The sequence below is a fragment of the Zobellia galactanivorans genome, from assembly GCF_000973105.1.
Lineage (GTDB): Bacteria > Bacteroidota > Bacteroidia > Flavobacteriales > Flavobacteriaceae > Zobellia > Zobellia galactanivorans.
The window spans coordinates 2,841,908-2,899,578 of sequence record NC_015844.1 but is presented as its reverse complement, the minus strand read 5'-3'; the positions used below and the strand labels follow the sequence as shown (position 1 = coordinate 2,899,578).

The window sequence follows — 57,671 nt, the reverse complement described above, 5'->3', positions numbered from 1 at the left end:
GTCGGTGCTTACACTAGGATTATCATAATTACCTCCAATACTGGCTACAACGGGAATCGTCAAATCTTTTAAGTCGTCCTCGCCTATTTGTGAAATCAGTTTGTTCACGTCACTACCGAGGTATTTCGCCGGCACTTCCATAGTCGCCTTATAATCCATCTTCTTGTCAAAGGTATGGCTACCTCCAACGTTGATGGCAATATCCTTATACTTTACGGTAAAAGGCTTCACGCTTACAAGTCCGTTTTCGAAGCTAAGCTTGGTTTTTAAATCATCGAGGTTCAATTGTTTAAGGTCGATAAAGCTCAACTTACTATCTAATGCGGTAAGCAAGGGAGCGCTTTCCGAATCGATTTCCTTGGTCATTATATCGGCAAAAATATCACCGCTCAAGGTCAATAAATCAGGCACTAGGTCATCGGTAAGGTTACCTGAAAGTTTTATATCGGAATCAAGTGTACCTTTTAGAATCTGGGCAATCGGTGCAACCGCCTTAAAGAGCTCCAAAGACTTGAATGTTTCGCTGATTCCCAGTTGTTTCATGTCGAGATTCATGGCAAAGGTGGGAGTTTCCTCCTTGGTCGAAACCTCACCATTAAAGGCCATAGTACCATTAAAAATAGAAGAGGTCATATTGGTCAACGTGGCCTTTTCATCTTTTATACGCAGATTTCCCTTTACATCCTTTAAAGTAAGGTTGTCATAAAGCACAGTATTGGCCGATGCATTGATGTTGGCATCCAAGAATGACGGAATCTTAATTTTTTCTTCCGTAGCACCTCCCGTTTCAGTGCCTCCCGTTTCAGCCCCTTCCGTTTTGTCCTCTTGGGTTTGCCCCTCATTTTCTTCGACCATAAAATCACTCAAGGCAAAGGTATTGGATGAAAGGTCAAAGTCTCCCTCTACCTTCTCATCGTTGAACATAAAGCCCAACAGGTTTTTGATGGTTCCTTTCGCGTTAAAATCGGTCTTACCCGTAGTACCGCTCAACTCATTCAAGGTCACCGTAGTCGGGTTGAAGGTCAAACTTGTCGTTTTTAGTTTTACAGGATTGGGTATCTCAGCAGACTTATATTCAAAATCACTGATACTAAGCTTACCATTGGTCGTTGTTTTCTCATACTGCTCCTTTTCTATGGAAGCCATATCAAAAGACGTACTGACATCGGCGACCAACAACCCCTTTAAATCAAGGTCGGCAGGCACGGGATACGCTTGTTCAAGGTTGGCCAAATTCATATTGCCATCGATATGGGCCTTTACCTTTGTGTTCCCCATAAGCTCCTTGATATTGGCCGTCATATTAAACTTGTCCTCGTCGATCATAAAGGACAGTTTTTCAATGTCAACATAGGTATCTTCCACAATACCCGTATTGTTGTTTATTTCGGTATCGATAAAAACGTTACGAACCGATTTCGGCAAATCAGGATATTTGAAGGATGCGTTTTCAGAATTGATCTTTATATTGAATTTAGGGATGTGCTCTTCATCGACAATACCTTTAAATTGACCTTCCAAGATAAAATTTCCGGTAGTCTTTACACTTTCTATGTTCTTTGAATACTCTGCAGGAATGACCGCCAAAAAGTTTTTAAAGTCCGAAGACGGGGTTTTAAAGCTGATATCGACCTCTTGGTTGTTTTCGTTCAGTTTAATAAATCCGTCAAAGACCAAGGCCAATTGGTTGATCAGCGCCTCATTTTCAAGGAAGCTATATTTATTTTCATTCAAGTCCACTCCGATAAGGGCGTCGAGTTGAATTTTGTTTTTGTTCAGGTAATTGGTGCTATCCATTTCAAAAGACACCAAAGCTTCGGTAAAGGTATCGAGTTCCGATTTTTCCAAAGAAAGATCTCCTTTACCGTTGTGCTGCATTTCGGAAATTTCCAAACGCATACCGGTAGAGCGGTCATCATAAACAATTTTGGTATTGGTAATGGCATACGACTGCAGGTCTAGGACAAAGCCCTCACCGGAAGTCTCGGCAGGCGCACTTGGCTCGTCGGAAGGTAGGGAGATATCAAAACTCGCATTCTCTTCCTTATCTATAGTAACGTTCACCACGGCCCCATCAAGCGTTAGGCTTTTAATACCTATAGCCTCACCTTGCCCCTTGAACAATTCACCTATACCCATTTTAAGCGCTACGCTCTTGGCGGCAAAAAGGGTATCGCCCTCAAAGGGGGCCTTATTCAAAAGAACCACATCTTCCAAGCCCACTTCGGCATTGGGAAAATTACTAATAAGGCTCAAATCGGCCTTTGAAAAATCGAGAGTTGCGTTCACATTATTGTTCACGTTATTCTTTATGATCTCACCGATTTTAGATTCAAGGAAAAAGGGTGCGGCCACCAGTATGGCCACAATAAGCAATACAAGCACTCCTACGATCCTAACTATTTTCTTTTTCATAATTCTATTTCAAATACTGATTTATAAAATGCAATGGAATACAAAACACATAGGCCAAGAACAAGCTTGAAACCAAGCTTAACCTAACGAAAGAAGAGCGGTTTTTTGAGCTCTCATATCAAGATTCTTAACCCTATCGATACAACTCAAAAAAGCTATGAATATTATACCTCTAGCGCTATTTCTTCCCCAACGGCCAATTTGAACCGTTTTCGCATGATATATACGAAGAAATACAGAAAAGGAGTGTCGAGAAACGCTATTAAAACCTTAAAAATAAAACCGCTTACCACCAGACCAAAAAAGAGGTCCCATGGCAAAACGCCAAAAACACAGAGCAGCCCCACTACGGTAAAGGTATCAACGAACTGGGAAAGAAAAGTGGAAAAGTTGTTCCGGACCCAAAGGTACTTGCCCTTGGTAATCCTTTTCCAAAAATGATAGATGGCAATATCGATATACTGCGCAAAGAGATAAGCGATCATCGAAGCCAAGACGGCTATGGGGGAAAGGGCGAACACCTTGGTAAATGTCGAATCGCCTACAGGGGAAGAAGTTATGGCCGGGGCCATTTCGGCCACCAAGATGATGGCCATTGAGAACAGGCTAGCAAAAATACCTGCAGTAACAATCTGATTGGCCTTTTTCCGTCCGTAGATTTCCGAAATCAGATCCGTAATCAAAAAAGTTATCGGATAAGGCAAGACACCCACCGATATCTCGAACAACGAGACCCCAAAAACAGTAAAATCACCAAAGGGATTCCAATAAAAAAACTTCTGAAAAATAAGATTAGAGACTACCAAAGAAGTTATAAAAAGCGCTCCTAGGTAAAGATATATCTGATACGCCAAACGGCTATCTTTTAGATTCATAAGCTTTTTCATGTTAAAATCATCGATGAACCATACAATTTCGTCGATGATTGCCCGTTATTGCAAGACTCTCTAAAAACCAAAAATAGCTTAAAAAAACCCAAGCATGAAAAAAACGATACTTACATCATTACTCGTTCTAGGCGGACTAAGTGCCAAAGCCCAGTCGTACGTCGGTTATCTGACGGACAACTACAGCGGTGTCAACGGCCTTATCGCCAACCCTGCCAATATTACGGATTCAAGGTTCAAAACGGACATTAATATTGCAGGTGCCAGTACATTCTTTAGTAATGATTACTACGGATTAAAGTTGGGCGACGTGGTCACCTCTGATTTCGACTTTGATACCGATGGCAAAAAATACCCCAAAGACAGTAACAACTTTTTTGGAAATGCCGATGTTTTAGGGCCATCGTTTATGTTCAACCTCACCCCTACCAGTTCCTTGGCCATTTTTACAAGGGGAAGGGTCGGCTACAACGTAAATAAGATCAACGGAAACACCTTTGAAAGCATCTCCAACGATTTTGACGAAAACGAAGACCTATTGATCGACGAGGACGATGTCTACCTTACGGCGAATGCTTGGGCCGAAGTTGGCGTCACCTATGCCCGAGTGTTAATGAACAAAGACCAGCACTTTTTAAAGGGAGGTATCTCTTTAAAATACCTGCAAGGTTTGGGCAACGCTTATGCCAGCGGAAAAAACGTCACTATAGATTATGATGCCGACGGCACTCCCCTTCCAGGAGGGCAGACCACCGGAAGCATTGAATCGACCGGTGAGGTAAATTACGGGCACAGCGATAATATTGACGATAATTTCGAAGATTTTGAAGTTGAAATCGTAGATGGGGCAACCGGCTTCGGCGCCGATCTAGGTGTCGTTTATGAGTGGCGCCCAGATTACGCCTCCTATGCCTCCAACGACGGTTCGAATACTTTCAAACATCTAAACAAATACAAATTAAAGTTCGCGCTTTCCATCAGCGACATTGGGTCCATCAACTATAAGAACGGTACCCAAAACACCTATGACATTACAGGAACGGTAAATGAGGACGATTTTGAGAACGAAGACAACCTCGAAGACCTTCTAAACAATCTCTATACCCAGACCGGCACCAGTAGTTCAGAAAAATTCGCTTTACCGACGGCCTTGCATTTTAATGTAGACTATAGCCTGAACAAGAGTTTTTACCTGAACCTGAACACCGATTTCTCTTTACGATCTAGCACTAAGGTAAATACCAATAGAATACCTACCATGGTATCATTTACCCCTCGCTATGAAAGCAAATGGTTCAGTTTTTACATGCCCGTTAGCCTTATACAAGGTTCAGGTGCACAATGGGGCGCAGGTTTTAGGGCCGGACCTCTATACATCGGTTCCGGATCGGTTATGAGCTTATTGTTAAGCGACAATTCTAAAGCTGCAGACGTTTATGCCGGATTAAAAATACCCGTTTACCAAGGAAAACCGAAAGACAGGGATGGCGATGGCATCGTCAACCGAAAAGACGACTGTCCCGATGAGTTCGGCCCAGCCGAAAACAATGGTTGCCCATGGCCTGACACCGATGGTGACGAGGTAGTTGACAAAGATGACAAGTGCCCAGAGGAAGCTGGTGAAGTCATGAACGATGGCTGTCCGCTTGTTGATTCCGATGGTGATGATGTACTTGACGAAGACGACAAATGCCCGAACGAACCCGGAGCTGCCGAAAACGAAGGGTGCCCATGGCCCGACACTGACAACGACGGAGTTTTGGATAAAGACGACGAATGCCCTAACGAGATGGGAACCGTGGCCAACAAAGGCTGTCCTGAAGCTCCCGAAGTTACCGAGGAAGTACAGAAGCAGTTGAACGATTACGCCAAGACCATTCTTTTCAATTCAGGAAAAGCAAGTATAAAGTCGGAATCTACCGCCGTTTTAGTAGACATCATAAGCATCTTAAAAGAATATCCGGATGCGAAGTTCAGTGTGGAAGGCCATACCGATAGCATAGGAAGCAAAGCCACCAACCAAAAACTATCTGAATCTAGGGCCATGTCGGTCAGGGATTTCTTGATCAAAAACGGAATCGACGCCTCGCGTTTGACCGCCGTTGGTTTCGGGGAAGATAAGCCCATTGCCTCCAACATGTACAAAGATGGTCGCGCCCAAAACAGAAGGGTTGAAATCAACCTTGTAAAATAGCATACCAAGACCACCTATTATATACCAAAAGAGCCAGCATATTGCTGGCTCTTTTATTTTATTCAATAACAAAACTATTTGATATCAAGTACAAATGGCATGCGTGCCTGAACCCCTTCCCTTTCCATAACGGACTTCACTTGTTTCAATATAGAATAGGCTTCCGTTCCTATTTCCTCTTCAATAATCCCTTGTTTCACTTTAGCACTGGCTCCACCTAAATCTTCCATAAACCTTTCGAATCCCGATTTATATTTAGGGTATTTTTTGAGTCCGTAATTCTCTAACTCGGCCATATTTGCGGCTTCCGCTATGGCATCCTCCAAATTACCCAGTTCATCTACGAGTCCCATCCGTTTGGCATCTACACCGCTCCAGACCCGGCCTTGCGCCAAACTATCCGCCTGGGCCATACTAATGTTACGCCCTTGGGCTACCCGTTGTAAAAAAGTATTATAGGTACTCTCAATACCTTCTTGAACATAGTTCCTGAAATTATCGGTCATCGGTTCAAAAAGGGAGTATTCAACCGAGTTTTTGTTGGTTCCTACCTGCTCGGCGTTGATACCGATATTCCCGGCCAGTTCACTCATATTGGGTATGGTTCCAAAAACACCTATGGAACCCGTAATGGTTGTGGGTTCCGCGAAAATTTTATCCGCACCCACGGCGATATAGTACCCTCCCGAAGCGGCCACATTCCCCATGGACACCACCACAGGTTTTTTCTCTCGGGCCAATTCGATTTCCCGCCAAATTATATCGGAGGTCAAAGCACTGCCCCCCGGGGAATTTACCCTGAGTACAATGGCCTTTACCTTATCATCTTCCTTGGCTTCTATGATCGCCTCATTGATGATGCCCTGACCTATAATATCAGGACCTCCTTCACCATACAATATTTCACCTTGTGCAAAAATAACGGCGATTTTATCGGCTCCTTTTTTAACGATTTTCTTGTTCGAACGAATGACATAGTCGTCTAGTGAAACCACGTTCATATCGTCATCTTCACCAAGGTTCAACGCATTCCTGAGTTTCTGCTGGTATTGATCAAAGAAAATTACTCCGTCCAACAGTCCTGTTTCCTTGGCATATTCAGGGGTTCTTCCCCCCAAGGTATCGGCAATGACGTTCAGGTCGGCAGAAGGTATATTCCTTCCTTTAGAAATATCTTCCAGCATTGAATTCCACAGCGAACCTATCAACTCTTTAATTTGGGTACGGTTGGCCTCGCTCATTTCATTTGATATAAAAGGCTCAACGGCGCTCTTATACTTTCCATGGCGTATGACTTCCATTTTCACCCCTGTCTTTTCCTGTAAATCTTTAAAGAACAACACTTCCGAAGACAAGCCCCTAAAATCTAAGGCCCCGACCGGGTTCATAAAGATAGAATCGGCCACACTTGCCAGGTAGTAATCTTTCTGCATGTAAAAATCACCATAGGTATAAACGAATTTACCACTGGCCTTGAATGCCTCAAGTGCTTTGCGGATGGCCTGCGTTTGGGCAAGTCCCGCCATCATAAAATTATTGTTGATACTAATGCCCTTGATATCGTCATCGTCCTTTGCCACAGAAATGGCATGTAAGATTTCATCAAGTCCTTGTGACTGCTCATACAATGCCCCGGCAAAAGGATCCATTGCATTATCTCCCACATAATCGCTGATCGGACGTTTTAACTGCAGCTCTAAAACCGAATTTTTCTTTATGGTCACCGTGTCTTCAGAACTGCCCACGATACCAATAAAGATAATGAACATAACAAACACAACACCAAAAGCAATAAGGCAGCCTATGATGGCCGCCAAGAGATTTCTTAAAAATTTCATGAAAATTAGGTTAGTATTTTTATCCAAAGATAATGAACTCACCTCTACTTTTTGTTACTTTGCCTTATATTATGAATGACCCCAAAACAGTATACCTCTCACTAGGAAGCAATCTTGGTGACACTTTGAACAACCTGCAGGATGCAGTGTTCGCTATACACAATACCGCCGGAGAAGTGCAGAAGATATCGCATGTATATCAAACAAGCTCTTGGGGTTTTGAGTCTAGCGACTTTATGAACATTTGTATATCGATCAAAACGGTCATGGCCCCACAGGAGCTTTTGCGCACCCTTTTGAACATTGAGACCAAACTCGGACGAGTGCGGTCTTCGGAAGACGGCTACCATCCGAGGTCTATCGACATCGATATTCTATATTACGAAAGGGAAACCTTTATTTCAGAAAACTTGGTGATACCACACCCCGAACTCACCTACCGTAAGTTCGTATTAAAACCCTTGGCGGATATCGCTCCCCAGTTCTATCACCCGGTACTGAACAAAGACACCCGCAACCTCATTCAAGAATGCCGTGACAAGGGCAAACTTGAACGCACGACCTACCGATTGCACAAGAACAGGGCCGACCTTTTTGCCCATTTGAACTTTATAGCCATCGAAGGGAACATCGGGGCCGGTAAAACCACCTTGGCCAACAAAATCGCCGAAGATTTCAGTGGCAAATTGGTCTTGGAACGCTTTGCCGACAACGCCTTTCTGCCAAAATTTTACGAAGACCAAAGTCGGTATGCCTTTCCTTTGGAAATGTCTTTCTTGGCCGACAGGTACCAGCAGTTTACCGACGACACCTCTCAGTACGACCTGTTCAAAAAATTCATGGTAAGCGATTACGACATATACAAGTCCCTTATATTTGCCCGTATCACGCTACAGCAAGAAGAATTTGAACTGTACCGAAAACTCTTCCACCTCATGTACAAAGAGGTAAAGAAGCCCCGTTTATACGTTTACCTGTATCAAACGACGGAGCGTTTGCTCGATAACATCAAACAAAGAGGCCGGGATTACGAACAAAAAATTGCCCCCGATTATCTCCAAAAGATCAATAAAGGGTATTTTGAATTCATCAAGGGCTATCCTGAGCAGAACAACCTGATCATTGAATTGGGCGACCTTGATTTTGTGGAACGCAAAGAAGATTACGACACCATTATTGACAAGATCTCCAAGTTTGCCGTTCACTTGCCGAATTAGGCCTTTAAGGCATTTAGTTTAGACCACAGGTCCCATACCACCACGCCCACACTCACCGAAATATTCAAGGAGTGCTTGGTTCCGTATTGGGGAATCTCCACCACATTGTGACTGGCGCTCACCACCTCTTGCGACACCCCTTTAACTTCGTTCCCGAATACTAGGGCGTACTTTTTATCCGCATCTATTTCAAGTGCGTTCAACATTACGGCATTTTCGGCCTGTTCAATAGCCAAGACGGTATACCCATCGGCCTTCAACGCTTCTACAAGCTCCACTGTATTTTCCTCATAGGCCCAATCTACACTTTCGGTAGCCCCAAGGGCCGTTTTTCTAATGTCTTTATGGGGCGGCTGTGCGGTAATACCGCAGAGGTATATCTTTTCGATCAAAAAGGCATCGGAAGTTCTAAAGACCGAACCGATGTTGTTCAAACTCCTGATGTTGTCCAACACAATAACAATAGGGGTTTTATCGGCCTGTTTAAAGGCTTCGACATCTAATCGGTTCAATTCTTCGTTCTTGAGTTTTCGCATACTGTACCTCCGTTAAGGGAGTGTTTTAAAGGTTACCGATCCGGTAAAACGCCGAAGATAAACTTATCCTCAAATATCAACAATGGTTTATCTTCCCTTGAAAAAATAGTACTTTCGTTTTACGGACTTTCGCTGTAAAATTAAACTATTCAGATCGCTTTGGGAAAATCGCAAAAAACAAAAAAGGTTACACCTTTGATGAAACAGTACAACGCCATCAAGACGAAGTATCCTGATGCCCTACTATTGTTTCGCGTAGGGGATTTCTATGAGACTTTTGGGGAAGATGCCGTAAGGGCCTCTAAAATTCTGGGCATTATACTCACCCATAGAAACAATGGTGGCGACCGTACCGAACTGGCAGGTTTTCCTCATCATTCGCTAAACACCTATTTGCCCAAATTGGTAAAGGCCGGTGAGCGCGTGGCCATCTGTGATCAGCTAGAGGATCCCAAAATGACCAAAACGATCGTGAAGCGCGGTGTTACGGAGCTCGTTACACCCGGGGTAGCCATGAACGACGATATACTAAGCGCCAAGTCCAACAACTTCCTTTGTGCCGTTCATTTTGGAAGAAAGCTCTTAGGGGTTTCCTTCGTCGATATTTCCACAGGGGAATTCCTCACTTCCGAAGGAACCGAAGAACAGATCGACAAACTCTTGCAGAACTTTGCCCCGAACGAGGTGTTGGTTCCCAAAAAATACAAAAAGGAATTTCTTGAGGTTTTCGGAAATCAGTTCCACACCTTCTATATGGAAGATTGGGTCTTTCAGAACGACTATGCCCAAGAGACCCTTACCAACCATTTCAACACCAGCACCCTAAAGGGCTTCGGTGTTGACCATTTAGGACACGGTATCATTGCTTCGGGCGTAGTCTTGCACTACCTTTCGGAAACGCAGCACCGGCAGTTGCAACACATCAACAGCCTAAAGCGCATTGCCGAAGAAGAGCACATTTGGATGGACCGTTTTACCATCAAAAACCTAGAGCTTTACCATTCTACCAACCAAAATGCGGTAACCCTTTTAAGCATCATAGACAAGACCTTGTCACCCATGGGCGGACGTATGCTCAAACGATGGCTGGCACTTCCCTTAAAGAATACCGAAAAGATAAACCGTAGGCACCAGGTAGTTTCTTATTTACACGACCATGACGACACCTTGCTGAAAATACAGCAACGGATCAAACAGATGGGCGACCTTGAACGCCTCATATCAAAGGTGGCGACCGGAAAAGTGAACCCAAAAGAGATTGTACAGCTCAAAAATTCGCTCGAGGCCATCATCCCTATCAAACAACTAACGGCCCAAAGTAATGACGAGGCCCTCCAGCTTATTTCCGACCAATTGCACGCGTGCGATATGCTCCGCAACAAGATCAAGGAAATGATCAACGAAGAGGCTCCCGTACACATCCCTAAGGGCAAGACCATCGCCGATGGTTATTCCGATGAACTTGACGAACTTAGGGGCCTCGCCTTTTCAGGAAAGGACTATTTAGATAAAATGCTCGCCCGCGAAAGCGAACGCACGGGCATTACCTCATTAAAAATTGCCTCGAACAACGTTTTCGGCTACTACATCGAAGTACGGAACACACATAAAGACAAGGTGCCCGAGGAGTGGATCCGCAAACAGACCTTGGTCAATGCCGAGCGCTATATCACCGAAGAACTAAAAGAGTACGAATCAAAGATCCTTGGGGCCGAGGAGCGCATTCTTAGCCTCGAACAACAACTGTTCTCACAATTGGTGGTCTGGGCCCAAGAGTATATTGCCCCCGTACAGAACAACGCACAGCAGATAGCCCAACTCGATTGTCTTTGCGGCTTTGCCCAGCTTGCCAAAGAGAACAATTATGCCAAGCCTGTCATTAACGATACAACCGAAATCAACATCAAGAACGGTAGGCATCCGGTCATAGAAAAACAATTGCCCTTGGGAGAGGCCTACATTGCGAACGATGTGACCCTCAACCGAGACGAGCAACAGATCATAATGATCACCGGACCCAATATGAGCGGTAAATCGGCCATCCTTAGACAAACGGCCTTGATCGTACTCTTGGCCCAAATGGGCTCTTTTGTGCCGGCAGAGGCTGCCGAAATCGGCTATGTGGATAAAATTTTCACCCGTGTCGGGGCGAGCGACAACATTTCTATGGGCGAATCTACCTTTATGGTAGAAATGAACGAGACCGCCTCTATCTTGAACAACCTATCGGAGCGCAGTTTGGTCTTGCTCGACGAAATCGGAAGGGGTACAAGCACCTACGACGGTATTTCCATTGCCTGGGCCATTAGTGAATACCTACATGAGCATCCGGCACGGGCCAAGACGCTTTTTGCCACACACTATCACGAACTCAACGAAATGGCGACCACCTTTGAGCGCATCAAAAACTACAACGTTTCGGTAAAGGAATTAAAAGACAATGTACTTTTTCTTCGAAAATTGACCGAAGGCGGAAGCGAGCATAGTTTCGGCATTCACGTAGCAAAAATGGCCGGAATGCCGTCCCAAGTAATCCGAAAGGCAAACAAAATTTTAAAAAAACTTGAAAAATCGCACTCAAGCGAAGAGCTCACCGATAAATTACAAAGTGCCCAAGACGAGATGCAATTGAGCTTCTTTAATCTAGACGACCCCTTGCTCGAACAGATAAAGGAAGAAATAACCCACCTCGATATCAATACCTTAACACCGGTTGAAGCCCTTATGAAACTAAACGAGATCAAACGATTATTGACCAAAAACAAGCAGGTTAGTTCGTAAATTTCCTACAGCAAAACCGTCTGTTTTTTTATTTTTCAGATTTCATAAAAAATTTCTTTGCATTTTAGAGAATTGTATTAAATTTGCATCCGCATCTGTGAAAGATGTCACGTTCTTTACCTTTAATAACTATGCGAAAATAGCTCAGCTGGTAGAGCGCCACCTTGCCAAGGTGGAGGTCGCGGGTTCGAATCCCGTTTTTCGCTCAAAGAGCACAGATTTCATCTGTCTTTTGCTCGACATTATAAACGCTGCTTGTCGGCGTTTTTTTGTTAAAGACTTTACCAATAGCGGCTCGAGTGGTGGAATTGGTAGACACGTTGGACTTAAAATCCAATGGACATTAGTCCGTACGGGTTCAAGTCCCGTCTCGAGTACAGATGAGAAGCCAAGATTAATCGTCTTGGCTTTTTCTTTTTCCGCTTGTTTCAGTTCGAATCGAAAAGCTTTCCTACATACAGTCTAAAATGCATAAATTGCACCTGACAAGAACATCCCATATTTCGCCCTATCGATCTCAAAATCATAAAAGAAAGGTTGTTAAGGTTTCTGTCCAAAAAAATAATCGCCATAACTAAGATTATTATTTTAAATTATCCCTTTCGTAGGTTCTAATTATATTCCATTGATTTGAAGTACTATATTCTTTACTTGATCAGTTTTACATACCTAAGCGTATGCGCACAGGAATTACCCCCTATTAAAAATTATACGCCCCAAGAATATAACGGCGAATACCAGAATTGGGGTATTTCACAATCTTCATCAAAGACTATTTTTATAGCCAATCACATGAACCTTCTCGAATTCGACGGTTCTACATGGCACCGCTATAAACTACCAAACGCTTCGGTCATAAGGTCGGTCAAAGCGGTTGACGATAGAATATACACCGGATCTTACAAAGAATTCGGTTATTGGAAAAAAGACGATAACGGCGAGTTACAATATACCTCCCTATCCGATAGGTTAAGCATTACCATGGCCGAAGATGAAGAGTTTTGGAAGATTCTACCCATAGACAGTTCCATTCTTTTTCAATCTTTAGACCGTATATACATTTACGACCCCACAGAAAATACTTTTAAGTTTATAGAGGCCGAGTCACAAAAGGCCAGGCTGAACCTTGTCGACAATAAGGTCTACTTTCAAATAGCAAAAAAAGGATTATTTACCATCGATGGCGGAAAACCTCTTTTGGTAAGCAACCATCCTGTTTTTACCACACATACGATTATCGGGGTGTACAAACACCTAAACAACCTCATGGTCATAACCGACAATGGACAGTTTTACCAATACGACTTTTCAAAACTACACCCTTGGCCAACCGACATGACCCATTTAAATGTGAAGTTGTACGAAAGCCTTCAATTGAACGATGGCAGTTTTGTGTTGGGCAGTATTGCAAACGGCTTCTATCACCTATCATCGAGCGGCAAACTCATTCAAAACATCACCCAGGCCAAAGGCCTGAACAACAATACGGTACTTTCTATATTTGAAGACAGCGACAATAACCTTTGGCTAGGCCTTGACAACGGGGTAAGTGTGATCAACATTTACTCTCCCATTAACGAATATGCAGATCATTTGGGCAATTTAGGACTGGTATACGCCGCCTTGTCACACAAGGGCTATCTCTACCTAGGAACCAACCAAGGCTTATTTGCAAAGCGAACGGACGGCAGCGATAATTTCGAACTGATAAAAGGTACCGAAGGACAAGTATGGAGCCTTCAACTGGTTCGTTCGACCATATTCTGTGGCCATAACAACGGGACTTTTGAAATTCATGAAGATTCCGCAAAACTCATCTCCGATTTTCCCGGAACATGGGCCGTAAAAACCATTGCTTTCAACAACGAGCTTTTGCTACAAGGCAATTACAACGGATTAAGCGTTCTGGAAAGAAAAAACGGCAATTGGAAATTGCGCAATATAATTGAAGGGTTCAACACTTCGAGCCGTTTTTTTGAAATCGATTCCCTTCAGGTAATCGTCGATCACGAACAAAAAGGCCTATATAAACTTGAGCTCGACCAAAATTTAAAACAAGTAGTACAAATGCAACAGATCCCCAGAAAGGGGCATAGCTCCAACATTTTCAAGTTCAAAGACCGGTTGTACTACAAGACCAATGATGCGATTTATACCGTAGGACACTCTTTAGACGACATTGCACTGGACAGTACCTTTACAAAATTGATTTTTTATAAGGATGAAGCACCAACCAGTATTATTATTCCAGACACCTTAAACGAAAAGCTATGGTATTTTACCCATAACGGAATAAAGTATATTGCCCCTAATACCCTGACCGGAAAACTGGGCCAGAAGAACATCCCTATGCCCAAAGCCATAAGAAGCAACTTTGGTGTATCGGGTTTTGAAAATATCTCACACATTTCAAACAATGAATACCTCATAGGAAGCTCTAATGGATACCTTACCCTCGACCTAAACAAAATTTCGACCTCCAAGCACAACGTACAGATCAATGCCATCAATTATGGAAACTATCGCGATATTTCAAATAAGGCCAATTTAACCCAAGAAGGTGAATTTGACTATATACATAACAATCTACGATTTGAATTCAGCGTCCCTGAATTCAACAAATATATCGACGTTCAGTACCAGCATAAACTAAAGGGCCAATACAATGAATGGAGCGAATGGTCGGAAACCCCTGAAGTCGTCTATACCAATTTACCTTTTGGCGACTATGAATTCATCGTAAAGGCCAAAATCGGCAACAGCCTAAGCAAAAACATCGCATCATACACATTTACCATACATAGACCGTGGTACGCCTCAAACAGTGCACTCTTATTGTATCTATTGGCATTAGTTCTGTTATTCTTTACAATACACAGATTCTACAAACGGTATTACCGAAAAAAACAAGACTCGATAATTAAACGAAATAAGAAGGAACTCGAACTTCAAAAGCTAGAAGAGAAGGATAAAATTGCCCAAATTGTCAATGAAAAACTTCAAAGCGAAATAGAGAACAAAAATAGGGAGCTTGCCATTTTGACCATGAGCTTCCTAAAGAAAAACAAGTTTCTCTATGCCCTCAAGGAAGATTTGATCAACATTTCAGAGCAAAAAAAAGCTATCAACCCTGTCATTAAGAAAATTGACCAAAACATTAGCAGCGAAGACGACTGGAAGTTTTTTGAAGACGCCTTCAACAATGCGGACAAAGACTTTTTAAAACGCATCAAGAGCAAACACAAAAATCTTACGAATCACGATTTACGGTTATGCGCCTATTTGAGACTCAATTTATCCTCCAAAGAAATAGCACCATTACTCAACATATCTGTAAAAAGTGTTGAAATGAAGCGATACAGGCTCCGTAAAAAGTTTGATCTACCACATCAAGACAACCTCATTGACTATATTTTGAACTTCTAATATCACCCGATAAAAAAATCCGCCCCTACACATCATACGATTACCTCTACATTGCCTCTACAATCCCTCTAACAACCAATTAACCAGTAAAGTAAAAAGCGGTTTACAGCGGACCCTTAATATTCTTCAATCATCATATTTAACGGGGTAATTTTAATAAAATCATAATTTTTATATGCAAATTATGTCAATGTAGGTTTTTTATAGAGGCATCTTCTTTGTTAAGGATACGTTAACCCATCTATTTTTGAGTGTAAACTAAACCGCTCGAAAATGAGATATGTTCTATTAAAATTCATTGTACTCATATGTACTACTGTTTGTTATTCACAAACTAAATCGATAAGTGGCACCGTATCGGATGCCATGGGGCCGTTACCCGGGGTCAACATTGTCGTCAAAGGTACTTCCAACGGGGTTGTAACCGACTTTGACGGAGCATATGTTATCCAAAATATCACAGATAAAGATGTCTTGTCATTTAGTTATATTGGTTTTCTTACGAAAGAAATCACCGTTGGCGATGCTACTACCTTAAACGTAACCTTAGAAGAGGATGCCCAAACCTTAGATGAAGTTATTGTAGTAGGTTACGGTACACAGAAGAAAAGCAATGTAGTCGGTTCCGTTACCAGTGTCGAGGTCAACGAGGCTACCTCGGTACCAACCACAAACGTTTCCGAAATGCTAAGGGGCCGAGCCGCAGGGGTTCAGGTAAATTTATCGGATGCCCGACCTGGGGGCGGATCGGAAATCGTTATCCGTGGAAATGTTTCCGTAGCACCTAACGGCAATTCCCCCTTGGTCATAGTCGACGGCCTGCCCTTTGACAGTTTGAACGATGTATCACCCGATGATATCGCCAATATAGAAATTCTAAAAGATGCCTCGGCAACTGCCATATATGGTTCGCGAGCCTCCAATGGGGTCATCCTGGTAACTACAAAAACCGGGAAATCGGGGAAATCGACGATAGACTACCATGGGTATACCACCATTCAGACCCTTACCAAGAACTTCAATCAATACGATGGACAACAGTATATAGACCTAAAAAGGGAAGCCAACCGAAACCGGTTTACGGGCGAATACCTGAACGATGAGAATATTTTCTCCCCTTTCGAATTGGAAGCCATTGCTAACAAAGACTTCGTCGATTGGGAAGATTTGATCTTACAAGACGCCGTAATCCAAAGCCATTCACTTAGCTATTCGGCAGGAAACGAATCGACCAAGGTATTTTCAAGTCTTAACTACTTCTCCCAAGAAGGAATTATTCCCAATTCAGGATACGACCGTGGCACCTTTAAACTAAACATTAATCAAAAGCTTACCGACAAGTTATCGTTGAAAGGTATTTTCAACTACCAAAGCGCCAAGCAAGACCAAGAAACCGGTAACCTAAACTTCACCACCATAACCCCATTGGCCAAACCTTTTGACGATGAAGGAAACTTGGTGAAAAATTATTTGGGACCATCAAACACTGCGATCAACCCTTTATGGGACCAAAGAGAATCGGAAGACGAAACCAAAATTAACCTTACGGACATCAACTTGAGCTTGGTATACGATTTCAATCCAAACCTATCCTATACCTTAAAAAGCTTCTTGCGCAACAGAAACACCAATAGGGGAATCTATCGTTCATCATTGCATTCGGCAGGAGATGAAGGCATAGATGGCCTTGCCGTTATCTCGAACACCTTTTTCAAACAACTGTTGATAGAGAACATTCTCGATTACACCCCGCAAATAAACGACAATAACAGCCTAAACTTTACCGCGGTACAAGCCTTCGATGAACAATTGACCGAATATAGCCAACTAGACAAATCGGGCTTTACGAACGATGCCCTTGGTTATAATGGCAATGCAACCACTTTGCTTAATAGTGAAAGAAGTGTTTCACAAAGAAGGCTGCTTTCTTTTCTAGGCCGGGTAAGGTATGGCTATCTAGACCGCTACCTTCTAGAGGCCACTGCCCGTGCCGATGGAGCCTCGGTTTTTGCCGAAAACAACAAGTGGGGGTTCTTTCCTGCGGTATCAGTGGCCTGGAAAATGCACAGCGAACCTTTTATGGAAAATATCAAGGCCATAGATGAAATGAAGCTCAGGGTAAGTTACGGGGCCACAGGTAACCAAGGTATCAATTCACTCGAATCGTTGGGTGTGGCAGACGATCTTCCTTATATATTTGGTGACAGGACCGTTGCCGGAGCTACCGCCTCCTCACGCCTGCCCAATCCCGATTTAAAATGGGAGACCACAACAACCTTGAACGCAGGTGTCGATTTTAGACTCTTCAACAATCTATTCGAAGGTACTTTAGAGTATTACAAAGCCAACACCACCGACCTGTTGCTCGACAGGTCCATTGCCGGAACGACGGGGTACAATGTAATTCGCTTCAATGTGGGCGAACTGGAAAACAGGGGGCTCGAAGCTTCCTTAACGACAAATATCATTAGAAAAGAAGAGTTCAGATGGTCGCTCGGAACCGTTTTTTCGAAGAACAAAAACGAGATCATTTCCCTTACGGGCGAATTGGATGAAAACGGCGACCCGATCGATATTACCGACACCTACGGCAGGCGCCTATCAGTAGGCCAATCCATCAACAATATTTGGCTACCACAATACGACGGCATCTATCAAGAAGGCGATGATATCGCAAGTTCGGGCAACCCTTTGGCGCAGCCCGGAGACGTCAGGGTCGTAGACCAAGATGGCAATGGCCAGATCGATAATAGGGACAATGTTTTTATCAATGCCGACCCCGATTGGTACGGATCCATCACCAATACGATTACCTATAAGAATTTTGATCTTTTTGCCGACCTCTATATTGTACAAGGAGCGACCAAACTGAACACCGTTCTTGCCAATGGCGAATTATGGAAGGGATCCATTAATGGTATTCGAGCCAAATACTACACCCCCGAATACCCTTCGACCGAATACCCAAGGCCGAAACCCGACACCCATCTACACCTGTATTCCTTTGCAGTAAGGGATGCCTCGTACGTAAGGCTAAGAACCTTGACGCTCGGATATACCTTTCCAAAAGATCTATTTTCAAAAACGGGGTTTCAAAGAGCGAAAATTTATTTGACCGGCACCAATTTACTGACGTTAACCGATTTTAGGTCGTATAGTCCGGAACAGAACCCCCTCACCGATTCGGGCACGGCATTTCCCGAGACGAGAAACATCACACTTGGCGTCAAACTAGGATTTTAAAATACTGTTATGAAAAATACAAATAGTTACATATTGTTAAAAAGACTTTTTACTCTAGTCATTGCCGTTGCCCTATCGAGCTCTTGCGATGATGATTTATTAGAGGATAAATTACTGTCCGACACATCGGTCGATTTTCTCTATTCTACCCCTGAAGGTCTTGAATCGGCCGTAGTCGGACTTTACACGCTCAATCGTGAAATCTACCAAGACCTAAGCTTGAACGGAACCATTCCCTTGATTCCTCAAGCCAAAAGCGATCTGGGCGTAGGCATAACCGGTGAGGTATCCCTTTACAGTAGACTGTTGTGGGGAGCCAGCCTTGGCGACTACGGAACTACGGCAGGTATAAGCGCCTATTGGGTTCGCAATTACAAGGTTGTAGATAGGGCAAATGCCATTATCAAAGGGGCCGAAGAACTCGACGACATCGACATTAGCCTCAAAAACCAAATTTTGGCCGAGGCCAAATGTATGCGGGCGCAAGCATATTTTACACTTTACCGCTTATTCAACAACATCTATATCACTACCGAGCCGACTACCCCCGAAAACGCTTTTGACGTACCCCAAGACAAATCATCAGTAGATGAAATATTCGCCTTACTCAGGTCAGACCTCGATTTCGCAATCGAAAACCTTGATTATTTTACCGAGCAATTCGGAAGATGGAACCAAGGTGCGGCAAGGCACCTCAGGGCCAAAGTAGCCATGTGGGAAAACGATTGGAGCGAGGCCGCCGACCAAACAGAAGCGGTATTGAACAGTGGAAACTACAGCCTGGCCCCCACCACCAAAGACGTTTTTGCAGGGGAGCTCGACCACGTAGAAACCTTGTTCGCCATCAATTTTGAAAAAGAAACCATCGGCGGTGGCGGTCCGCATATTATGAACTGGAACATGGTGGCGTCATACGCCGATGCGCCCGGTTTGATACAATCGGTAGAAAACGGCGGTTCCGGAGCGGGCTTTATTTCATTGAACAGCTACATGATCGACCTACTTAACGAAGATCCCAACGACGATAGAAAAAACAACACCTATTACATATTTAACTATGCCTATAATGATGAAAGCGCACTTCCTGAAGGTAAGGAATTAGGCGATCCCCTCGATCTATATGAAAACAGCGAAACCGACCAGAACGAATTTATGCTGTACTACAGACGACAAAATCCCGGTGTTCTTAAATTCTTCGATGAAACGGTCGAACCCACCGACCGAAACCACTATAAAAACATTATGGTCTACAGATTGGCCGAGACCTATTTAATCGCAGCAGAGGCCCAAATGATGTTAGGCAACAATGCCAAGGCCCTCGATTATTTAAATACCGTTAGGACAAGGGCGAACGCCGCTCCGGCCAGCTCTATCGACCTGCAAACCGTACTCGATGAAAGGGCGCGTGAACTCGGTTTTGAGGGACAACGCTGGTATACCCTCAAAAGAACCGGCAAATTGTACGAGTTCTTGCTCGACCATATGAACAACGACAATATGAACGAGTCGTACCCCGAAGGAAACCCCAAAACGATACTCAGGGAGTACATGCAAAATTGGCCTATTCCACAAGAACAGATGGATTTACTCGGTCCTAACTACCCTCAAAACGATGGATACAACTAAAATGGCCTAACATAATTAAAACATTGAATTATGAAAAAATACAGAACAAATATAAGAGTCCCACGTACCTCAATTCTTTGGCCACTAATTTTTATAGGGGCATTGTCGGTCGTTAATCTTTCTTGTGAAATGGAAGATGATACACCACCGCCTTCGGCCTATGTGGCTCCGAAGCCTGAGCCCGTTACCGAAGAATGTACTTTCAAAACGGTCTTACCCGATATCTCAAAAGGATTGGATTTTGAATGCGAGGGACCCGATATTTCCTTTTTCGGTGAAAAAGACGGTTCACTTTCCCTTGAATTTACCGAAAACCCAGATGCTTCGGGGATCAATACTTCAGATAGGGTAGCAGCATACACTCAAACGGAAGGAGTCGAATCTTGGGCCGGACTATTTTTTGACTTATCCGGAAAAATTGATTTCTCAGGGCTTCAGACGATAAAGCTCATGGTATACGCCCCTGCTGCAGAACAAATTGTGCTTTTAAAACTTGAAGACAGTTCCGACGGTACTATCAACAAAGAAGTACAATCAGAAACGACTACCGCCAATGAATGGGAGGAACTCTCCTTTACTTTTTCCGCAAGCGACACCGACAAATACGATAGAATGGTGCTTTTCTTTGATTTTTCAGGGGAGAAGACCGCCCCTACCACCCATTATTTCGACAATATCGTAATGGGCGAAGGAAGTGTTATCGAAGAACCTACCGAAACCGGGGAACCCACCATGGCAGCCCCTACACCGACTGTGGCCGAAACCGAGGTTATTTCCCTATTCAGCGACGCCTATACTAACGTAGCGGATACCAATTTTAACCCCGACTGGGGCCAAGCCACCGCTGTTTCGGAAATAGAGATAGCAGGCGATGCCGTTTTAAAATACGAAAACCTGAACTATCAAGGCACCCAATTCGCCGCGCCCATAGATGCTTCGGAAATGACCATGCTCCATATCGATTATTGGACGGACGACTCAAGCGAACTGAACGGCTACCTCATCAGCTCCGGCCCAGCTGAAACGGCCTATGCCTTTGAAATCAGCACAGGTCAATGGAACAGTGTAGACATTCCCCTAAGTCATTTTTCAAGTGTTGTAGACCTTACGGATATTATTCAATTAAAGTTCGATGGCAATGGCACCATTTACCTCGACAACATCTATTTTTATAACCCGCCGGCTACCGACCCAACAGCGGCAGCCCCTACTCCCCTAACTCCCGATACCGATGTAATTTCCCTCTTTAGCGACACCTATACCAATATACCCGTAGATACTTGGAGGACCGATTGGTCGGAGGCTGCCCTTGAAGAAATCGACATCGATGGCAATGCAACGAAAAAGTACAGCGACCTCAACTTTGTGGGAATAGAAACCGTAAACAATCAAATCGACGCCGGTAGCATGACCCATTTTCATACGGATATCTGGACGGCCGATGCCACCGAAATACGGATTAAACTTGTAGACTTTGGCGCCAATGGAGCTTATGACGGAGGCGACGACGTAGAACATGAAATTACCATTGCCAATCCGGAACAGAACACTTGGATATCGCTTGACATACCCTTGTCCGACTTTACGGGCTTAACCACCAAAGGCAATATCGCCCAGCTCATCTATGCGGCACAACCCGTTGGATCTGCCACCCTATTTATTGACAATGTATACTTTCACAAATAAATCAGCAACTTAAATCCTGTGGTAGTTATTCGAAAGGTTTTCATAGAAAACTGCTATAACCAGAAAAAAATATCATGAAAATTAATCGAAAAACGCCCTTTTACCGAATGATTATGATAAACTACCTAAACCTATCACTCTCTATACTTCTAGTTGCACTTTCTTGCAGTTCTACGGATTCAGGACAGGATCTAAAACCTACTGATTTGAAGGTAGACATCACCCTTGTAGGTACAGATGACGCCCACCCAAATGGTAATGGTTCCGGAATCGTAGAGGTTTCGGCCTCAGCCTCAAATGCGGTGAGATATGCCTTCAGGTTCGAAAATGGTGATGTAGAAGACAGCACGGATGGTTCCACCACCCATACATTTACAGAAGAGGGCACCCACCCCTACACGATAGTGGTTTGGGCCTATTCCCCTACGGGCGAATTCATTAACGAGACCTTCAATGTAGAAGTATATAAGTCGAATGAAGCCTTTAATACCTTAGTGTTTTCAGACGAGTTTGAATACGAAGGAAAACCCGACCCGGAAAAATGGCACTATCAGGTGATCCCCCCGAATAATGGCAGCTGGCATAATAACGAATTACAGCATTACACAAATCGTAGTGAAAATTCATTTGTAAGCGATGGCACATTAAAAATAAGGGCCATAAAAGAGAAGTATACCTTTGAGGGCTCTACAAAAGATTACACTTCGGCCAGGCTGAATTCAAAATTCGCCTTTACTTATGGAAAAGTTGAAGTGAGGGCAAAACTACCAAGTAAAAAAGGCACATGGCCCGCCATCTGGACTTTGGGTGCCAACTCAAATGAAACCGGAAACTATTTTGGCGAACAATATGGCAACGCCGAATGGCCCGCATGCGGCGAAATTGACATTCTGGAACAAAACGGCTGGGACAAGGAAAGTACTATTGCCCATTTTCATTGGTCCGATCTTAACTCTGATGAATACCAGAATTTAGGTGGCACCACCCCCATAACAAACGCCTCCGGTTCATTCCACGTTTATTCCCTAGAATGGAACGCCTCCGCAATGAAAGTATTTCTAGACGACACCCTTGTTTACGAATTGAAAAACTCTCAGAACACGCCATATAACGCCCCGCATTACCTACTGTTGAACATTGCCATGGGCGGAACCCTGGGCGGTGATATCCCCGAGAATTTCACAGATGATATTTTTGAAATAGACTATGTAAGGATCTATCAATAAGGTCACGAACCAACCTTTTGCTCTAATCAACTAAAAACCTTGTCAATCTTCGGATTTTCAAGGTTTTTTTCTAAACGACTGAAACTTGCCAATCATTTTAAACACGGAATAGCTATACAAAAGCTTAGCGTTTTCTTCCTTTTGTAGGTTCCCACACATGTAAAAAACTTTAAGACCATTCGTTTTCCTTAATAGATAATGAATACCTTAAACAACAAACCATCAAGCTTTCATTTATCTACCCCCTAATATTTCGATTTATTCAAGTTTTTCGCAAACCCAATGCATTATTCCTACCTTTTTAACCCTAGTACTATATAAGTTTTCTTAAGTTAGTTGGCAATATTGAATAATTATAAAAAAAACAAACTAACAAAGAAGATGCTCACCAACAAACCTACCACCCTCCTACTCCTTTTATCCTATACGTTTCTAGCTTGCGGCCCCAGTTTCGGTCAAGATAAAAACCAAAAAGTCGACCGTCCTAATATCATATATATCCTTGCCGATGATTTGGGCTATGGCGATGTTAAAAGCTTTAATCCAAAAGGCAAAATCGCGACACCAAACCTCGACACCATGGCCGCCAATGGCATCAAGTTCACTGACGCACATACCTCATCCGCAGTGTGCTCCCCAACCCGATACGGCATTTTAACGGGGCGCTATAATTGGCGTAGCTCCCTAAAAAGTTTCGTTTTAAGCGGGTATTCAAAATCTTTGATCAAACAAGAGCGCACGACCGTGGCCGAAATGCTAAAAACCCAAGGTTATACCACCGCTTATATCGGAAAATGGCATCTTGGTTGGGATTGGGCGATCGAGGACGAAAATGCCAACTTAGAGCATGACAAACTGAATGTAAACCCAAAGGTTGATTTTTCCGTCCCTGTAAAAAATGGGCCTTCTACCCACGGCTTTGATTATTCGTTCGGATTCTGTGGTTCTTTGGATATGGCCCCATACGTCTATATCGAAAACGATAGGCCCACCATGGTGCCGACGAAAACCACTGTATCCGTAGACGACAAGGGGATTTGGAGAAAAGGACTTACTTCAGACGATTTTGTACATGCCACGGTACTACAAGATCTAACGGACAAAGCCGTAGGTTATATAGAGAAGAACGCAAAAGACAGCTCGCCTTTCTTTTTATACTTCCCCTTACCTGCCCCACACACCCCAATTCTACCGACCACTGAATTTTTAGGTAAAAGCAATACCAATATGTACGGAGATTTTGTAATGCAAGTAGATGATGTGGTACGCCAAATACGGGAAACCCTAAAAAGTCAAGGCATTTCAGAAAACACGCTATTGGTATTTACCAGTGATAACGGGTGTTCGCCAAAAGCCGACTTTAAAGAGCTTGAAAAGGTTGACCATGACCCCAGTTATGTTTTTAGGGGAACCAAAGCGGATATCTTTGAAGGCGGACACCGCGTACCCTTTATCGTAGAATGGCCAAGCAAAGGGTTGAAGAACGCAAGTTCCGACAAGCTTATCTGCACGACGGACTTCTTTGCGACCTGCGCAGAGCTAACCGGCTACGAAATTCCGGATACGGAAGCGGAAGATAGCTACAGCATGCTTTCTTTGATCAAAGGCACTAAGGATAAAGACATTCGTGAATATATAGTCCACCACTCCATTAATGGGTCTTTTGCCATTCGACAAGGTGACTGGAAACTGAGTGTTTGCCCAGGCTCTGGTGGTTGGAGCTATCCTAGACCGCAGGATATAGAAAAAGAGAAGCTTGATTTACCCGATATGCAGTTATACAATTTAAAAGACGATATCGGTGAAACCAAAAACCGGATCGAGGACAATCCTAAAAAAGCCAAAGAGCTAAAAAAAGCCCTTAAAAAAATAATATTGGACGGGCGGAGTACCCCTGGCGTAAAGCAGAAGAACGATGGCATGGAGGGCTGGAAGCAAATTGAAGGAATCGTAACCAAGTAACGCTTTAAGTCCTATCTATGAAAAACAAAAAATGGCTTATAATTGGTTGGATCTTCTTCGTTGCAAGCCTATCAAAGGCATGTAAAGTGCCTTCCCATACTTATATCCTAAAATCCCCGGACCAATCGATTGAACTCACACTTGCCCATACCGATGGTATTTTAAGTTATTCTATCTTCCAAAATGGACAACAAACACTTGAAAATTCAGCGTTGTCGATTTTTCCGAATACAAAAGTAAAAGTAACGGACACCAAGATTACTTCCTTCTCTAATACCTGGAGTCCGGTTTGGGGGCAGTTCAGTAAAATTCAAGACACGTATAACGAGCTAGAGGTGTCCCTAGATTATGAAGGTGTTCCGGCTACCCTATATATTCGTGCCTATGATGGCGGCAGTGCCTTCCGTTTTATGACCGATAAATATCCTATAGCTAAAAAACCTGCCTTTTACATGGAATATGGACTCTCCGCTTCCGACAAAATCTATATGCCGGCCGGGGAAAGTATGCCGATTGGCCCTATTGTTTTGAGTGATTTGGAGCGAATGGATTCTATTCCTTACCGCTGGAAAGTACCTTTGGTAATAGAGACCGATCAAAGCAAATACATATCGCTTCTCGAATCAGATTTGGTAAGCGCTCCCGGTTTTTCCGTAATCGATTTTGAATACGATAAGAAAAAAGGGAAACTCATTTCCAATAACGAATTTACTTCCGAAGGAAGCAAACTGACAACCCCTTGGCGCTTGGTTCTCATAGAAGAAAACATAGGTGACTTGCTCACCAACACCATTCCACAAAATGTAGCCGCACCACTGGCGCTCGAAGATACTTCATGGATCAAGCCCGGAAAAACGGTATGGGATTGGCGTGTGCACGGATATACCGCAGCAGATGGATTTACTTACGGAATAGACACGGAAAGCTACTTACGGTTTATCGATTTTGCCGCAGAGAACGGTATTGAATATTTCATGATCGATGATGCTTGGTATACCGATGTTTCCAAAGGACAAATTGAAATGTCAGACAAACTCGATTTGCAAAAGGTAATGGACTATGCAAAAGAGAAAGGAGTGTCCGTATTGTTGTATTATGACAGACGCCAAGGAGATTACGGAGATGCCGCACTTTTCCCGTATTATCAAGAATTGGGCGCCAAAGGAATTAAATACGGCTTTATGGGAAGCAATGTTTCCTTTACAAGGGAGGCCATTAAAAAAAGTGCAGAAAGTGAACTTTTAATCGACTTTCACGATAGTCCGGTGCCGTTTACCGGGGTTACCCGAACCTACCCGAATGCCATTACAAGGGAATATTGCCACGCCCAACAAGACTCTAGACGGGCCTTCACCCCACAAGCCTTTATTCGCATGGCATTGATAAACGCCTTGCAAGGCCCCTTGGATATGAACAATGGTGTATTCGATATCACCGGAGTCAATACTGGGGAAAGGGAAAAAGGCCCGAAAGCCAAAAATCTAAATACCACGGTCACTGCGGAAGCAGCCAGAACCTTGATTATTTTTAGCGGGCTTGTGTGCATTCCAGATGCCCCGGAAGCCTACACCGAAAAAAGCGACCTGTTTGAATTTATTAAGGAAATGCCCATAGGACAATGGGACGAGACCAAAATACTCCACGCCAAAATGGATGCTTACATCTCTACGGCAAGACGACATAACGCGTCTTGGTTTATCGGTTCTGTTTATAATGAACCAGGAGGCGAGTTACCTATTGTCTTGGATTTTCTGGAAGCTGGAAAGGCGTATGATATTACCTATTATGAAGATACCGATGCGACTCACTTTAAGACCAAGCCGGAAGCCTATCAGGTACGAAGGGGAAGCGTAAAAAAAGGAGATGTTATCAATGCAAAAATAGCACCCGGCGGTGGGCATTGTATGTGGATCAGACCAAGTAAGAAGTAAAAAATGACAATGAGAACAAGTACCATAAATAGTATTTTAGCTTGCCTTGGCACAGCGTGTTTAGTTTCCTGTGGAAACCAAAAACAAAGCCTTGTACCAAATAAAAAACCGAATATCCTTTTTATTGTGGTCGACGATTTGGGCTATACCGATTTGAGCGTTATGGGAAGCCCCTTTTACGAAACCCCCAATATTGATAGTCTGGCAAGGTCGGGTACTATTTTCACCAATGGGTATGCCACCTGCGCCGTTTGTAGTCCATCCCGGGCGAGTTTGTTGAACGGACAGTTTACGGCAAGACACGGGCTCACCCAATACGAAGGGGCCAAATCAGGACAGGCTTGGAAAGAGCTCAACCGACATACCAAATTGCTGCCTCCGGAATACAAACATCACTTACACCGAGAAGATGTTATTCTGCCCGAAGTTTTAAAGGATAATGGATACACCACTTTTTTCGCGGGAAAATGGCACTTAGGAAGCAAAGCGGACCACTCCTTGCCCACAGACCATGGGTTTGACATCAACCAAGGCGGGTATGAGAAAGGCGGCCCCTATAGCGGAGGCTATTTCTCCCCTTTCAACAATCCGCAAATGATGGACTATCCCGAGGAAAAAGGGATGTCGCTTTCTATGAAGCTCGCAAAGGAAACCTCAACGTTTATTAGGGAACAAAAAGACTCAACATTTCTAGCCTATCTCTCATTTTACGCCGTTCACTCCCCTATACAGACCACACAGGCCAAATGGAAAAAGTACAGGGACAAGGCCGAACGTATGGGCATTGCCGAAACAGGTTTTGAAATGGAACGGGTATTACCGGCCAGAAAATACCAAGACAATCCCGTATATGCAGGTTTGATAGAGCAAGTAGATGAGGCCGTTGGCAGTGTTCTACAAACTTTAAGGGACCTCGACCTCGACAAAAACACCATAGTGGTCTTTACTTCCGATAATGGAGGAGTTACCTCGGGGGATAATTTTTCTACCAATCAACTCGATCTTCGCGGGGGTAAAGGCTATCAATGGGAAGGCGGATTGCGCGTGCCCTATTTTATCTATGTGCCGTGGATGTCACAAAAAGGAACCCACAACCAGGTACCCGTTTCCGGTGCCGACCTATTCCCCACCCTTCTAGATTTAGCCGATATTCCCCTTCAGCCCGAACACCACGCAGATGGGGTAAGCCTTGAGCCACTGCTAAAAGGAGGGCGCATTGCCGAAAGACCTTTGTATTGGCACTATCCGCATTACGGCAATCAAGGAGGGGAGCCCGTTTCCATCATGCGAAAGGGAAGCTGGAAAATCATTCATTATTGGGAAGACGGCCACACGGAACTTTATGATTTAGATACGGATTTGGGAGAAACCAAGGACCGCTCGACTGAAAAGGAAATCCTGACACTTGAAATGAAAGAAGAGCTCTTGGCCTGGCTGGAAGCTATGCAAACCGAATATGCCGAAGAAGACGCTTCATGGAACGAAACCGCATGGAAACAAAAGCTGGAAAACAATAGAAATATTTTGATGCCACGATTGGAAAAACAACGCGAAAAGATGTTATCTCCAGATTGGCAGCCCAATACAAATTGGTGGGGAAGCCAACTATAATAAAAACTCAACATAATAAACATGAACACAACTATCAGCCACCCGTACCTCATACCCCTGCTCCTTATCATGGCCATGACCGCCTGTAAATCGGAGAAAAAAGAAACCCAAGTCCCCAAAGCCGTAGATACCCTAACCTTTACCCCTTACGAGAATGATTTAAGCTTTATGAAAACCTATACCCCGATAATAGAACTATCGGATCCATCGGGCAAGTCCAAAGTCGCCCTAGCCCCTAATCTACAAGGTCGAGTAATGACCAGTAGTTCATCAGGACCAAACGGACGAAGTTATGGATGGATCAATAGGGAACTTTTTGAATCACAAGACACCCTAGAGCACATCAATGCCTTTGGTGGAGAAGAACGTTTTTGGCTAGGCCCCGAAGGCGGGCAATATTCACTGTTTTTTAAGGAAGGAAATGAGTTCAACTTAGAAAACTGGCAAACTCCAAGGCTTATAGACTTAGAACCTTTCGATATAAAGAGCAGTGCCCCGAACAAGGTGGTATTTACCAAAAACGCCGCGTTGACCAATTACTCAGGATTTCAATTCGACTTGGGCATTGAACGTGAAATAACACTTTTATCCCCAGAAGAAATACAGAAAGAACTTGGTATAGGTACATTGGGGGAAACTAGGGCCGTGGCCTATAAAACCACAAATACCGTAACCAACACCGGAAAAGAGGACTGGAAAAAAGATTCCGGACTGGTATCGATATGGCTCTTGGGCATGTTCAACCCTTCTCCTAAAACAACCATTGTCATACCCTATATCTCGGGTAATGAAGACCGATTGGGCGCAGTCGTAAACGATACCTACTTTGGCAAAGTCCCACCAGAACGATTGGTTGTTCGAGAAAATGTTCTCTATTTTAGCGGTGACGGACAGTATCGGAGCAAGATAGGCCTACCTCCCCTTCGCGCAAAAAACATAGCGGGCTCTTATGATACGGAACACAAAATACTGACCATTTTAAAGTACAACAAACCCGAGGGCATAAGCGATTACGTAAATTCGATGTGGGAAATACAGGAAGAACCCTACTCGGGAGATGTAATCAATTCCTATAATGACGGCGCCCCTGCTCCCGGCAAAAAGCCCCTCGGCCCTTTTTACGAACTGGAAACCTCCTCCCCTGCCTTGGCACTAAAGGCCGGTGAGAGCGGAACGCATATCCAACACACCTTTCATATTGAAGGGAATGAAAATAGCTTGGCGCCCATAATAAAGCAAGTATTCGGAGTAACCATAGATGACATCAAAAAGGCCTTTAACTAAACCTATGGCAAGAAATCAAAAATCAAATCGCACAAAGTGGCCAAAAAAAAGTACGCTTTATCCTATCAGTCTTTTTATGATAGCCCTATTCGCTTTATCAAGCTGTAAGCAAACCAGTGAAAAAGCGATCAAAAAACAAGAAACCGATGCCCCCCTTAAATTGGTCCGGTTTACCTACCAAGAGGTCAAGGGTCCGAATCACGTTTTTCGCTTTCACCTGTCTTTTGCTCGACATTATAAACGCTGCTTGTCGGCGTTTTTTTGTTAAAGACTTTACCAATAGCGGCTCGAGTGGTGGAATTGGTAGACACGTTGGACTTAAAATCCAATGGACATTAGTCCGTACGGGTTCAAGTCCCGTCTCGAGTACTTAAACCCTTGTTAATCTTCTGATTTTCAAGGTTTTTTTGTTTTATCCTTACCGACTTCTTACCGACAATTGGGTTTTTAGCGATATATTCTTTAAAATTTACAACCCTCCAAGACCTTATCACTAAAATCTAATCAATAATTAGGGATTTTATAAAAACACTCTTCCCGATGTACGCCACCCCTTTATTCTTTGTAATATTCCAAAAAGAACATTGCTTCTCATGTAGCAAAGCCAAAACCCAAGAGATTAGTAATCATACCCACTTAGAATAATCATTTTGTTTAACACTATATGAAAATGAAAAATTTAGAAGTGTTTGAAATATATCAGTTAAATTAACTGAGGATTTAAACCACGATATTACGGTATTACACCACATTCTTCACGGCAATTATTGTTCATGAAGAGATAACTGTTTTTTTACGTAATACAACATAATAAAGACATATGTTTGTAAGATTAAACAACATTTCTAATCAAAAAAAAGGTCGAATTATGTCAAAAAAAAACATTTTTTTTATCGTTTGTATCTATGGTAGTACTATTCTCCTGTTCCAAGGAAGAAGCATCGATTACTAACGGAAATGTTGCCGTTCTGGATACAAGTATTGAAAGTAGAACTATGGGTTTGGCCGTCAATGAGTTTACTGATACTAAACAAATCACAGCCTATGCCGAGTTAGCTAAAGAAGTTCTTTTAATGGCAAGAACTTCAGATTTCAGAAGTTATGTTTACGAAAATGCACATGAGCTTAGCGAAGCAGGTGATGACTATTTGGTCTATGTAGATGATATGACTAAAAAATTATCTACCTCTTCCAAGTTCGGTAAATCAACATCTAATATTAAAACCCTGTCGGCTAAAATTAAATCGTTTGACGAAAGTGAAATTCCCATGATATTTTACCCAAGAGCTGAAACCTTGGAAGATTTAGCCCTATCCAATAAGGGTTTTGACGTTGCTAAGAGTATGAACGAACCGATTGTTGTGCTAAAAGGGGCCCACAATGCCGACTACTCGGCCCCGGGTTATAAGCTTAATGATGAAGGAGAGCTGGAATATGCGTTTGATGTTAACGAAGAATATGCATGGGAAAATGATGTTTATGTTATTGGTGCTGCTGAATACCTCCCCGAACTTGATAATATTGGAGAAGATCTAATCGATACTAAAGCTGTGCCGCCGTTCACTACAGGAAAGAATGGTACCTCACTTACGGCAAAATCCAAATTCCGTAGGGTAAACGGCGAGGCAGAGCATGGAGCATGGATTCAAGTTACCGACTTGAACGGAATCGAGTCATGGTTCTCGGGTAAGCTTGAATTTAGGCAAGTTGTAGCTGGCACACAGGGAGCTGCTGGCACAATAGTAGCGGAGACCAGTTTTGGAAGAGTTAAGCGGAAGTATTTTAAGGATGATAAGTGGACAAAATTTAATGCGTCATTCCTGTTTAATTGGAACTTAAATAACCTAGGCGATTATAATGTGGAAAAATGGATAGAAGAGGATGGTGGCTCTACAGCTGAGATCTCAATTTCCATACCGGGTAGCGCTTATAAACCCGCTACTAGCACAACTCCTGCTCAACCTGCATTTCCGGGTACAACCGTTAAAGTCTCTTCTAAAAGAGAGGATGATGACTTAGGTTCCAGAATTGTTCAGTTCTCAGATAATCGGTACAAACGATACGATCTTGGAAAGATGAAATTTATCAGGTATGAAGGAAACTAAATGATAATTAAAAGTGTGTGGGTTAACCCACACACTTTTAAATTTTAATTCTTTGTAAATTCCAGAAGGTTGTCCCATACCTTTTATGGAATAGAGTATAATTTTATTATGGATAAAGAATACCTTTAGCCACTTTACCGCATTAAGTACGGAACCAAATCTGTCAGCTCAAAAGCTGATGATAATCTGTAAATAATTATGAGGATATATTTAATTTTAATTCTTTTTCTAGCTCCACAATTCATTCTTCACGGACAGAACGAGCCAAAATCTTACTTGGAGTTTTCATTTGGACTCAGTATACATGGAACAGGCGATATTCCTGGGTATCATTTCGGTACCAACTATGGTAAGAATTTTTCAAATAAATTTTATTGGCAATTGGGTTTCGAAGGTACTCTGAACGATTCTCCCTACACTCCACTTTTTTATGAACTATCGGATGGCGAAAGGGTTGATGCTACATTGCATACGGTTACTTCCGGTTTTCAGCTTGTCACAGGTATTAGATATAATTTTATACAAACAACCAATCAGCGATTCGGTCTTTCTATTCTACCCTTATTTCGATATCAGGCTACCTCGCTTATGGACTTGGATTCAATCCTGTACCCAGCAGGGACAGACCTTCCATATCCCGTTCGCAGTAGTATTAGGTTCTCTCCCGCTAGAACTTTTGCAGTAGGAGCGTCACTTCGCCTAAACTATAATTTTCAGATTGGAGATAGTTTTTATCTAGGTCTTTTGGGGGCCGTTCAATTTGATTCCAATAGTGATACCATTCCCCATTTTGGCTTAGTCTTAGGCAAAAGGCTTTAGTCACAGATTCCAATAGAGCACACTCCCCAGTTAATATTGCACAGGCATTGTAATCTTTCAAATAATTCTTAACAACTTAGAGTTCTTATCCATTTGTTGTAATCAATAGCTTAAAAAATAAAAATTCCATTCGCATTATTTAGAGTAATAATCTATGAAAGCAAAATATTTCGCATTAGTATTTTTAAGTGTTAGTATCCTAAATTCATGTAAAAAAGAGGAGGATGAAATCTTAGTCCTTGAAGGGGCTTGGAGCGGACAATATGCTGGTAATGTCGATAGTGGGAATTGGTCAATTCAAATTGATGCGAACAAAACTGCAATTGGAACATTTACTTCTATCCAATCCTCAAATTCATATCAGGTAATTGGCGTTGTTTCCGAAAATGGAGTTTCAAACGCTACAATCGGAACATCTGAAGTAGTTGGAGATTTCAATGGAAATTTAGCAAACGAAATTGGGTCTGGACTTTGGACTAATAATAAAGAGGAAGATAGTGGTAGTTGGACCGGAATAAAGTTATAAACATAGACTCAAAATTTTTCGCACCTGAAAATAGGAGCAACTTTATGCAGATGGAGATTACTCAGACAGAATAAAGATTTTACTATGAGGCTTGCTTACTCGGATGTGTCGCTACTGATTTGTATTTTTTCAAAAAATATATTTGTTCACGGATAGGGGGGATGAAATCCGCAAATATTCATTTACGAGAGTACTATATGAAAAATGATATAGTGGCCTAAACCCATAATCCTACTATTGTTATAAATTTACAAATATTGTACTGCCCATACAATAGTTATTAACAGTCCTAACTTTTAGCTCAGCGCATGAATACAGTCCTATAGGAAGACGTTATGCGAATTTCGACTTATTTACAACTATTGACCAATCCACCGTATCCTTTGACTAGGTGTTAATAACAATTATTTCCATTATACAGCATACAATATTTTACTATCGTAAATTTACAATAGCCTTCTCTGTTTATTTCGCCCAAAGCTCTCCTCACTTTGGAAATAGATCAAAACTTATTCTTCCAATCGTTGATTCATCAGAATGAAACTGCATGATTAAAAAACGATAGCAACCTTACCATCATAATTGTAAGATTGTTTCCTACAAAACAAAAGCCCCTAAAAGTTTTATATTTTTTCAAAACTACCGTATTTATTAAAACTTCAAGATTAGCATTGTCATGTGTTTTCCTGTAAAACAACTACACATATATTGAAATAACCTACATTTTAAGTAAGATAAAAATCTATTTAGACTACAATAACAAAATCTTAACATTTCATATTTGTAATAGCTATTCATTATGATATGTTACAAGCTAAATACATTTTATGAGGTTATTATATATCAAAAGAAAAACAAGAACAGAAAAACACTACAGTGAAAAAATGGGGGCCCTGACCACAAGGGTAACTTCTATCAAACGCTACTTTTTGGGGCTGCCCATCAGCACCCTGCAGAAATACCGTAAAACCTATTACGGAAAAATAAAGAACTACGACGACTGTCAACTCTTTATCTAAATACAACCACAAGACTTTACTTAGAAATTCACAAGAACTCCTTAAAACAAATTCATGAAAGTACTAGTAATCGGAGCCGGAAATATGGGATTGACCTATGCTGAAGGCATGTCTAAATCTAAATTGCTCAAAAAAAAGAACATTATGGTGCTAGACAGTTCCGAAGAGAAACTGAAAGAGCTAAATGAAATGGCGCATTTCGATGCCTTTAAAAAGTTGGAAGAATGTGTGCCCCAAGCAGACATCATCTTTATTGCGGTAAAGCCCTACCACGCCAACGCCTTGTTCGAGACCATTAAACCTTTGGTCCATTCCGACCAAATCTTGATTTCCATTATGGCCGGCGTTACCATTGATGCCATAAAAACACATACCGGCCTGAACAAGATCGTTCGCGCCATGCCCAACTTACCGGCCAAAGTCGGCAAGGGACTCACCTCTTACACCTCTTCAAAGGAGGTGTCAAGAATAGAGCTTTTGACCGTGGAAAGCCTACTCGACACCACAGGAAAGTCCATTAGGGTACGCGACGAGAACTTTATAGACGCCTCTACGGGCATATCGGGCAGTGGCCCGGCCTATGTCTTCTATTTTATGCAAAGCATGATGGAGGCCGCCCTACAAATGGGCTTTTCGAAAGAAGTATCGAGTGTTTTGGTGAGCGAGACCTTTACTGGCGCCGTTGAGCTCTTCAACCAGAACAACCTTAGCCCTAATTCTTGGATGGACCGTGTGGCCAGTAAGGGAGGTACCACACAGGCGGCCCTAGACTCGATGGACGACAACAATGTCAGCGAACTGATCAAGGAAGCGGCTTTTGCAGCTTTTGAGCGCGCAGTGGAATTAGGCAAAGAGGAGAACTATGCATAAGGAACTCATCGTTATAAAGGTCGGCACCAACGTAATGACCAATAAAGACAATCGTATCGTACGCCCCGTACTCCGCCGGTTGGTAGAACAGATTGCCGAGCTCTATGAGCGTGGCATCATCACCATTTTGGTCTCTTCAGGTTCGGTAATCGCGGGCAAGGAAGTATTGGGCAATTCAAGTATTGAAAACGATACCCAGAGAAGACAGGTATATTCGGCCATCGGTCAACCCCGAATGATGCGCCTTTACTATAATATTTTTCATGATTACGGTATGAAATGTGCCCAAGTACTGCCCACCAAACGCGATTTTAGTCCGGGCGTACACCGCCAGAACATGATCAAGTGTTGTGAAGGCCTGTTAGCCGAAGGGGTCATTCCCATAGCCAATGAAGACGATGCGGTATCCGTTACCATGTCTATGTTTTCAGATAACGACGAGTTGGCCAGTTTGATCGCACAATTGATGAATGCGGATAAGTTGATCATCCTCACCGATATTGACGGACTTTACACTGGCCATCCGAATGCCGAAGACAGTGACCTTATTCCACATGTAGGACCGGAAGACAATTTTGAAGCCTATATCAAAGACAGTAACAAGGCTGCCGGTGAAGGCAGGGGCGGTATGGGCTCAAAACTAGACTATGCCCAGCAGGCCGCCGCCAAAAGCATACCCACCTATATCGCCAACGGAAAAAAAGACCGTACGATAATCGATATTATAGACGGAAAAAACGTGGGGACCCGAGTGGCCCTCGAAAAACAGGAAGTATAAATGAAACTGATTACAACGGATATAAAGAACAAGGTACTGGATTCCATGGTCCGCATTTTGGACAAAAACCGAACGGAACTACTGGAAGCCAACAAGAGAGACCTGGAACTTTTCAATAAAAACGACCAAGCCCTCTATGAGCGGCTGATCGTAGACGACAAGAAAATAGAAGAAATGATCGCGGCGGTACAAAAGGTACGTTCGCAAGAGGATCCCGTAGGAAGGGATATTTCTGGGGAAGAATTACCGAACGGCTTAAAAGTGACCAACAAAACAGCGCCTTTTGGCACTATAATGATCATTTACGAATCACGCCCCGACGTTACGATCGAAGCGGCCGTACTAGCCTTCAAAGCGAACAATAAAATTCTTTTAAAGGGTGGTAAGGAAGCGCTTCACAGCAATACCGTACTTGTCGATTTTTGGCATCGTGCCCTGAAGGAAAACAACCTTTCGACCGATTACATTCAACTATTGAACCTCAACCGCGAAGAAACCCGGGCCTTCTTGAAAAATCCAAACCAAAAGCTCGACCTGATCGTCCCAAGGGGAGGTGAACGGTTGATCGCTTTTGTAAAGGAACACGCCAGCTGTGCCGTATTGGTAAGTGGAAGGGGCAATAATTTTTTGTATGTCGATGAGCAGGCCGACTGGGAAATGAGCCTACAGGTCATATTAAATGCTAAAACCGCCAAGATATCGGCGTGTAATGCCTTGGACAAAATCCTTATCCACACCAATATTGAAGATTTTTCGCGAAAAATGATGGACTTGGCACACGTACTAAAAGAAAACGGGGTAAGCCTTTTGGTCGATGAAGGCGCGCAAAAAGTATTGAAGGACGAAGCTTTAATCCCCGAAACATCGGTTTGGAAAGAAGAGTTTTTAGCCCTGAAATGTTGCATCGGCACCGTAGAAAAAACCGAGGATGCCATTGAAACCATCAATGAACACTCCGGAGGACATTCAGCGACCATCATGACACAGAACAAGGAAACCGCCCTACGGTTTATGGAGCAGGTAGATTGTGCAGCCGTCTACCAAAATGCCTCTACCCGTTTTACCGATGGCGGACAAATGGGAGTTGGCGCAGAATTGGCCATTAGCACCGATAAATTGCACCATCGCGGCCCATTGGGGCTCAAGCAGTTGGTAACCAATAAATACTATGTCTTTGGCGAAGGACAAATAAGGGAATAAAAAAAGGGAGCGATTTGATCGCTCCCTTTTCTTTTTTTACTTCATGCTTAGCGGTGGTCAACGATCAGTTTACGATCAAACACCTCTCCGTCGCTTATGGCAATTCGGAGGAAATACACTCCGTTCGTCAAGCCGGAAACGTTCAATTCATATTCGTCCTCACCCGTTTTCAGAGCTTCCCCCAGGTGTACGCTGATCAATCGGCCCGAGGCTTCATGAATGCGTACCTGTACAATCTCGACCTCCGGGTTATCTAACCTTATTTTGGTTTGCACTACCGCGGGATTAGGAAACAGATGTACTGCATTAGGTACCTTTTCGCTATAAAACTGGGTATCGGCTATTGCTTCTACTTCTAGGTTTCCTGCGATAATTTGTTCTTCGAACGTTTTTCCACTACCTCCACAATTCGAGGCCGTACCCCCAAGACCGGAAGGTAGGTCGCCGGTTTTGGTCAAGAACAATTTATCGAGCCCCAGACCATCTTCCCTGTGGCCAATTTCAATTTTATTGATACCCTCTATAAGCTCAAAACTTCGGGGTTTGCTCAATTGTTCATTAAGGTGTACCCTGTGCCATACGAATTCATTACTGGCGGGAATACTGTTCCATCGCACCCAAGCCCCGTTGTTCACACGGATCCAGAAACTATCGTTGACACCTGACGGCGTCCTTACGAGTCCGAAAATAGCATAGGTACCTTCGCTTACCGAAACATTGTAGGTCAATACCGCAGCCCCTATACTTCCAGAGGAAGAGTTAAAGCCTGTGGGTGGCACCACATATTTGCCACCTGACCGGGAGGAATCCTCGACTACGGTCCATCCCGAACCAAGCACACCACACTCCGCCTCTAACCAAACTTCTTCTTGGGTATCGTTATTGACCGTAACAGCGACCTCGTCAAAAGCGGTCCGGCCTTCATCATCCGTAACCGTAAGTCGCAGTACATATACCCCTTCGACCAAGAAAACGGCCTGTAACTCCAGTGTATTGCTATTGGTCATAATGGCCGTATCCGGTCCTGAAACCTGAGACCATTGGTAACTTACGGCCCCACCGTCAGGATCATGGCCGCTTCCCACCAAGCTGGTTTCATTGGCTGACAAATCGATTTCAATATCATCACCGGCATGGACTACAGGATCGAACTGAAGTACGGAGCCGCTTCCTATGATCTCAATGGCCGACAGTTTGGGTTCGTTTCTACCATCGCTGCCTTCCGCATCGAAGACCAAGTTCAACCGACCATCCTCGATAGTCGCATTAAAGCTTTTTATCACTATGGTCTCCGAACCTGATTCTGCAATAATATCAAAATCGTCGAGTATTTTAGTGCCTTCCATTTCTACATCAAAGACGCGTCTGCCTACTGCTCCCGAAGCCCCTCCTTGGGCGCCCCAAAAGATTTCGGCAAAATGAAGCACCACTTGATAGCTTCCGTTCGGAACGGGAATATCATAGGCAAAGACCGGTGGCAAGGCACTGCGTTCCGTTTTATACAACTGGGGTACATTGGCACTCGCATTGGTATACGCCTTGCCTCCCACAAAGTATTGGTCGGCCGCAAACACCTGACCGTTATGGGTCATTTCAGGTCCACCGGCATTGATCCGTAAGGCAAAGTCGTTGACAACGGGCTCATCTACCTGAACGGTGACCGTATGTGTATCGGTCTTCCCTTGGGCATCGGCAACGGTCAGACTGACCTCATATACACCAGGATCAACAAAGGTATGAACGGGATTCATTTGTGTAGAACTACCGCCATCTTTAAAGTCCCATGTATAGGAGACCACTTCCACATCATCGATCGAACCGCTACCGTTAAAGTTCACTTCTAGCGGTGCCACACCATTTAAAGGCGTTGCACTGGCAAAAGCGACCGGCGCTTCGTTAACGGCACCTACACTAACAATCTCAATGGCCGATAGCTTGGGCTCGTTTAGCCCATCCGGTGCATTGGCATCAAAACCAAGGTTTAGCACGCCGTCGACAAGGGTTAGGTCAAACGTTCGGGTCACCACGGTCTGTGGTCCCACTTCATCGAAGATATCGTAATCGTCCAAAATGGTATTTCCTTCCATGACCACGTCGAACACACGTTTTCCTACAGCACCCGTTCTTCCACCTGTAGCGCCCCAAAAGATCTCTGCAAAATGCAAGGTCACCTGATATTCACCGTTTGCCAACGGAATGTCATAGCCAAAATTAGGAGGCAATGCACTGCGTTCGGTCTTGTACAATTCAGGTACTTCGGCACTGGTATTCGTATAAGATTTACCTCCTACAAAATCACGGTCCGCCACGTAGACCTCTCCGTTATGGGTCAATTGTGGGCCTCCCGCATTGATTCGCAAGGCAAAATCACCCACGACTACCGGCTCTTCGACCACCACGGTCAGGGTTTCCAGATCGGTAAGTCCTTCTGAATCCGTCACCGTTAAGCTTACGGTATAGGTTCCTTCAGTGTTATAAACATAGACCGGATCGGCCAGCGATGAAGTATCACCGTTTCCGAACGACCATGCGAAATTTAGGTTTTCCGCACCATCGTCATCAGTTGAATTGCTTCCTGAAAAACTCACCTCCAAAGGAGCCTCCCCATTTAAGGGCGTAGCCGTAGCCACGGCCTCGGGTGCCTCGTTCGCTGCTTCAACGACGATAGTCACCACATCCACACCAACTTCACCTTCCTCATCGGCAACGGTAAGGGTAACATCAAAACTCCCTGCATTGGTAAATGTATGTTCAACAAGGGCTCCTGAACCATTTGCCGTTCCATCCCCAAAGTTCCAAGTATAGCTTACAATATTTTTATCATCACTAGAACCATTGCCATCAAAACTCACGACCAAAGGAGCCGTTCCTGTAGAAACATTTACCCCTATGGATGCGTATGGTGCCTGGTTCTGTTGTGTTTCTTCCTGAACACTTACATTCTCGAACACTGCCGTCGTAAGTTCATCATCGTTATGGGAAGTGGTAGCCAGGCCTACAAAGATAGTTTCGTCCATAGGTAAGACCTTCGATCCGACGAGGGTCCAATTTCCATTTGTTTCAGAAACATATCCGGTAAAGGTATTACCCGAACGCACTAATCGCACATAGTGGGGGAAGCCTCCCGGAACCGATTGTGGCGTTGTAAAGTTGGCACTACCCATTGCAGCACCCTTGACCGGACGATCTTGGAAGCTATGCCCTACCCCACCTAAGTTGTTGGGGTTAGGCGAAATGACCATTTGGGCAAGAACCGAATTGGCATCCAGATCATTTCTCATCATGACCCCTGCTTTGGCCCAGACACTGGTTGCTTCCAAACTCATTACTTGTGCAACGATTTCACCGTCACCGGTCAACTCTCTGTATACGTAATGGAACTCATCGGCACTGCCCCAAATATCGGTACCTGAAGCAGTGACCTCATATCGACCGTTCTCAAAACAGGTTTCTCCCGCTATTTGAACCGAGCCTATATCGCTATTGGCCCAAGTATCAGGCAATGCACAAGGAAGAACCGCGTCATCTTTACTTAATATCTCAATACCCGATAGTTTGGGTTGATCGATACCATTGGTGCCCCCTGCATCAAAATGCATATTTAAAACACCGTCTTGTACCACAACCTCGAACGTTCTCACCACTGGGGTTTCCGGACCTGACACAAGGTTAATATCGAAATCATCAAGTACGGTGCTTCCTTCCAAAGAAACATCAAAGACACGTTTCCCTACGCCTCCGGAGCCTCCACTTGTAGCGCCCCAATAAATTTCAGCAAAGTGCAGGGTCACCTCATAGGTGCCATTTTCCAAGGGAAGGTTATAGTCAAATACAGGTGGGGTAGCACTACGCTCCGTCTGGTACAACCCAGGCACCAATGCATTGGCATTTTCAAATACCTTACCGCCAACGAAGCCTTGATCCTGTACAAAGGTTTCCCCTTGGTAAACAAGCTCTGGGCCACCTACGTTAATCCTCAAGGCAAAGTCAGATACCACAGCCTCTTTGGCCTCTACCTGCACGGTAATCGCATCTACCAAATCACCTTCATCGGTAACCGTCAAGGAAACATCGTAAACACCTGCCAAGGCATAAGAATGGTTTACGATAGCCGTAGTAGCCGTATTTCCATCCCCAAAATCCCAAAGATAGCTGAGCGATCCTTCGGGATCGTTCGATGCACTACCGTCAAAATTAAACGATAGGGAGTTGGCCCCGTTCAATGGCGTGACTGCGGCAATAGCGGTCGGCCCTGTATTAGGCGGTGCCGAAACCGTAATCGTCGTCGATGCCGTTCCTATTAAATTCCCATCATCTATAACGGTAAGGACGACTGTGTAAACACCAACCGAGGTAAAGGTATGGCTCGTATCAGGATCGGTGCTATTTGCCGTTCCATCTCCAAAATTCCACTCGTATCGTAAGGTAGCCGGATTTTCATCGGTCGACCCACTCCCCACAAAATCAACATACAAGGCAGCTTCCCCTTCCTGTACACTACTTTGAAGCATGGCTACTGGAGCTTGATTCTGAGGGGTAACGGTTATGGAAACCGTTGCCGTAGCCGAAAGTCCCGTTTCATCTTCAATCGTGTACTCAAAACTATCGGAACCGACATAACCTGCGTCGGGCGTATACAAAACAGAGAGCCCATCGCCTTGAAGCACAGCTTCCCCATTTTGAGGTGTATCTACGGTAACAATCGTAATGGCCTGACCATTAGGTTCCGTATCGTTCGCCAACAAGCCCTCCAAAAGAATGGCCTTATCTTGAGTCGTTTCTATATCATCACCCACGGCAAGCGGAGCTTCGTTTATAGCGACCGTCAAGGTTGTGGTAGCCGTAAGACCATTGAGGTCTACCGCGCTCAATACCACGGGCACACTACCCGTAGCATCTATAGGGGCTGTACCCGAAACCGTAGCGGCCTGGGCATTATAGGTCAACCAAGATGGAAGGCTTCCCCCGTTTACCGTAGCTGTTACGGTCAACTCATTACCCACATATCCTTTGTCAAAATACGAGGCGACATCTATGCTGAACTCCTCCCCTACATTGGCCAAATACTCTTGGTCGGGCTGCGCCGTCGGTATGGCCTGAGGACGGATGTTTATGAAATAGAACGTATTGTCGTTCCAATCACAATTTGCCGATCCCGCACCGCAACCGTTCTGAACAAAATCTTGTAATACGATATATTCGTTCGGAACTATATTGCCATTGTGGTCGATTACCTTGTAAACCCTAGCCCCCAACAAGTCAGGTCTATTCCCTGAAATATTGTTTCCTCCGGTCGTTAGGTAATTGGCAACCGCAATTCTAAAAGGCTCGGAAATCGAATTACTAGTATCAAAACTAATTACTCCCGAACCATTCTTAGGCAATAAGGTCTGGTAGTTGCTTCCCGTATGGGAAAAACTGATTCCACCAACGGTTTCCGTACCACCGACCTCAACAAATCGGGCTCCGTTTGAACCCGTACCGTGTAAGGCCGATAATTGAATACCGATAACCGGTTGATTTGGATCTGCCTGAACAAAGGCATCGCTCAAAATCAAATCTCCTTCATAGCCTGCCTCAATATTTGCCTCAATTGGAAAATTGGAGCTTGGTCTGTAGGCAAGGTTATTGGGCGGGGTAATACTTCCCTCATCGTTAACAATACTCAACATGCTAGATTGGAAACCAAAGGCATCGAAGACTTCCTGTGCATTGATTTCATCCCCTCCTTCAGGCTGGGGCGCGTAACCTCCGTGAAGCACGGCGGTACTGCTCAACGCATTGTCCGCACTCGAAACAATTTCAATATCTTCTACAAAAATACCATTGTTGCCACTTCCCGTAGTCGCTATAAAGGTAATGTCTACATCGGCATAACTTCCTGACGGAATCGTAATAGGCAATTGGGCCGTGTTCCCGTTCGCATCGAGTAATTCAAACGTATAGTCGTTGGCATCGGATATATTGACTTCGGTCACGACTAAATCACCCGTACCCGTATTATTCAAGCGCATGACATTTGTATCATGAAATTGAGCGGAGCCGGGACTACCCAAGCGATAAAAGGTATAATAATCATCTGCCGGAAAACCTCTATCGGTACCTGGTACCTTGGTCATATTTTCTATGGCCAACAAAGCACCCGTTGGGGTTTCTATAGTAAAGTTGTACGTCTTGGCAAAACTATTGCCATTGTTATCCTCGGCCGTAACGACAAGGGTATGGTCTCCTTCGTCGGCTATATCGAACGCGTCGGTATAGCTTTCAACCGGCGCTCCATCAAGCACATATTCTATAAAGGCTATGCCTCCACTTCCGCTTTCATCGGTAGCCTCTAGAGCGATATTTACCGCTCCCCTAAACACATCGGTAGCTCTTTCATTTCCATTGAATGTCGCCAAAATAGTTGGTGGCAACAAGGAGCTATCAACAGGGGCCAACCGAATATAACTCACCTTGGCGTTATCTCCGGCAGGAGCCAAAGACAATCGCAGCAGACCATCGGTCACCTCTACCCGTTCGGTATTTTGAAAACTTTCATAACTCTCGGGAACGATACTTTCTTGATCATAATCGACCACAACAACCCCATTTACATCTAAGACATGGTTGCTGTCCGCATAATCGGGATCACCGGCAACACCAATATTCACTGAGTAGATACCATTAGGCACCTCTACTATCCAATCGCGGAGCGGATAGGTATTGGCCGACCTATGCCCTACAATGGAAAAGGTCTTTACCAAGGCATCGTCGTTCGTACCCGTATTTCTATTCCTTGCATTGGCCGCGGCATCGGCCGGGGTAAGCGTACCTGGTATTACCCATCCATAGTTAAGGTCTCCGAGAACGGTATTTTGTACGCCATAAGGTGCACCGACATCATCGATATACCCCTCTGGGGATACCTCCAATTCATCCGGATCTTGAAAATTGAACTGATAGGTATAGACCAACTCGTTGGTAATTTCCAAGGCAATACTCACAACGTCACCTTCATAGTTTGCCGCCGAAGCGCTGATCGTAGCCTCATAAGACCCGATGGGCAAACCTGCAACATCGACACCCACTTCAAATGCCGTACCCATTTCAAAGGTATCGGGAAGAACAACCCATTCCTCGGTGCTTTCCAAATTTATTTCTGATGAGGTAATCCCTCCGTTTCCGTTTAATGTCAACGATTGTAAAGGCACGTTCTCTTGGTTGATCGAAGTAAAGAAACTCATATCCTCCTTATCAAAATCCAAGGCCAATACGCCACTTTCGAAAGGAATTACATTATCGATGATAAACATATAATCTTGATAATCGCCATTGGAGGCATCCTCAAAAGCTATGAGGTAGCTATTTTCAACAGCATTTCCTTCCCTATCATTTACGGGATATATCCTAACCCTATGGGCCACTCCACCGGTGTTAATTGCATCTTCGGTATAATTGAACCTACCAAAGGATTGCGATTCCACGTAGAATCCGAATACCGCGCCTTGGGGATCAAAGGTGTCGGTACCTGAGGAAATGGGCGGAAATAGGGTCTGTGCATTTGCTATATCATCTGCCAGCACCCCTACTTCATGGGTGACCACGGTTCCATCGTTGGTATACCAACCGAAAGGCAATTCTTCCCTTGGGGAATAGCGTCCAACGGGAGTAACCTTAACGGGTTGCTCGGATGCCTTCACCCATCTTTCCACTTCTACCTCATCACCTACAGGAGAAGGATCCGTGGAGCTAGACAAGGACGTCCATCCTACCGAAATACCGATTCCCAAAGCATCGACAACATCTTGCAAGGCAGGTTCCTGACCTCCTTCAAAACCAGATTTTTTCAAGGCATGCAACCCTATTTCAAGGCTGGGGGTATCTGTATCATCACTTTCTAAAGTAAGTACAGCATCTTGATAACCTAAGTCCGCTCCGTCTAAACTGGGTGTATAGGTCAAAGTATATATTTGACTTTCCCCTGGGTTTAGCGTTACGCCGCCCGAAGGTTGAATAGCACTGAATTGACTTGCGAAAGTACCTGTTAGGCTTGCACTCGCAATATTTAGCACGGCATTACCGTCATTGCTTACCTCTAAAGTTTTTGTATCGGTGTTGCTTCCTTCGTTGTTCGTTGTCGCTTCAAAAATGAGCTCATCGGGAGTAGCCACTATGGATGGCCCCATGCTTGCCGGCGTAGCCGCCCTTAGCAGGGTCAATCGAGCAGTTCCGTTATTGTCGCGGTCGTATTCCGAAATATAGATATTCCCTGTTGTGGGGTCTTCCACCACATCCAATGGATCATCAAAACCACTAAGTCCTGGAATACTACTATAGGCTTCGGCAATATCGCCGCTTGATTTGGGGTCCAATACCAATAAGTCGTCCTGTCCGCTAAAACGGACTACCATAAGAAGGCCCTGTAATTTTCCTTCAAAGGCATCACTCTTATATTCTATGGCTCCGTTGGGCGATTTGTTCTTTCCAAAATCAAATGCAGGTTCACGATAATTTGGATCTGGCGCCAAATCATCGGGGTATTTGCCCACATCGGTATAGGAGGCCTCCACCTGACCGGGCAATCCACTATATGAAATACCACCGTGATTCAAGATAAACTCGCCCCTGTAAGGGTTGGGGTGGCCATGATACGACCCTCCCTTGGTCTTGAACAACCAGTCTTTTTGTGTTTCCCCGCCTAGTAATTTAGGAGCATTGGGTATTGTGGTCAAGCCATCGATACGCCTTGCCAACGGATAATCAGAAGTTGAAGGCGAATTGGGCGAACTATTATTGTTACCGGCGGTTCCATTGGTAGGCACATATAACCAACCATTGGAATGCCATACCAAATCATAGGCATTTCGAATACCCGATGCGAATATGGTCAAGGGGGAATTGGTCGCATACGGATTGTAGGTAGCATCACTCATTTGCAGACTACCGTTTGGAGCGGCATTGATCACCGAAATATCATCGGTAGTATACACGCTCAAGGGTAGGCTATTGGGCAATTTGTCCAATTCCAACTTTAAGATAGCCGCGGCCAAAAGGCGTTCGGGCCTATTGCCCCAATTGCCATCGGGACTACCACCTGCCGAGTTACTACCTTGGCTGATATATAAATCGCCTTGGTCATCAAAGGCTATACTGTTGGTCAAGTGATCGTTTACCGACCTAGGCAAATGGATAACAAGATCTTCTACCGTAGACAAATCCGATCCAGTCAAACGCGAGAGTTTGCCATCCCACTCCGGTCCACCCGAAATAGAGGCCTTACTATGGGTTACATAGGCTACAAGATTATCGGCAGTAGATGCTGGATCGAATGCCAAACCAATGATCAATCGGTCATCGTTGCCCCTAGCGCCGGTTTCAGGATGGGCCGAGCCTTGTAAGGGTGGACTTAAAATCTCTAAATTGCTCAAAGTGCCATCAATAGCCATATCCCACCTATAAATTTGGCCATCTGAATTAAAGTTGCCAATGGTACTGGCATATAGCTTACCATCGGGTCCGATCACCAAACTCGAAAAACGTTGGTTATCTACACCGGGGCCTAAATTGGCCACACCCGAAACCTTGGTAAATTCAACTCCTGTCAAATCTCGAATAGGTATGGTTCCATCATCGAGTTCGCCCGTTTCAAATGTAGATTCAAAAGCACGGAAGGGTATTCTATCATTTAAATCGCCCCTTCGGTTTGCCTCTATGTCACTCGTAAGAACAAAGCGATAGGTCGTAAATTCCTTTAAATCTTGAATCGGGGTCAAGGTAATGGCGTCTCCCCCTCCCGTATCATTGGAATTGGAAGGCACTATAACATCTCCGCCTGCGGTAACCTCAAATAGATTAATATTGCCCGCAAGGGTGTTATTATCTATTTCATAATCATCAGGAACGATAACCTCAACGTTAATCTGAAAATCTTCGATTCTCACATCGTTGGCATTATCGGCGGGATTAACATTGGCGAAATACGGTTGGACAACGCCACTGCCTTGGGTAATTTCCAAAGAGTTCAATTTTGTATTGAAACCACCGGAAGCATCTATGGTAAGCCTACCATCGGTAACCGTGACGTTGGCCACTCCCGAAGAGAACCTAGTAGAAGCGCCCTCGACCCCAGTAGGCGAATACCTATTTATGGCATTGACACCTTCAATGTTTATGGTATGCAAAGGTTCCGTACCCGCCTGACCATCAACATTAGGATCACCTACGCCTACGGCCACCGTGTAATTTCCATTGGGTACCTCCATTTCCCAAATTCCCTCTTGCCCCTCAGGTTTTACGTTTTGATACTGCATATGCACTAGGGTATTCCGTAAAATGTCGATTCCCGCAACCGCTCTATTGCGAACCCTTTCGGAGAGGTCCAAGCCCGTTGTTCCGTCAGTAGCCAACCAACCGTAGCTATATCCATTACCGCGATCGGCATACGCCAAACCAGAATCTACCAGATATCCTGAAGGTGGTACGTCTTCGGGAAGCGAAAAATTGATCTTAACCGGCTCAAAGGCCACCACATCATCGGAAACTATCCTAAAATGTTCGAAAGTATGATTTACATTGGCAGTGGTTTCCCTTCGTTTTGTATTGAAGATACCCGCGAAAGACAAGTTATCATAAGAAGAATTTCCGGCAACAAAACCCAAGGGTAGTGGCAAAGAACCCACTTCAACCTCAGCTCCACCGTTCAAGGAGTAGTATCCAACAAATAGACTGTTCTCAACATCCACGAATAACCGCAGACCTACGTTACTCGAATGTAAGTCCGTAATATCATCGGCTTTAATGGATTGTGAAGTCGACGAAAGACCATCTAATTCAGACAGTAATTCTACCCTATTGCCATTAGAAGCCACCAACTTTACATAGTTATCCTCATCGAGACCGAACCACACCCCGGCCTGCTCCGAATTATTCGAGCCATCGCTATACGGGTTCACCAAGGAGGTTTCTATACTAAAACTTCCGTAGCTATCGGCATCGACGGCTACCCCCAAGGTATTGATCTGTGAATTTACATCTGTGCTCGTTCCGGCACCTGGACCATTACGCAGATAGGCGATACCATTTGCGGCATTTAGAACCAGATTGCCATTGGACAAGCTTATCCTACCGGGTTCGTACCCCGGAACATTGGGATTGAAAGCAGTGCCATCTACCGCCAGTCTTGCCGAGGGATTATCGACCATGGTAAAGCCTGTATTGGCCAATCCGCCTTCGGTCCCGTCAAAATTCAAAGAAAAGGGCAAGCTTACTTCAAGCTCGTCACATTCTAAAATACTAATAGGGGAACAAGCTAGGCTAGGTGCATCGTCAAAGGGTTTGATATTTCTGACAATGACGACAATATCTTGGTAGTCAAATCCGGAAATATGTTCCTCCGTAGCGATAATATAGGCATTCTCTTCCCCAGGAAGCTCATATACCCGCACATGATGCGGAATGGCATCGGCGAATGTATTGAGGGCATCTTCGCTAAACAAATGTCGGTCGCCAAAGAATGGCCATCGACTATAGAAACCAAAACTCACCGCGCCTGGGTCAAATTCGGTTGCCCCCACGATTGGTGGGTTAAGTGTCTGTCCATTACTAGCGGGACTATTGGAAACCGTAAACAATTCCGAAGTAGTATTGACATCACCACTGACATACCATCCAAAGGCCACTACCGGAGTGGTATTGGTAGGTCCGTACACACTCAACAACTCTACGGTAACCGGGGCGTCAACGGCCCTTTCAAATTTTTGAACGGCTACCTCATCACCTAAAATATCATTATAACCGCTGCCATTCGGTAAATTAATGAGGTTGGTCGTCGGATCGGTATCCCCCACGTTTACGGCACCATCGCCTAACTGGGTATCCAATATCCATTGCAATGAAGGCTCATTATTTCCTCCCAGTCCCATTTTACCCAGACCGTTCAATGGCACGACTACGGGTTCGGCATTGCTGCCCGTCAAGGTCAATTCCGCCGATTTAGGTCCGTTCGATGTCGGTGTAAACAGCACCTGGAACGAGGCCGAGTTCTGAGCGTTTATCGAGGTCGGCAAACCGACAATCAAAAACTGATCTTGGTCCACCCCTGAAATTTGGGCCTGGACATCCACCAAACTGGCATTCCCCAAATTGGAAAGCAAAATCTCGCTCGTGAATGATCCCGAATTGGAAATAGCATCACCTGTTACCTTTTCCGTATCCAATACGATAAGTGGTGTAGGCGAAGCCTGATTACTAGGTTTCAGCAATACGATTTGGCTTCTTCCATAGTCCGATACATATATATTTCCGTTAGAGGTATCCTCCACTAAATCTAGGGGGTCTTGAAAACCTGTAAACCCTGGTATTCCCTCCTTAAAGGTCGATATATCCCCTCCTGATCCGTCGGGCACCAAGGCGATGATATCACTTCCCCCACTGTACCGAACCACCAATAAGGCCCCTTTTAAGTTTCCGTTTTCGGCATTACTCCGATATTCGATAACCCCGTTGGGCGATTTATTGAATTCAAAATCAAAGGCTGCTCCTCTATAGTTTATGTCTGGCTGCACATTGTCATAAGCAGATTTGCTAACATCGGCATCGCCCCGGTTTAAGACAAACTCACCTCGGAACGGATTCGGATGTCCGTAATACCCCATAGTGGTATTAGGGTTAATCCTGAACAACCAATCCCGCTGTACATTGTTTCCGTTTGAAAAGGGAACAACAGGATACAAGGGGTTGCTATGATCGTAAAACGAACCATCGGGCCGTCGTGTGCCATCAATAGATGCCGGAGCATTACTACCGCCTGCGGTCCCGTTCGCCGGTACGTACAATTGTCCATTGGAATGCCATACCAAATCGTAGGCATTACGAATACCTGTAGCGAACAATTTTAAAGGTGCATTTACGTAATACGGATTGTATAAGCCATCCAAGGTCGGGGAATTGACATCCACGTTGTTTATCGCCATGGCATCCCTCGTGGTCCTTACGTTCAATGGTAAAGTACCCGGTAAAAGGGAAAGATCCAACCTCAGCGTTGCAGCCGTCAATAAACTTTCTTCCCTATTGCCCCAAGAGTTATCGGGTTTCCCTGCGGCACTATTACTCCCTTGGTTAAAATAGATTACATTGGGTTCTCCGGGTCTAAACGTGAGACTATTGGTTAAGTGATCTTTGGTAGACCGAGGTAAATCGGTCACCAGCAATTGTTCGTTTTCTAGGTTGGCCCCAGTGAGTCTAGATATTTTTCCATCCCAGTCCGGAGCGCTATTCAAGCCTCCCGAATCGTGCGAAACGTAGGCGATCAAGTTAGACGAGGTAGCCGCAGGATCAAAAACAAGCCCCACGGAAGTGCGGCTTCCTCCATAAGCGGTTTTCCAAGCCGTAAGTACTTCCTCATCGGTCAGGGTTCCGTCCGTATCTATGTTCCATCGGTGAATATCCCCTGAGATTTCCAATCCGTACAACTTGTCATCAGGTCCTATGGTAAGGGTCGAATATTTTCCATTTGAACCCACGACGCCCGCATTGGTAAATGAAACGTTGTCCAAATCGGTAACCGGTCCGGTATTTCCATCACCTGTAGTAAATGAAGAAGTAAAGAATTCGAAAGGTTCCCCTACCAAATCCAACACCCCATCAATTTCAAAAACATAAACGGTATTGGCCTCCAATGGGAGGTTCGGTACCAAATTAATGGCATCGCCACCACCGGTTCCATTAACACTGGCCCCAATAGGGGTAGTACTCCCTTGTTTAAACAAGCGTACCGTAGCGTTGGTGATGGTCGTATTGTCAACCCCCGCATTACCATTGGTATCGGAGTTTGGAAGAAAGAGGTTATTGGCGGAAACACTAGTGCTCACCGATACCCCCGTAGCCCCCTCAGGTGGGGTTATCCCGACTACCTTTGGGGTCTGTATACCCACGGAAGTGGCCACTATCTGCACACTATTGATTTTTGTATTCTTACCGGATCCACCTAAGGGATCAAGGGTGAGTCTATTATCGCTAACATTTACTATGGCACTTTCCGATGTAAACCTGGAACTTGCACCGGCCGTACCCGTAGGCACATAGTCGTTCACCAAGGTCACCCCTTCGGCATTTATCCTATGGGCGGGAGTATTGGATGCAGGAGTATCGACATCGGGGTCACCTACGAAAACCGTTACCAAATAATCACCGTTCGGCACTTCAATTTCCCATTTGGCATCGGCCAGGTAACCATTGGATGCATTGGAGGAAACATCCCCATATTGCATATGTATCAGGGTATTGTTCAAGTCGCTTACCCCTGAGACGGCCCTGTTTCTTCCATTTTTGGATAAATCGGCGGGCTGTGATGTATTTGCATCCAACCATCCATAAGAAAAACCGTTACCCCTATCGGCATAGGCATCACCCCCATCTTTTTCATAACCTGCCGGAGCGTCCGTAACCTGATCTGAAAAATTGATGTTTACCGCAAAATCATTGACCGCTTCGGTAATTTCCAAATTGATCGTCATTTCCGCATTGGCATAGCCCAGATCAGGTTGATCGCTTGCAAAAACGGTAGTACCGTAAGAGCCTACGGGAATATCCGAGCGAACCTCAAATTCTATTTCGCCCAATACCGGATCCGTTGGCAAGATCAACCACGAAGCCGCATCGGGATCATCGGAAAGCACAAAGGTGGGATTACCCGAGCTGGCAGAAACGGTAACACTCTGCGTAGCGATATCGGAGCCCTGTTCCCCGCTAAAATTCAACTCGTTGATATCGAAGGAAAGGACTAAGGGCTCTGGCTCCCCTTCTACGGCAAAATCCTTGAACAGGGCCGTAATGCTTTGGTCTACATCCGCTCTTCTGTGCGTGGTGAATATTCCGGCAAAGTTCAATAGCTGTGCCGGATTTTCGGTATCGTAGGTACTTCCTGAAAAATAACTGGCCGGTACGGATAAACTGTTCGTTCCGCCTTGGGAGACCAAGACTTCGGTTCCTCCATCAAGCGAATAATATCCCGAAACCGTATTATTTACGGGATCAAATTCCATACGCAGATTAATATCTCCCGTATTTGAGGCCAAATTACCCGTATTCAATTCAAAGTAGGCCGTTTGGGAGGAAGTCCCATCCATGTTCTCTAAATGTAGCTGGACTTTCCTAGTCGTGTTCCCCGTTTTTGCGACCGCTAATTTTACGATATGATCCTCATCAAGCCCATACCAAATACCCGCCTGTTGCGAATTATTTCCCGCACTCAAGGAAAAATCGGGATTTTCGAGAGTAGCCGATACGCTGAATACGGTTGACGGTAGGGGCAAACCAAGGCCCAAGGCATTCATTTGTGAATTGGTCTCCGTACTATTCGGTGTGCCCTGAGCGGGCAACTGACTGTAAAAAATACCTTTAGTACTTGTTATTGAGAGTCCGGAAGCATCCCGTCCCAAAAGACCGGGAGCGTATCCGGTAATATTTTCATCGGCAAGGCCGTTATCAGAAGCCAACCTGGCACTCGGTTCCAACACCATGGTAAAGCCCGAGTCGGACAACTTGCCATTGGCTGTGGTAAAGTCGAGCGCTAAGGGCAGTGATGCTTCCAATTGATCACAAGGCAACGAACTCAAGGGGCTACAGGGCGAGACCTCAACCACGTCGTCAACATTGACCGTGATTTGGGCAGAAACGGTATTCGTTCCATCACCGACCTCGACCGTAAGTACATATTGTGCCACGGTCTCGGCATCTAAGGGAGTTAAGGTAGTCAGTTCCCCATTGTTGGGATCTAGGGCAAAGGTTCCAGCATCGTTACCTGCGGTAATCGCGTAGGTCAAGGGATCCGAATCCGAATCGGAAGCCACTAGGGTAGCAATGGAAGTCCCCACAGGAGCATCTTCCGCAATAGCAAAGACTTGATCTTCCATAAGGGGAGCTGAATTCAATTCCTCGGTCACTACTACGGAATAATCCGAAGCGAGACGTATCCCTCCAATTTTAGCATCGTTGGTACCCACCGAACTGATGAACAAGCGATCGATCTTGGGGGTTCCCTCTACTGTATGGCTTCCTGCCGCGGTCCATACCGTCTGGGCCAAATCGAGCTTGGGTTCAATGGTCCAAGAATAGTTAATGGTACCGGCTCCATCCCATTCGCCTTTTACCACGAACTGGAAGGTCTTATCAGATTCTACCGGTAAATTTCCGTTATCGGAACCGGGGCCTGCCAAGCCAATTCGGGCTATAAGGCCACTACTGCCATCACTGGCCACCTGTTCCCTTACCCATTGATCTCCAGGCACATCATCAGCGATGAGAATAGCCGTACGGACCCTGTTGCTTACGCTCCCCACCTTAAAATAGGTGCTAAAATAAAACGGCTGGTCGGCCTCCAAGGTTATCGGGGCTTCCGTTAAGGGTATCAAGTCGTGCGTATGGGCTCCATTGGAAAAATCAAGGGACTGGGTGGTGTTTGGGGTAATTCCTTCCCCTAAAACCGGTATGGCCACGTCAACGGGCTTCTCCTTGAGCCATTGCGTAGGTGCCACCTCATGTAAGTTACCCAGGGCATAGGTATCAAAATCATCTAAAAAGGAAAATGATGAAGGCGCAACCGACGTAACCGTCAAGTCTATATCCAATACGGCCGGAACAAAACCCTTTGCCGTAGCAATAACCTGTGCATTTCGGACATCCCCTACTAAGAGGGAAGTTCCGTCCATAGTAAATTCATATGATCCGATATCATTTTTTACAGGAAGGGTAAGCCAACCGTTACTAGCGGTTTCGTCAATATTATCATTGATGGCCAAACCAATATCAACGGCACCCGCACCGGCCAACTCGGCGACAAAGCTTGTGCTTTCCCCCGCTTCTATGGTTTGGTCGGCAGTAGCCGGAGTAAAGGCCAATATTCCGTTTACGGGGCTTGCGGTAGTTTCCACCACATCGATATGCGTGATTTTGGAGTTAAATCCACCTGTTCCGTCAATTGTCAACAGTCCATCGGATACCTGTACCACCATAGTGGAAGTACGTACTTCCTGCTCAGCGGGAACAAAAGCGGAAATAATGGAGTAGCCTTCAACGGTAGCACTGTGTCGACTATCGGTATTCCCCACGGCCTTATCCCCAAGTCCTATAGTTACCTCATAGACCCCATTGGGAATTTCCATTTCCCAGAACAGTTCGTTCTTTCGGGCCTGGGTGTTGCCCCAACCTGAAATATTGTCCCCTTGAAAATGGACCAAGGTCCCTTCCAATTTTTCCTGAAGTGGAGCCGCATTATAATTCGATATATTCCCTAGACGCATACGACCGACCCCTGTAGCGTTGCCCGCAACTTCCTCCGAAGCATCAAAAGGATTTCCTGAAGCGGCCAGTTTCCAACCATAGTTAAAACTATTGTCATTTAAAGTCACGGCAGCATTTCCAAAAGCTTTTCCGTAGTCGGCCAGATATCCGGCTGGAGGAATGGTCACGCTAGGGTTATCTTGAAAATTGATATGTGCCTCAAAGGGAAGTTCTTCCTTAACCACTATAACCGACCAATCTTGGGTCGTAGCGCCATCTTCCGCCGTAACGGTATAGGTAACCGGACCATTACTGAAATCAACGGGCACTCCGGATGCCGGAGTACTATTGGCCCCTGAAGAAAGTGTAATCTGCGGAGCCAAGGCCGTTAGGTCAGAAGTATTATCCACTTCTATGTTTATGGTATGTGCTTCGGTATCTATTAGCGCAGCCCCTGTTTCGTCTAGGAGTACAAAAGTTGAAATGTCCGTTTCCGTATTGGCCAAGATGATTTCATCAACAGAAAAATCCTTATACGAAACCACCATGTTTCCAGAGGTCGCCCTTCTGGTGGAGGTCATGATTCCAGCATAGGTCAAAGCCGCGCTTGCACCATCGTTGTCATGGTCGACCCCGGCAAAAAATGAAGTCGGTGCCGTCATAAATTCGTCCACCCCCGTTACCAGAAGCATTTCACCCCCGTCTAAACTGTAATAGCCCCTTACCGAGTTATCGGAAGGGTCGACCACGAGTTTGAACCCTATGGAAGATACCGTACTGGCCGCAAAGGCCGAAGTATTGAATTCCGACAGGATCAAATTAGCTGAATTTACAGGATCGGTCTGCTCTAGGAGCATCTGTATTTTTTGCTCGGTAGCAGAGCTTTTTACGACTACCAATTTTACAAAATTGTCTTCATTTAGCCCCAACCATATTCCCGCTTGTTGTGATTTATTACCTGCCGTAGCGGTAAAATCGGGTTGATCTATGGTAGCGGAGACCTCTATTACATTACTTCCTATGGGGAATCCGGTGCCAAGGGCGTTCATCTGGGAATTGGTAAGCGTACTATTGGGAGTCCCCGAGAGTTGGCTATAATTTATCCCATTGGTCGCCGTAAGGTTTAAGCTTCCGCCACTAATCGAAATATGGTCAGATAAGAGTCCGGGCACGTTCGGATCGGCACCAAGATCATCAGCCGCCAATCGGGAAGATGGTGGATCTACCATGGTAAATCCGGAATTAAGAACCCCCGCATCCGAACCGTCAAAACTTAGGCTCAAGGGCAATTCAGATGCTATTTCTGCACAGTTTAAGGTACTAATAGGCGAACACGGGGTCTGCCCAAAAGTAAATGTGGTCAACAAAACCAATACGGTCAGGAGAGTAATTTTTTTCATACGCTAATGTGTAAAGTTGATTTGGAATTCAGATTTTGAAGACGAAGCGCGTAAGCTTCGTTGGTATGGGGGAGAAAAATAAATGGGGGAGAAAAATGAGCACGAGTACTCGACCGGTAGATATACCGGATAAAATTGATGGGGGAAGATAATAGGGTAATCGGTAACGTTCCGAAATGACGAAAAACGTCACTCCAGACACTTGGTTTGGTCTGCTTCATTTTTAATAGGTCGGTTTGGTCAAACAACTACTAAAATCCAAGCAATATGGGAAAAATAAAAGGTAAGAATTCGTGGGGTTAATTGTTTTAAACCTAAGCGATTTATTTGGATTACCGCGATAACACAAATTTAAAATAGCTGATATACAGTCTTTTGTCGACGAAATGCATAGTGGTCGTTTTAACGTATAAAATCAATGATGTCTTTTCTTACGTCTTATTTTCATTTTTCTTATTTTAGTATGATACAATTACCTCTAGTCATAATGGAAAAAAATGCTCGAGGGCCTATTTTTTCTATTTTAAACCTTAAAACGAAGCAAATTGCAAGTCAATATCATTATTGTATTATCAAAAATCAGCCAATGAAACAGAAAAAATTGCACCACTCGTCGAAAAAAGCTGTGTGTTTCGCAATTATTGACGTTACTATCTGTATCTCGATTTACTGTATTCATTCGGCAAGCCTATTTTTTCAAACCGGGCCTCGCCCATAATTATAGCAATATGTCCATAAACTTCACCCCAACATCGAACAGGCCTGAAAAGAAAACATATGAACAGCATACGGAACACCTATTGGAAAAGCTATACCAATTAAAACATAGATTTCAATCTTCTTATTACGCCCATTCAGACGGCAAAAAATATGAGAAAGCCCGAAATTTCAATATACGCTTAAGCAATATTCTGTTCAAGGTGAACCAATTGTTGGGTACTTTTGAGACGGCACAGCAAAAAAACTACAATCTTATCGACAACGAGATCCAAAAACTTGAAAGAGAACTAAAGGAGCTAATCTGCTAAAGGCCGAAGTGGATTTCTTTTGACTATATTTATGGTCTACATAGAACTATATGAGAAAAAACTACTACAAAATATGTGGAGCGCTTGTTGCATCCCTTTTTCTACTTATATTTTTATGTAATCTCATCATAAGTTCGTCGGCTGAAGGAAAAACTTTTAACAGCCTTGAGGCCCTTCCTAAGAATAGGGTGGGTATCGTACTCGGAACTTCAAAAAAACTAATTGGAGGGCTTCCCAACCCGTATTACACCTTCCGAATAGAAGCAACCCTTGAGCTTTATCAGGCCCAAAAAATAGATTTTGTCTTGGTCAGTGGCGACAATGGCACACGTTACTACAACGAACCGAATACCATAAAGAAGGATTTGATATCCAAGGGCATCCCTGCGGAAAAAATATTCTTAGACTTCGCCGGTTTTAGGACCCTGGATTCAATGGTCCGTGCCAAAGAGGTTTTTGGATTAAACGATGTAACGGTTATATCCCAAGAATTCCATAATCAACGAGCCATCTACCTGGCCGAAAAGAAAGGTCTAAAGGCTATTGGCTACAATGCAAAAAGTATTAGTGGCAGACAGGGCCTAAAGGTTCGTTTACGCGAATATTTAGCGAGGGTCAAAGTCTTTATCGATTTACTGTTCAACACACAGCCCAAATTCTTTGGCGAGCGCGTTGACATCAAATAACCCCTACCATCGTACCCTAATTTTTCCCAGAAACATATTCGACCATTTGCAAAGCATCGTCATTTTTCGCAAACACCATATATTTACGACCTGAAGCATTGTTTTTTATGAACGCTGC

At 44.4% G+C, this 57,671-nt stretch carries 27 protein-coding genes and 3 tRNA genes (2 of these 30 running past the window's edge); 24 read left to right on the top strand and 6 right to left on the bottom strand.

From position 1 onward, the window contains the following. A protein-coding gene (locus tag ZOBGAL_RS11570) for an AsmA family protein (RefSeq protein WP_013993794.1) crosses the window boundary here: on the bottom strand, window positions 1-2,415 show its 5' portion. The gene continues 315 nt to the left of window position 1, outside the view; 2,415 of the gene's 2,730 nt are visible here — the first part of the coding sequence; its start codon is at window positions 2,413-2,415; the stop codon falls past the left edge of the window. Between the two features lie 164 nt (window positions 2,416-2,579). Then, entirely contained in the window at window positions 2,580-3,290 is a 711-nt protein-coding gene (locus ZOBGAL_RS11565) for a queuosine precursor transporter (protein ID WP_046287893.1), read from the bottom strand. 106 nt (window positions 3,291-3,396) lie between these two features. Between ZOBGAL_RS11565 and ZOBGAL_RS11560 the strand changes: the two genes are divergently transcribed. Further along, a complete protein-coding gene (locus tag ZOBGAL_RS11560) occupies window positions 3,397-5,496 on the top strand; it encodes an OmpA family protein (protein WP_013993792.1) in 2,100 nt (699 codons plus the stop codon). 74 nt (window positions 5,497-5,570) lie between these two features. On the opposite strand, the gene sppA is transcribed toward ZOBGAL_RS11560, so the two are convergent. Then, on the bottom strand, window positions 5,571-7,334 hold the full coding sequence (sppA, locus tag ZOBGAL_RS11555; protein WP_013993791.1) for a signal peptide peptidase SppA: 1,764 nt from the start codon (window positions 7,332-7,334) through the stop codon (window positions 5,571-5,573). Between the two features lie 71 nt (window positions 7,335-7,405). On the opposite strand from sppA, the gene folK reads away from it, so the two are divergent. Continuing rightward, window positions 7,406-8,551 (top strand): 2-amino-4-hydroxy-6-hydroxymethyldihydropteridine diphosphokinase, encoded by a 1,146-nt coding sequence (folK, locus tag ZOBGAL_RS11550; protein WP_046287464.1) that lies wholly within the window; start codon window positions 7,406-7,408, stop codon window positions 8,549-8,551. On the opposite strand, the gene ZOBGAL_RS11545 is transcribed toward folK, so the two are convergent. After that, window positions 8,548-9,087, bottom strand: coding sequence for an RNA methyltransferase (locus ZOBGAL_RS11545; protein ID WP_013993789.1), 540 nt, complete (start codon window positions 9,085-9,087; stop codon window positions 8,548-8,550). The two genes, folK and ZOBGAL_RS11545, sit on opposite strands and share 4 nt — an antisense overlap. A 198-nt stretch (window positions 9,088-9,285) precedes the next feature. On the opposite strand from ZOBGAL_RS11545, the gene mutS reads away from it, so the two are divergent. The 20 genes from mutS to ZOBGAL_RS11445 all read left to right on the top strand — a co-directional run bounded on the left by mutS (window position 9,286) and on the right by ZOBGAL_RS11445 (window position 37,180). Further along, window positions 9,286-11,868: a DNA mismatch repair protein MutS gene (gene mutS / locus ZOBGAL_RS11540; RefSeq protein WP_046287892.1), complete on the top strand. Its 2,583-nt coding sequence runs from the start codon at window positions 9,286-9,288 to the stop codon at window positions 11,866-11,868. Window positions 11,869-12,001: 133 nt separating this feature from the next. Next, window positions 12,002-12,074 (top strand) — tRNA-Gly (locus tag ZOBGAL_RS11535). A gap of 87 nt (window positions 12,075-12,161) precedes the next feature. Next, a tRNA-Leu gene (locus tag ZOBGAL_RS11530) sits at window positions 12,162-12,245 on the top strand. 253 nt (window positions 12,246-12,498) lie between these two features. Beyond that, on the top strand, window positions 12,499-15,294 hold the full coding sequence (locus tag ZOBGAL_RS11525; RefSeq protein WP_013993787.1) for a helix-turn-helix and ligand-binding sensor domain-containing protein: 2,796 nt from the start codon (window positions 12,499-12,501) through the stop codon (window positions 15,292-15,294). A gap of 273 nt (window positions 15,295-15,567) precedes the next feature. Continuing rightward, window positions 15,568-18,537 carry a SusC/RagA family TonB-linked outer membrane protein gene (locus ZOBGAL_RS11520; protein ID WP_013993786.1) on the top strand — a complete coding sequence of 990 codons (2,970 nt, stop codon included), beginning with the start codon at window positions 15,568-15,570 and terminating at the stop codon, window positions 18,535-18,537. A gap of 9 nt (window positions 18,538-18,546) precedes the next feature. Then, window positions 18,547-20,163, top strand: a complete 1,617-nt coding sequence (locus tag ZOBGAL_RS11515; protein ID WP_013993785.1) for a RagB/SusD family nutrient uptake outer membrane protein — start codon at window positions 18,547-18,549, stop codon at window positions 20,161-20,163. 30 nt (window positions 20,164-20,193) lie between these two features. Continuing rightward, complete coding sequence (locus ZOBGAL_RS11510; protein WP_013993784.1) at window positions 20,194-21,849, top strand: hypothetical protein; 1,656 nt, start codon at window positions 20,194-20,196, stop codon at window positions 21,847-21,849. Between the two features lie 74 nt (window positions 21,850-21,923). Then, a complete protein-coding gene (locus ZOBGAL_RS11505) occupies window positions 21,924-23,075 on the top strand; it encodes a family 16 glycosylhydrolase (RefSeq protein ID WP_013993783.1) in 1,152 nt (383 codons plus the stop codon). Between the two features lie 381 nt (window positions 23,076-23,456). Then, the gene (locus ZOBGAL_RS11500) at window positions 23,457-25,037 is read left to right on the top strand and encodes a sulfatase family protein (RefSeq protein WP_013993782.1); all 1,581 of its coding nucleotides are present in this window, start codon (window positions 23,457-23,459) and stop codon (window positions 25,035-25,037) included. Between the two features lie 17 nt (window positions 25,038-25,054). After that, window positions 25,055-26,968, top strand: coding sequence for a glycoside hydrolase family 97 protein (locus ZOBGAL_RS11495; RefSeq protein ID WP_013993781.1), 1,914 nt, complete (start codon window positions 25,055-25,057; stop codon window positions 26,966-26,968). 3 nt (window positions 26,969-26,971) lie between these two features. Continuing rightward, the gene (locus tag ZOBGAL_RS11490; RefSeq protein ID WP_231854756.1) at window positions 26,972-28,579 is read left to right on the top strand and encodes a sulfatase; all 1,608 of its coding nucleotides are present in this window, start codon (window positions 26,972-26,974) and stop codon (window positions 28,577-28,579) included. A gap of 21 nt (window positions 28,580-28,600) precedes the next feature. Next, on the top strand, window positions 28,601-29,863 hold the full coding sequence (locus tag ZOBGAL_RS11485; RefSeq protein ID WP_013993779.1) for a DUF6786 family protein: 1,263 nt from the start codon (window positions 28,601-28,603) through the stop codon (window positions 29,861-29,863). Window positions 29,864-30,148: 285 nt separating this feature from the next. Continuing rightward, window positions 30,149-30,232 (top strand) — tRNA-Leu (locus ZOBGAL_RS11480). Between the two features lie 536 nt (window positions 30,233-30,768). Beyond that, on the top strand, window positions 30,769-31,968 hold the full coding sequence (locus ZOBGAL_RS11475; protein ID WP_013993777.1) for a hypothetical protein: 1,200 nt from the start codon (window positions 30,769-30,771) through the stop codon (window positions 31,966-31,968). Between the two features lie 198 nt (window positions 31,969-32,166). Beyond that, complete coding sequence (locus ZOBGAL_RS11470) at window positions 32,167-32,787, top strand: hypothetical protein (RefSeq protein WP_013993776.1); 621 nt, start codon at window positions 32,167-32,169, stop codon at window positions 32,785-32,787. 154 nt (window positions 32,788-32,941) lie between these two features. Next, complete coding sequence (locus tag ZOBGAL_RS11465) at window positions 32,942-33,313, top strand: hypothetical protein (protein WP_013993775.1); 372 nt, start codon at window positions 32,942-32,944, stop codon at window positions 33,311-33,313. Window positions 33,314-34,140: 827 nt separating this feature from the next. Continuing rightward, entirely contained in the window at window positions 34,141-34,332 is a 192-nt protein-coding gene (locus ZOBGAL_RS11460; RefSeq protein ID WP_013993774.1) for a hypothetical protein, read from the top strand. A 54-nt stretch (window positions 34,333-34,386) separates the two neighbouring features. Continuing rightward, window positions 34,387-35,202 carry a pyrroline-5-carboxylate reductase gene (gene proC, locus ZOBGAL_RS11455; protein WP_013993773.1) on the top strand — a complete coding sequence of 272 codons (816 nt, stop codon included), beginning with the start codon at window positions 34,387-34,389 and terminating at the stop codon, window positions 35,200-35,202. Next, window positions 35,195-35,980, top strand: a complete 786-nt coding sequence (proB, locus tag ZOBGAL_RS11450; RefSeq protein WP_013993772.1) for a glutamate 5-kinase — start codon at window positions 35,195-35,197, stop codon at window positions 35,978-35,980. The genes proC and proB overlap by 8 nt, the downstream gene beginning before the upstream one ends. After that, on the top strand, window positions 35,981-37,180 hold the full coding sequence (locus tag ZOBGAL_RS11445; protein ID WP_013993771.1) for a glutamate-5-semialdehyde dehydrogenase: 1,200 nt from the start codon (window positions 35,981-35,983) through the stop codon (window positions 37,178-37,180). A 47-nt stretch (window positions 37,181-37,227) separates the two neighbouring features. Here the strand turns inward: ZOBGAL_RS11445 and ZOBGAL_RS11440 are convergent, their stop codons facing one another. Continuing rightward, a complete protein-coding gene (locus ZOBGAL_RS11440) occupies window positions 37,228-55,839 on the bottom strand; it encodes a PKD domain-containing protein (protein ID WP_013993770.1) in 18,612 nt (6,203 codons plus the stop codon). 728 nt (window positions 55,840-56,567) lie between these two features. On the opposite strand from ZOBGAL_RS11440, the gene ZOBGAL_RS11430 reads away from it, so the two are divergent. Both ZOBGAL_RS11430 and ZOBGAL_RS11425 read left to right on the top strand, forming a co-directional pair. Next, on the top strand, window positions 56,568-56,867 hold the full coding sequence (locus ZOBGAL_RS11430; protein WP_013993768.1) for a hypothetical protein: 300 nt from the start codon (window positions 56,568-56,570) through the stop codon (window positions 56,865-56,867). Window positions 56,868-56,917: 50 nt separating this feature from the next. After that, window positions 56,918-57,553, top strand: coding sequence for a SanA/YdcF family protein (locus ZOBGAL_RS11425; protein WP_013993767.1), 636 nt, complete (start codon window positions 56,918-56,920; stop codon window positions 57,551-57,553). Between the two features lie 16 nt (window positions 57,554-57,569). Here ZOBGAL_RS11425 and ZOBGAL_RS11420 read toward each other — a convergent pair whose 3' ends face one another. Beyond that, window positions 57,570-57,671, bottom strand: the end of a protein-coding gene (locus tag ZOBGAL_RS11420) for a VCBS repeat-containing protein (RefSeq protein ID WP_013993766.1). 3,330 nt of this gene lie beyond the right edge of the window; 102 of the gene's 3,432 nt are visible here — the last part of the coding sequence; the start codon falls outside the window, past its right edge — the gene reads right to left on this strand; it ends in the stop codon at window positions 57,570-57,572.

Bases quoted from the DNA above. Each gene is read 5' to 3' on its own strand.
- ZOBGAL_RS11565 (WP_046287893.1), bottom strand. From the start codon at position 3,290: ATGAATCTAAAAGATAGCCGTTTGGCGTATCAGATATATCTTTACCTA.
- ZOBGAL_RS11560 (WP_013993792.1), top strand. From the start codon at position 3,397: ATGAAAAAAACGATACTTACATCATTACTCGTTCTAGGCGGACTAAGT.
- sppA (WP_013993791.1), bottom strand. From the start codon at position 7,334: ATGAAATTTTTAAGAAATCTCTTGGCGGCCATCATAGGCTGCCTTATT.
- folK (WP_046287464.1), top strand. From the start codon at position 7,406: ATGAATGACCCCAAAACAGTATACCTCTCACTAGGAAGCAATCTTGGT.
- ZOBGAL_RS11545 (WP_013993789.1), bottom strand. From the start codon at position 9,087: ATGCGAAAACTCAAGAACGAAGAATTGAACCGATTAGATGTCGAAGCC.
- mutS (WP_046287892.1), top strand. From the start codon at position 9,286: ATGAAACAGTACAACGCCATCAAGACGAAGTATCCTGATGCCCTACTA.
- ZOBGAL_RS11520 (WP_013993786.1), top strand. From the start codon at position 15,568: ATGAGATATGTTCTATTAAAATTCATTGTACTCATATGTACTACTGTT.
- ZOBGAL_RS11515 (WP_013993785.1), top strand. From the start codon at position 18,547: ATGAAAAATACAAATAGTTACATATTGTTAAAAAGACTTTTTACTCTA.
- ZOBGAL_RS11510 (WP_013993784.1), top strand. From the start codon at position 20,194: ATGAAAAAATACAGAACAAATATAAGAGTCCCACGTACCTCAATTCTT.
- ZOBGAL_RS11505 (WP_013993783.1), top strand. From the start codon at position 21,924: ATGAAAATTAATCGAAAAACGCCCTTTTACCGAATGATTATGATAAAC.
- ZOBGAL_RS11500 (WP_013993782.1), top strand. From the start codon at position 23,457: ATGCTCACCAACAAACCTACCACCCTCCTACTCCTTTTATCCTATACG.
- ZOBGAL_RS11495 (WP_013993781.1), top strand. From the start codon at position 25,055: ATGAAAAACAAAAAATGGCTTATAATTGGTTGGATCTTCTTCGTTGCA.
- ZOBGAL_RS11490 (WP_231854756.1), top strand. From the start codon at position 26,972: ATGACAATGAGAACAAGTACCATAAATAGTATTTTAGCTTGCCTTGGC.
- ZOBGAL_RS11485 (WP_013993779.1), top strand. From the start codon at position 28,601: ATGAACACAACTATCAGCCACCCGTACCTCATACCCCTGCTCCTTATC.
- ZOBGAL_RS11475 (WP_013993777.1), top strand. From the start codon at position 30,769: ATGGTAGTACTATTCTCCTGTTCCAAGGAAGAAGCATCGATTACTAAC.
- ZOBGAL_RS11470 (WP_013993776.1), top strand. From the start codon at position 32,167: ATGAGGATATATTTAATTTTAATTCTTTTTCTAGCTCCACAATTCATT.
- ZOBGAL_RS11465 (WP_013993775.1), top strand. From the start codon at position 32,942: ATGAAAGCAAAATATTTCGCATTAGTATTTTTAAGTGTTAGTATCCTA.
- ZOBGAL_RS11460 (WP_013993774.1), top strand. From the start codon at position 34,141: ATGAGGTTATTATATATCAAAAGAAAAACAAGAACAGAAAAACACTAC.
- proC (WP_013993773.1), top strand. From the start codon at position 34,387: ATGAAAGTACTAGTAATCGGAGCCGGAAATATGGGATTGACCTATGCT.
- proB (WP_013993772.1), top strand. From the start codon at position 35,195: ATGCATAAGGAACTCATCGTTATAAAGGTCGGCACCAACGTAATGACC.
- ZOBGAL_RS11445 (WP_013993771.1), top strand. From the start codon at position 35,981: ATGAAACTGATTACAACGGATATAAAGAACAAGGTACTGGATTCCATG.
- ZOBGAL_RS11440 (WP_013993770.1), bottom strand. From the start codon at position 55,839: ATGAAAAAAATTACTCTCCTGACCGTATTGGTTTTGTTGACCACATTT.
- ZOBGAL_RS11430 (WP_013993768.1), top strand. From the start codon at position 56,568: ATGTCCATAAACTTCACCCCAACATCGAACAGGCCTGAAAAGAAAACA.
- ZOBGAL_RS11425 (WP_013993767.1), top strand. From the start codon at position 56,918: ATGAGAAAAAACTACTACAAAATATGTGGAGCGCTTGTTGCATCCCTT.